The organism is Amycolatopsis plumensis, assembly GCF_042652605.1.
Classification (GTDB): Bacteria; Actinomycetota; Actinomycetes; order Mycobacteriales; family Pseudonocardiaceae; genus Amycolatopsis; species Amycolatopsis plumensis.
The window spans coordinates 7,193,400-7,249,355 of record NZ_JBHSJY010000001.1; the positions used below are offsets into that span (position 1 = coordinate 7,193,400).

53 protein-coding genes, 1 tRNA gene and 3 pseudogenes (2 of these 57 running past the window's edge) are annotated in these 55,956 nt (G+C 69.7%); 22 read left to right on the plus strand and 35 right to left on the minus strand.

The features are described from left to right. From ACFPLC_RS34925 to ACFPLC_RS34945, 5 genes are all read left to right on the plus strand, one after another. Positions 1-801, plus strand: the 3' portion of a protein-coding gene (locus ACFPLC_RS34925) for a radical SAM protein (protein WP_378190981.1). 633 nt of this gene lie to the left of the window's left edge; only the last 801 of its 1,434 coding nucleotides appear in the window; its start codon lies beyond the left edge, outside the window; its stop codon occupies positions 799-801. Between the two features lie 93 nt (positions 802-894). Further along, the gene (locus tag ACFPLC_RS34930; protein WP_378190979.1) at positions 895-1,683 is read left to right on the plus strand and encodes a GH25 family lysozyme; all 789 of its coding nucleotides are present in this window, start codon (positions 895-897) and stop codon (positions 1,681-1,683) included. Positions 1,684-1,829: 146 nt separating this feature from the next. Then, complete coding sequence (locus tag ACFPLC_RS34935) at positions 1,830-3,047, plus strand: GDSL-type esterase/lipase family protein (protein ID WP_378190977.1); 1,218 nt, start codon at positions 1,830-1,832, stop codon at positions 3,045-3,047. Positions 3,048-3,103: 56 nt separating this feature from the next. Next, positions 3,104-3,490, plus strand: a complete 387-nt coding sequence (locus ACFPLC_RS34940; RefSeq protein WP_191311365.1) for a hypothetical protein — start codon at positions 3,104-3,106, stop codon at positions 3,488-3,490. Between the two features lie 30 nt (positions 3,491-3,520). Next, complete coding sequence (locus tag ACFPLC_RS34945; RefSeq protein ID WP_378190974.1) at positions 3,521-3,856, plus strand: ClpX C4-type zinc finger protein; 336 nt, start codon at positions 3,521-3,523, stop codon at positions 3,854-3,856. On the opposite strand, the gene ACFPLC_RS34950 is transcribed toward ACFPLC_RS34945, so the two are convergent. Beyond that, positions 3,853-4,656: an SAM-dependent methyltransferase gene (locus ACFPLC_RS34950; RefSeq protein WP_378190972.1), complete on the minus strand. Its 804-nt coding sequence runs from the start codon at positions 4,654-4,656 to the stop codon at positions 3,853-3,855. The two genes, ACFPLC_RS34945 and ACFPLC_RS34950, sit on opposite strands and share 4 nt — an antisense overlap. 254 nt (positions 4,657-4,910) lie before the next feature. On the opposite strand from ACFPLC_RS34950, the gene ACFPLC_RS34955 reads away from it, so the two are divergent. Beyond that, complete coding sequence (locus tag ACFPLC_RS34955) at positions 4,911-5,213, plus strand: hypothetical protein (RefSeq protein WP_378190970.1); 303 nt, start codon at positions 4,911-4,913, stop codon at positions 5,211-5,213. Between the two features lie 72 nt (positions 5,214-5,285). On the opposite strand, the gene ACFPLC_RS34960 is transcribed toward ACFPLC_RS34955, so the two are convergent. Further along, positions 5,286-5,735 carry a hypothetical protein gene (locus ACFPLC_RS34960; RefSeq protein ID WP_378190968.1) on the minus strand — a complete coding sequence of 150 codons (450 nt, stop codon included), beginning with the start codon at positions 5,733-5,735 and terminating at the stop codon, positions 5,286-5,288. A gap of 191 nt (positions 5,736-5,926) precedes the next feature. Between ACFPLC_RS34960 and ACFPLC_RS34965 the strand changes: the two genes are divergently transcribed. After that, on the plus strand, positions 5,927-7,516 hold the full coding sequence (locus ACFPLC_RS34965; protein ID WP_378190966.1) for a helix-turn-helix domain-containing protein: 1,590 nt from the start codon (positions 5,927-5,929) through the stop codon (positions 7,514-7,516). A gap of 125 nt (positions 7,517-7,641) precedes the next feature. After that, entirely contained in the window at positions 7,642-9,210 is a 1,569-nt protein-coding gene (locus tag ACFPLC_RS34970) for an alkaline phosphatase D family protein (protein ID WP_378190964.1), read from the plus strand. 270 nt (positions 9,211-9,480) lie between these two features. On the opposite strand, the pseudogene ACFPLC_RS34975 reads toward ACFPLC_RS34970, so the two are convergent. Next, a pseudogene (locus ACFPLC_RS34975) lies at positions 9,481-10,449 on the minus strand (cellulose binding domain-containing protein). Between the two features lie 389 nt (positions 10,450-10,838). Between ACFPLC_RS34975 and ACFPLC_RS34980 the strand changes: the two are divergent. From ACFPLC_RS34980 to ACFPLC_RS34995, 4 genes are all read left to right on the plus strand, one after another. Beyond that, positions 10,839-11,165, plus strand: a complete 327-nt coding sequence (locus tag ACFPLC_RS34980; RefSeq protein ID WP_378191534.1) for a DUF6355 family natural product biosynthesis protein — start codon at positions 10,839-10,841, stop codon at positions 11,163-11,165. A gap of 91 nt (positions 11,166-11,256) precedes the next feature. Beyond that, positions 11,257-11,865, plus strand: a complete 609-nt coding sequence (locus ACFPLC_RS34985) for an RNA polymerase sigma factor (RefSeq protein WP_378236028.1) — start codon at positions 11,257-11,259, stop codon at positions 11,863-11,865. Next, positions 11,862-12,974 carry a CU044_5270 family protein gene (locus ACFPLC_RS34990; protein ID WP_378190960.1) on the plus strand — a complete coding sequence of 371 codons (1,113 nt, stop codon included), beginning with the start codon at positions 11,862-11,864 and terminating at the stop codon, positions 12,972-12,974. The genes ACFPLC_RS34985 and ACFPLC_RS34990 overlap by 4 nt, the downstream gene beginning before the upstream one ends. Next, entirely contained in the window at positions 12,971-16,246 is a 3,276-nt protein-coding gene (locus tag ACFPLC_RS34995; RefSeq protein WP_378190957.1) for a S8 family serine peptidase, read from the plus strand. Before ACFPLC_RS34990 ends, ACFPLC_RS34995 begins: the two co-directional genes overlap by 4 nt. Before the next feature lie 46 nt (positions 16,247-16,292). Here ACFPLC_RS34995 and ACFPLC_RS35000 read toward each other — a convergent pair whose 3' ends face one another. Both ACFPLC_RS35000 and ACFPLC_RS35005 read right to left on the minus strand, forming a co-directional pair. Continuing rightward, positions 16,293-17,249: an anti-sigma factor RsbA family regulatory protein gene (locus ACFPLC_RS35000; protein WP_378190954.1), complete on the minus strand. Its 957-nt coding sequence runs from the start codon at positions 17,247-17,249 to the stop codon at positions 16,293-16,295. After that, a complete protein-coding gene (locus ACFPLC_RS35005; RefSeq protein ID WP_378191532.1) occupies positions 17,246-18,064 on the minus strand; it encodes an MEDS domain-containing protein in 819 nt (272 codons plus the stop codon). The genes ACFPLC_RS35000 and ACFPLC_RS35005 overlap by 4 nt, the downstream gene beginning before the upstream one ends. 297 nt (positions 18,065-18,361) lie before the next feature. Between ACFPLC_RS35005 and ACFPLC_RS35010 the strand changes: the two genes are divergently transcribed. Both ACFPLC_RS35010 and ACFPLC_RS35015 read left to right on the plus strand, forming a co-directional pair. Continuing rightward, positions 18,362-19,189 carry an LLM class flavin-dependent oxidoreductase gene (locus ACFPLC_RS35010; RefSeq protein WP_378190952.1) on the plus strand — a complete coding sequence of 276 codons (828 nt, stop codon included), beginning with the start codon at positions 18,362-18,364 and terminating at the stop codon, positions 19,187-19,189. 73 nt (positions 19,190-19,262) lie between these two features. Beyond that, on the plus strand, positions 19,263-19,535 hold the full coding sequence (locus ACFPLC_RS35015; RefSeq protein WP_378190949.1) for a hypothetical protein: 273 nt from the start codon (positions 19,263-19,265) through the stop codon (positions 19,533-19,535). 330 nt (positions 19,536-19,865) lie between these two features. Here ACFPLC_RS35015 and ACFPLC_RS35020 read toward each other — a convergent pair whose 3' ends face one another. The 3 genes from ACFPLC_RS35020 to ACFPLC_RS35030 form a co-directional block, all read right to left on the minus strand. Then, positions 19,866-20,102, minus strand: coding sequence for a hypothetical protein (locus ACFPLC_RS35020; protein ID WP_378190947.1), 237 nt, complete (start codon positions 20,100-20,102; stop codon positions 19,866-19,868). Between the two features lie 2 nt (positions 20,103-20,104). Next, the gene (locus ACFPLC_RS35025) at positions 20,105-20,227 is read right to left on the minus strand and encodes a hypothetical protein (protein WP_378190945.1); all 123 of its coding nucleotides are present in this window, start codon (positions 20,225-20,227) and stop codon (positions 20,105-20,107) included. Positions 20,228-20,377: 150 nt separating this feature from the next. Next, positions 20,378-20,626 (minus strand): hypothetical protein, encoded by a 249-nt coding sequence (locus ACFPLC_RS35030; protein ID WP_378236029.1) that lies wholly within the window; start codon positions 20,624-20,626, stop codon positions 20,378-20,380. Between the two features lie 8 nt (positions 20,627-20,634). Between ACFPLC_RS35030 and ACFPLC_RS35035 the strand changes: the two genes are divergently transcribed. Together ACFPLC_RS35035 and ACFPLC_RS35040 are read left to right on the plus strand one after the other, a co-directional pair. Further along, positions 20,635-20,793 (plus strand): hypothetical protein, encoded by a 159-nt coding sequence (locus ACFPLC_RS35035; protein ID WP_378236030.1) that lies wholly within the window; start codon positions 20,635-20,637, stop codon positions 20,791-20,793. Between the two features lie 212 nt (positions 20,794-21,005). After that, a complete protein-coding gene (locus tag ACFPLC_RS35040) occupies positions 21,006-24,896 on the plus strand; it encodes a glycoside hydrolase family 2 TIM barrel-domain containing protein (protein ID WP_378190943.1) in 3,891 nt (1,296 codons plus the stop codon). 33 nt (positions 24,897-24,929) lie between these two features. Here the strand turns inward: ACFPLC_RS35040 and ACFPLC_RS35045 are convergent, their stop codons facing one another. From ACFPLC_RS35045 to ACFPLC_RS35070, 6 genes are all read right to left on the minus strand, one after another. Further along, positions 24,930-26,222, minus strand: a complete 1,293-nt coding sequence (locus ACFPLC_RS35045) for an ArsB/NhaD family transporter (RefSeq protein WP_378190941.1) — start codon at positions 26,220-26,222, stop codon at positions 24,930-24,932. A 16-nt stretch (positions 26,223-26,238) separates the two neighbouring features. Continuing rightward, complete coding sequence (locus tag ACFPLC_RS35050) at positions 26,239-26,685, minus strand: CBS domain-containing protein (RefSeq protein WP_378190939.1); 447 nt, start codon at positions 26,683-26,685, stop codon at positions 26,239-26,241. A 212-nt stretch (positions 26,686-26,897) separates the two neighbouring features. Then, positions 26,898-26,971: transfer RNA gene (locus tag ACFPLC_RS35055), tRNA-Pro, on the minus strand. Between the two features lie 168 nt (positions 26,972-27,139). After that, a complete protein-coding gene (locus ACFPLC_RS35060; RefSeq protein WP_378191530.1) occupies positions 27,140-29,353 on the minus strand; it encodes a glycosyl hydrolase family 18 protein in 2,214 nt (737 codons plus the stop codon). Between the two features lie 160 nt (positions 29,354-29,513). Further along, positions 29,514-30,293: an enoyl-CoA hydratase/isomerase family protein gene (locus ACFPLC_RS35065; protein WP_378190937.1), complete on the minus strand. Its 780-nt coding sequence runs from the start codon at positions 30,291-30,293 to the stop codon at positions 29,514-29,516. Between the two features lie 2 nt (positions 30,294-30,295). After that, complete coding sequence (locus tag ACFPLC_RS35070) at positions 30,296-31,207, minus strand: PaaX family transcriptional regulator (protein WP_378191528.1); 912 nt, start codon at positions 31,205-31,207, stop codon at positions 30,296-30,298. A gap of 163 nt (positions 31,208-31,370) precedes the next feature. Between ACFPLC_RS35070 and ACFPLC_RS35075 the strand changes: the two genes are divergently transcribed. Then, a complete protein-coding gene (locus ACFPLC_RS35075) occupies positions 31,371-33,008 on the plus strand; it encodes an ABC-F family ATP-binding cassette domain-containing protein (RefSeq protein ID WP_378236031.1) in 1,638 nt (545 codons plus the stop codon). An 824-nt stretch (positions 33,009-33,832) separates the two neighbouring features. Here the strand turns inward: ACFPLC_RS35075 and ACFPLC_RS35080 are convergent. The 10 genes and pseudogenes from ACFPLC_RS35080 to ACFPLC_RS35125 form a co-directional block, all read right to left on the minus strand. After that, a complete protein-coding gene (locus tag ACFPLC_RS35080) occupies positions 33,833-34,618 on the minus strand; it encodes a carbohydrate ABC transporter permease (protein ID WP_378191525.1) in 786 nt (261 codons plus the stop codon). 35 nt (positions 34,619-34,653) lie between these two features. Beyond that, complete coding sequence (locus ACFPLC_RS35085; protein WP_378190933.1) at positions 34,654-35,616, minus strand: carbohydrate ABC transporter permease; 963 nt, start codon at positions 35,614-35,616, stop codon at positions 34,654-34,656. Continuing rightward, positions 35,598-36,035 (minus strand): annotated as a pseudogene (locus ACFPLC_RS35090) (ABC transporter substrate-binding protein); the annotation flags it as partial. The pseudogene ACFPLC_RS35090 and the gene ACFPLC_RS35085, both read right to left, overlap by 19 nt. Before the next feature lie 134 nt (positions 36,036-36,169). Then, a complete protein-coding gene (locus tag ACFPLC_RS35095; RefSeq protein ID WP_378236032.1) occupies positions 36,170-37,444 on the minus strand; it encodes a tyrosine-type recombinase/integrase in 1,275 nt (424 codons plus the stop codon). Between the two features lie 69 nt (positions 37,445-37,513). Then, positions 37,514-38,809: an IS256 family transposase gene (locus ACFPLC_RS35100; protein ID WP_378235896.1), complete on the minus strand. Its 1,296-nt coding sequence runs from the start codon at positions 38,807-38,809 to the stop codon at positions 37,514-37,516. A 160-nt stretch (positions 38,810-38,969) separates the two neighbouring features. Continuing rightward, entirely contained in the window at positions 38,970-39,185 is a 216-nt protein-coding gene (locus ACFPLC_RS35105; protein ID WP_378208334.1) for an excisionase family DNA-binding protein, read from the minus strand. A 309-nt stretch (positions 39,186-39,494) separates the two neighbouring features. Continuing rightward, a protein-coding gene (locus tag ACFPLC_RS35110; protein ID WP_378208302.1) for an IS3 family transposase occupies positions 39,495-40,654 on the minus strand; the annotation gives its coding sequence in 2 pieces (ribosomal slippage) (positions 39,495-40,373 and positions 40,376-40,654; 1,158 coding nt in all). Positions 40,655-40,833: 179 nt separating this feature from the next. Then, positions 40,834-42,138, minus strand: a complete 1,305-nt coding sequence (locus ACFPLC_RS35115; RefSeq protein ID WP_378204851.1) for a DUF3987 domain-containing protein — start codon at positions 42,136-42,138, stop codon at positions 40,834-40,836. Beyond that, the gene (locus ACFPLC_RS35120; protein WP_378204854.1) at positions 42,138-42,650 is read right to left on the minus strand and encodes a hypothetical protein; all 513 of its coding nucleotides are present in this window, start codon (positions 42,648-42,650) and stop codon (positions 42,138-42,140) included. Before ACFPLC_RS35120 ends, ACFPLC_RS35115 begins: the two co-directional genes overlap by 1 nt. A gap of 224 nt (positions 42,651-42,874) precedes the next feature. Further along, the gene (locus ACFPLC_RS35125) at positions 42,875-44,431 is read right to left on the minus strand and encodes a hypothetical protein (protein WP_378236033.1); all 1,557 of its coding nucleotides are present in this window, start codon (positions 44,429-44,431) and stop codon (positions 42,875-42,877) included. A 204-nt stretch (positions 44,432-44,635) separates the two neighbouring features. Between ACFPLC_RS35125 and ACFPLC_RS35130 the strand changes: the two genes are divergently transcribed. Next, positions 44,636-44,815, plus strand: a complete 180-nt coding sequence (locus tag ACFPLC_RS35130; protein ID WP_378204859.1) for a hypothetical protein — start codon at positions 44,636-44,638, stop codon at positions 44,813-44,815. Between the two features lie 312 nt (positions 44,816-45,127). Here the strand turns inward: ACFPLC_RS35130 and ACFPLC_RS35135 are convergent, their stop codons facing one another. Genes ACFPLC_RS35135 through ACFPLC_RS35160 form a run of 6 tightly spaced genes read right to left on the minus strand, consistent with a single transcriptional unit; the run spans position 45,128 to position 47,819 of the window. Beyond that, positions 45,128-46,222, minus strand: coding sequence for a hypothetical protein (locus ACFPLC_RS35135; RefSeq protein WP_378204862.1), 1,095 nt, complete (start codon positions 46,220-46,222; stop codon positions 45,128-45,130). Next, positions 46,219-46,536: a hypothetical protein gene (locus tag ACFPLC_RS35140; RefSeq protein WP_378204864.1), complete on the minus strand. Its 318-nt coding sequence runs from the start codon at positions 46,534-46,536 to the stop codon at positions 46,219-46,221. Before ACFPLC_RS35140 ends, ACFPLC_RS35135 begins: the two co-directional genes overlap by 4 nt. Then, positions 46,536-46,772 carry a hypothetical protein gene (locus ACFPLC_RS35145; RefSeq protein WP_378204867.1) on the minus strand — a complete coding sequence of 79 codons (237 nt, stop codon included), beginning with the start codon at positions 46,770-46,772 and terminating at the stop codon, positions 46,536-46,538. The genes ACFPLC_RS35140 and ACFPLC_RS35145 overlap by 1 nt, the downstream gene beginning before the upstream one ends. After that, positions 46,772-47,161 carry a hypothetical protein gene (locus ACFPLC_RS35150; protein WP_378204870.1) on the minus strand — a complete coding sequence of 130 codons (390 nt, stop codon included), beginning with the start codon at positions 47,159-47,161 and terminating at the stop codon, positions 46,772-46,774. The genes ACFPLC_RS35145 and ACFPLC_RS35150 overlap by 1 nt, the downstream gene beginning before the upstream one ends. Beyond that, on the minus strand, positions 47,158-47,556 hold the full coding sequence (locus ACFPLC_RS35155; protein WP_378204873.1) for a hypothetical protein: 399 nt from the start codon (positions 47,554-47,556) through the stop codon (positions 47,158-47,160). Before ACFPLC_RS35155 ends, ACFPLC_RS35150 begins: the two co-directional genes overlap by 4 nt. 2 nt (positions 47,557-47,558) lie before the next feature. Beyond that, positions 47,559-47,819, minus strand: a complete 261-nt coding sequence (locus tag ACFPLC_RS35160; RefSeq protein WP_378204875.1) for a helix-turn-helix transcriptional regulator — start codon at positions 47,817-47,819, stop codon at positions 47,559-47,561. A gap of 184 nt (positions 47,820-48,003) precedes the next feature. On the opposite strand from ACFPLC_RS35160, the gene ACFPLC_RS35165 reads away from it, so the two are divergent. After that, entirely contained in the window at positions 48,004-48,360 is a 357-nt protein-coding gene (locus tag ACFPLC_RS35165) for a winged helix-turn-helix domain-containing protein (RefSeq protein ID WP_378204878.1), read from the plus strand. On the opposite strand, the gene ACFPLC_RS35170 is transcribed toward ACFPLC_RS35165, so the two are convergent. Next, complete coding sequence (locus tag ACFPLC_RS35170; protein ID WP_378204881.1) at positions 48,357-48,560, minus strand: hypothetical protein; 204 nt, start codon at positions 48,558-48,560, stop codon at positions 48,357-48,359. The genes ACFPLC_RS35165 and ACFPLC_RS35170 overlap by 4 nt on opposite strands. A 181-nt stretch (positions 48,561-48,741) precedes the next feature. Here ACFPLC_RS35170 and ACFPLC_RS35175 point away from each other — a divergent pair, with 181 nt between their 5' ends. Continuing rightward, positions 48,742-49,971, plus strand: coding sequence for a helix-turn-helix domain-containing protein (locus tag ACFPLC_RS35175; protein WP_378204882.1), 1,230 nt, complete (start codon positions 48,742-48,744; stop codon positions 49,969-49,971). Between the two features lie 4 nt (positions 49,972-49,975). Then, complete coding sequence (locus ACFPLC_RS35180; protein ID WP_378204885.1) at positions 49,976-50,449, plus strand: NUDIX domain-containing protein; 474 nt, start codon at positions 49,976-49,978, stop codon at positions 50,447-50,449. A 628-nt stretch (positions 50,450-51,077) separates the two neighbouring features. Here ACFPLC_RS35180 and ACFPLC_RS35185 read toward each other — a convergent pair. Both ACFPLC_RS35185 and ACFPLC_RS35190 read right to left on the minus strand, forming a co-directional pair. Next, positions 51,078-51,419 carry a hypothetical protein gene (locus ACFPLC_RS35185; protein ID WP_378204888.1) on the minus strand — a complete coding sequence of 114 codons (342 nt, stop codon included), beginning with the start codon at positions 51,417-51,419 and terminating at the stop codon, positions 51,078-51,080. Positions 51,420-52,048: 629 nt separating this feature from the next. Further along, positions 52,049-52,339, minus strand: coding sequence for a hypothetical protein (locus tag ACFPLC_RS35190; protein ID WP_378204891.1), 291 nt, complete (start codon positions 52,337-52,339; stop codon positions 52,049-52,051). A gap of 132 nt (positions 52,340-52,471) precedes the next feature. Here ACFPLC_RS35190 and ACFPLC_RS35195 point away from each other — a divergent pair, with 132 nt between their 5' ends. Further along, positions 52,472-52,756 (plus strand): hypothetical protein, encoded by a 285-nt coding sequence (locus ACFPLC_RS35195; protein WP_378204893.1) that lies wholly within the window; start codon positions 52,472-52,474, stop codon positions 52,754-52,756. 159 nt (positions 52,757-52,915) lie between these two features. On the opposite strand, the pseudogene ACFPLC_RS35200 reads toward ACFPLC_RS35195, so the two are convergent. Further along, a pseudogene (locus ACFPLC_RS35200) lies at positions 52,916-53,761 on the minus strand (ABC transporter substrate-binding protein); the annotation flags it as partial. A gap of 112 nt (positions 53,762-53,873) precedes the next feature. Then, on the minus strand, positions 53,874-55,956 hold the 3' portion of the coding sequence (locus ACFPLC_RS35205) for an alpha-galactosidase (protein WP_378204896.1). It continues 8 nt past the right edge of the window; only the last 2,083 of its 2,091 coding nucleotides appear in the window; its start codon lies beyond the right edge, outside the window; it ends in the stop codon at positions 53,874-53,876.

A 55,956-nucleotide genomic window follows, 5' to 3' on the forward strand; every position in this document is an offset into this window, starting at 1 on the left:
GAGCACACCGCGCAGATGTGCGTCGACTTCGTGCGCAACGCGCGTTCGGCGGGCTTCGAGTGGGTCAGCATCGACCTGATGTACGGCCTGCTCGACCAGACGCTCGACAGCGTCCGCCGCGACCTCGACGTCGTCCTGGAGAACGAAGTCACGGCGATCGTGTGCACGAAGCTGCACCTGGCCTCCTACAGCGACACGCGCACCGGCGTCACCGGCGAGAAGCCGGCCGCGTGGCAGCTGCCGTCCTACCGCGACAAGCTCGTGCGCGACGGCCACCGCTGGCCGACGCTGGGCGAGCAGTACCAGATGCGGGAACTGCTGACCGAGGGCCTGCGGGCGGCCGGGTACACCGAGCACCCGACGATGTACTTCGCGCGTGACGGTCTCGGGCCGGAGAAGTGGAAGTCCATCATGGTCGACCAGGACAAGCAGGAGGCCGAGGTGGCGATCGGGCTGGGCGGCAGTTCGAGCTGCCGCGCGTCCGAGGCGATCACCGACGTGAACTCCCGGCGCTACACCGAAACCGTGAACGCCGGCCGGATCCCGCTGGGGTCGGCGACGCGGTTCACGCCCGAGGCGCAGGAGGCCCGGGCCGTCAAGATGGCGCTGACGACGTTGCAGCCGGTGCGGGATTCCCTGCACCGCCAGCGGTTTCCGGGACGTTCGCTGTTCGCGGAACCGTGGCTGGGCAAGTTCCGTTCGCTGGCTGCGCGCGGCCTGGTCCGGCTGGGACCGGACGTCGTCGAACTGACCCCGGCCGGGGAGGTGCTCGTCGAGGCGATCATCACCACCGAACTCTGAAGATCACTGCATCGGGTGACACAAGCCTCGCGGGAAGCGAATGCGGCAGGCAGCATGGAATCCGGACCTGTTGCCGACGTGATCGGAGCCCGGATGAACCGGACCGTGGCGGGCGCGGCCGCGCTGGCGGTGCTCGCGGCCGTGGTGGTCGCGACGCCGGCCCGAGCCGACTACTCCCTGGCGGACACGAACTACGCGGGCACCCAGATCGCCCGCCACGAGGGCGTCCACGGGACTCCGCGCGCCGACCTGGCCGAGCAGACGCTCGGCCACGACGTCAGCGGGCACCAGGGCCCGGTCGACTGGACCGCCGCGGCCGGGGCCGGCGCGAAGTTCGCCTACGTCAAGGCGACCGAGGGCACCGGGTTCGTCAACCCGCAGTACGGGCAGCAGTACGACGGCGCGCACGCGGCGGGCATCATCCGCGGCGCCTACCACTTCGCCCGCCCGGACGTCTCCGGCGGCGCCGAGCAGGCGGAGTACTTCATCGCCAACGGCGGCGGCTGGCGTCCCGACGGCACGACGCTGCCCGGGGCGCTGGACATCGAGTACAACCCGTACGGCGACGTCTGCTACGGCAAGAACCCGGCCGACCTGACGGCGTGGATCGCCGACTTCACCCGCACGTACCTGGCGAAGGTCAAGCGCAGCGCGCTGATCTACACGAGCACGGCGTGGTGGAAGCGCTGCACCGGCAACACCCCCCGGTTCGGCAACACCGATCCGCTGTGGCTGGCGCGGTACGGCCCGGACGTCGGCGAACTGCCGGCGGGGTGGGACAAGCAGAGCATCTGGCAGTTCGCGCGCAGCGGCGGCCTGCCGGGGGACCAGAACTATTACAACGGCCCCTTCGGCCGGGTGCAGGCGCTGGCGAAGGGTTAGCGCCGCCGGTGGCGTCCATCGCCGGTTTCCCCTGGCCCGGCCGTCGCTGACAAGAACGGACAGAATCCTGTCGCTTCTGTGACCGGCTGCTTACGATCGGCGGAGGAACCGTTCGTCGTTCGTCCTAAGTGGACTCTGGAGGCGCCGTGCGCAGGACCGTCCTTCTCGCGGTGGTTTCCGCGGCCGTCTTCTCCTTCGCGCCGGGCGCCGCCGGGGCGGGGCACGCCTGGTTCACGTCGTGGGCGCAGTCGCAGGACGGGCGGGCCGACACCGCGGTCACCGGCCGGTCGCTGCGGATGATCACCCACCTCAGCCAGGGCGGCGACGCGGTGCGCGTCCGGTTCCAGAACACCTTCGGCAGCGGGCCGCTGACCATCGGACACGCGACCGCCGGGCCGAGCGCGGGCGGCGCCGCGGTGAGCTCCCTGCGTGACCTGACCTTCGCCGGCCGTCCCGCGGTGACGATTCCCGCCGGTGGCGAGGTCTGGAGCGACGAGGCCAGGCTCGTGACGCGCCCGGACTCCGACCTGGCGGTGAGCATGTCGGTCGAGGGCACCGTCGTCCCCGGCCGCCACGGGGCGGCGTTGCGCGACAACTACCTCACCCCGCCGGACTCGGGCGACCACGCCGCCGACGTCTCCGGCGAGGCCTTCACGGCCACGGTCGGCTCGACGTACGTGGTCAGCGCGGTCGACGTGCACAACGTGGCGCTGCGCGGGGTCGTCGTCCCGTTCGGCAGCTCGGTCGTCGACGGCATCGGCAGCACGCCCGGCGCGAACCGGCGGTGGGCCGACGACCTGGCCCGGCGGATCGTGGCCGCGTCCGCACCGCTCGCCGTCGCCAACGCGGGCGTCTCGGGAACGACGAGCGCCCGGTCGTGCCCGGGGATGCCGCCGTCGGTCGCCGGCCTGGACGCGGCGAGCCGGCTGGACCGGGACGTCCTGGCGCTGCACGGCGTCACGGCCGTCATCTACTACTACGGGACCAACGACCTGGCGTACGGCTGCGACGCGGCGACGATCCTCGACAGCTACCGCGCGGTGTTCGCCCGGCTGCGGGCGGCGGGCATCTCGGTGTTCGTCACGCCGAGCACGCCGCGGCCGGGTTACGGCGATCAGGCCAACCTGGCCCGGCACGAGATCGCTCTGTTCGTGAAGCGCTGGAACACCTGCGGCGGCAAGTGCTCGGGTGTCGTGGACTTCGACACGGTGCTGGCGGATCCGCTGCAGCCGAACAGCATCCTCCCGGCGTACGACAACGGCGACGGCATCCACGCGAACGCGGCGGGCCAGCAGGCCCTCGCGGACTTCGTCTCGGTGCCGATGCTCACCCGATCCGGCCAGGTTCGTCACTCGATGGGGTGACTCGGCGAGTCGGAGCGGCGGGACTGTGCGTGCCGGTCAGCAGAGTACGTCCGGTGATGAACGAGTCGATGGACGACGCCGGGTGCTGCCTGTTGTCGGTGGCCTGGAACGTCGCCCCGCTGGCCGAAGGACCACCCGGTTCCCGCCGCGCCGACCTGCGGCGCACGGTGGTGGCGGTGTGCCGGACGGCGGGCCACGGCGCCCGCGACTGGGCCGCGCGGCACGGGGCGGGGACGGAGGCGGAGTACCGGCCGTTCCTGCAGTTGGCGGACGTCGCGTACGAGATCGCGACGCTCTTGTTGCTGGTGGAGGACTTCCTCGTGCCGGACCTGGAGCGCGAGCACCGCCGCTGGGCGGAGATCGAGGAGCTGACCGGACGGCTGACGGAGCTGGCCGAGTGGACGGCGGCGTTCCTCTTGTCAGGCGCACCCTTACGTCTGTAAGGTCACGCCTGACAACGGAGGTGTTCCACGGTGATCGCGCGCTGTTCGTTCTGTGGCAAGCCGAACACGGAGGTCGACACCCTGATCGGCGGCCCGGGTGTCTTCATCTGCGACGGCTGCGTCCAGCTGTGCGTGTCGGCGATCGAAGGCAAGCCGGCGGACGCGCCGATGATCGCCCCGTGGGAGCACGACCTGCCGCTCGAACAGGTGCTGCAGAACCTCGCCCCGGTGTCCGCGGCGAGCACCCAGGTCCAGGAGAACCTCGCGGCGTGGGTGGGGAAGGCCCGTTCCCTCGGTGGCACGTGGTCCCAGATCGGCGAGGCGCTGGGGATGACCCGGCAGTCGGCGTGGGAGCGGTTCGCCTAGGGTTTCCGGCCCACCCCGGCGTAGAGGCCGTCTTCCTCGGGATCGACCACGGCGGAAAGCCGGTCCGGCCGCCAGTTCGCGGAGGTCGTCAGCCCGGGTTCGACGAGCTCGAACCCCTCGAAGAGCGCGAGGACTTCGTCCTTGGTGCGCGGGTAAATGTGGTCCTGGGTCTTGCGCATGGTCTCGGCCACGCGCGGATCGCTCAGGACGGCGAAGTCGTTGGTCAGGTGGCTGAGGGCGAGGTAGCTCCCTTTCCCCAGGGCGTCACGATAGGTGGCAAAGACCCCGCGAACCTCGGGCAGGTAGTGCCCCAGGGTGATGGCGAGCAGCCCGACGGGCTCGTCGAGATCCAGCAGTCGCTGCACCGGTTCGGACTTCAGGACGGCGTCGGTGTTCGTGGCGTTGGCCTCGAGCGCTTCGGCGTGCGGGTTGCCGTCGAGCAGCATCCGGCTGTGCGCGACGGCCACCGGCTCGTAGTCGACGTAGACGACCTTGGCCTGCGGATCCACCGCTTGGGCGACCTCGTGCACGTTGCCGACGGTGGGGATGCCGGACCCGAGGTCGAGGAACTGCCGGACGCCTTGGTCGAGCATGAACCGCACCACCCGCCGGAGGAACGCCCGGTTCCTGCGGGCGACGGCGGCCACCTGCGGCTGGATGGCCTCGAGCTTCTGGGCCACCTCCCGGTCGGGGGCGAGGTTGTGCGCCCCGCCGAGCAGGTAGTCGTAGATCCGGGCGGCACTGGGCCGCGAAAGATCGGCTCCGGCCGGGATCCAGTCGGCACCTTCCTGATCGGTCATGGCGTTCCCCCTTCGAGTCGGCGCGTCCACCTTACTGCGGGTGGCGCCCGGAACCAGGACGGCGGGCGGCTTGCTCCAGTTCGCGCGGCTCGCACGAACGAGTCAACGAGGCCGCGGTCGGCGGGCCGGGGACTGACACGATGGTGTTCCGAGGTGGAGCGCCGGACGGACGGCCCAGTATTTTCTGCTCGCGCGCGGCGAAACACCGTCGCAGTGACCTCGTCAAGCAATTCCCTTTTCAGGAGTTTCCCCGCATGTTGAAGAAGATCTTCGTCGTGACCACGGCCCTGGGGGCCGGTGCCTTCCTGGCCGGTGGCGTCGCCGCCGCCGACACCGCGTACGACTCCACCAGCCAGTTCAGTCTGCTGAACCTGAACAACACCGACGCGCTGCACAACGTCAGCGGAACGGTCGGGTTCTGCGACGTCAACGTGAACGTCCTGGGTGTCCAGGTGCCGGTCCAGGACGCGGCGAACGGCCTCGGCGGCGAAGGCCGCACCCCGGACAACTGCGCCGGCACGGGCCAAGCCGACGGCGGTACCGGTCAGGGCCACTGAGGCAAGCGCCTCACCGTGCACCGCGAGCAGGCGCACGGGCGCCCGTTCGCGGTGCGCCGGACCGGCAGCGAGTCACTGGACCTGCAGCGAGTCGCTGATCGCTTTGTCGACGAAATTGTCGTCCGACACGATCCCCACCGACTGGTAGGCGGCACGTTTCCGGGAATAGGCGCAGTAGTTGCTCGGGGTGCCTTTCACGGAGTGGGCGGGCACGACGAAATCGTAGATGGTGCAGCCAACGTGGAACTGGCCCGACATGTAGTAGTCGATACCGGTGGCGCTCACGGTCCACGCGCTGTCGGTGGCGTTGCCGAAGTGCACGGTGAACCACACTTCGTTGTTGTCGGCCCAGGCGCAGGACTGCCAGTAGAGCTTGGGGTTCGGCATGTATTTGTAGCCGCTGCACACGTGCCCGGTCGCACCGGGCGCAACCACGACATCGGCCGCGGCCACGCCCGATCCCAGGACCAAGCCCGACGCCGCGACCACGATGGCGACCAACGCCGAAACGATCTTTCTCATCACAAGCCTTCCTCGTTCCGAAAAGGGGGGCTTCCCGCCGAGGGCCACCCTGTCCGGAGAACGGCAACCGCGGCAAGGCTGGCCGGGCCGGTCGCCGTCCCGACATGCGCATACCCCCGTTGAGCAGGCGTTTTGCCGTGCCATGGGATGCCGGATGGCATACTGGTCCACGACGCCGACGGGGGAGGTCGATGGGGGTGCCCGGTGCGGACGACGAGCTCGCCGGACGTCTGGCCGAACTCAAGGACCGGAGCGGGCTCAGTTATGCCGAGCTCGGCCGCAGAACCCACAGCAGCAGTTCCACCCTGCATCGGTACTGCACCGGGAAAACCGTTCCGCCCGATTACCAGACCGTGGTCCGCATTGCCGCCGCGTGCGAGGCGACCGACGTCGACCTCGTCGATTTGCTGCGGCATTGGCGCCGGGCCGTCGATCCGGACGCGGTGCCACCGGCTGCGAACCAGATTTCTTTTCCGAAGAAAAGGCGGCGAATGCCCGGCCTGGCCCGGGTCGTCGCCGTGTTGTCGGCGGTGGCGTTACTGGTGACGGCGGCCGGTGTTCCGCGCACAGTGCACACCGGCGCCGCGCAGCGCATCGACGGTCCGTCCTGGCAGAAGGAAAACCCGGTCGACCCGAGGTTGTTCGGCGTGACGGCCTCTTCGCGAAGTGGTTCCATGCCGGCGTTCCGGGTCGGCAGCCTGCGGTTCTGGGACAGCGGGACCCGCTGGGCGAGCCTGCAGCCGGAACCGGGAGTGTACGACTGGACCGTCCTGGACCGCCTGGTCGCCGGAGCCGAGCACGCCGGCCTTCCGGCGACGCTCGTCTTCGGGGGAACTCCGGCCTGGGCGGCGCCCCACGGACCCAAGTCCCCGTACGGCGACGGAGCACGCAGTGCGCCGCCCGACGACCTCACGGCCTGGGACCGCTTCGTCCGTACCCTCGTCACCCGGTATCGCGGCCGGATCGAGGCGTATGAGGTGTGGGTGCACGCCAACGACGTGCGCTACTACTCCGGTTCGACGGAGACGCTGGTCGAGATGACGCGCCGGGCGAGCCGGATCATCAAAGCCGCCGATCCCGAGGCGGTCGTGGTGTGTCCGTCCATCGCCGGGCTGTGGACCGACGAGGGCCGGCGGGTCCTGCGCCGGTTCGCCGAGCTGCGGGGCTACGACCACTGCGACGTCGCCGGCCTGAACCTGCACCAGCGGCACGCGCTCGACCCCCCGGAGACCATGGTCGACCTGCTGGGGCAGGTCGACCACGCCCTGCACGACGCGGGTGTGCACCCCACGCTGTGGAACACCGGCGTCACCTACGAGTACGTGCTCGAAGATGCCCTCGACGATCGACGTGCCGTCGACTACGCGACCCGGTTCTACCTCGTCGCGCTCTACGGCAGCAATTTCAGCCTCGCCCGCACGTACTTCTACAACTGGGGCAGCACGCGGCTGCCGATCGTGCTCCAAGGGGTCGGCGGCCCGCCCACTCGTGCCGCGCTCGCCGTCGAGGAACTGCAGCGCTGGCTGTCGCACACGACGAGCCGCTCCTGCGGCCACGGCGTGGCGATCGGCCTGCCCGCCAACGTGTGGCAGTGCGAGTTCACCACCCCGGACCACCGGTTGCTGGTGATCCGCTGGACACACCACGGCACCGCGAAGACCACCGCCGCCCCCCACGCCGAAGAAGTGCGGCAGCTCGACGGAACCGGCAGTCCTCTGCATCCCGGCGACACGATCGAGGTCTCCGAGACTCCCGTGCTGATCGTGTACCGCACGCCCTGAACAGCAAAAGCCAGATCAATACCTCATCCGGGTGTACACCGCCGGGTCATCGCGATGTCGCACCGTAGTCATCCTCCGAACTTAGCGTGTGCGGGCCATAACGGTCTTTTCGGAAGAGGTGACACATGGCTCGTCCCTTCGACGCCGCCGCGGGGCCGGCGCCGTCCCGCCGGCAGGTCCTGCTGGCCGGTACCGCCGCGCTCGGCGCTGCCGCGCTGTCGGGCATCCCGGCCGCGGCCGCCGAAGGCGCCGGGCGCGCGGCGGTCCGGGCGCCGTTCACGCTGGGGGTCGCGTCGGGCGACCCGCTGCCCGGCGGCGTGGTGCTGTGGACGCGGCTGGCGCCCGAACCCCTGGCCGCCGACGGGGGGATGCCCGCCCGGCCGGTCCCGGTGACCTGGCAGGTCGCCGAGGACGAGCGGTTCCACCGCGTGGTGGCGGCCGGCGCCGAGCTCGCCCGCCCCGAGCAGGCGCACGCGGTGCACGCCGAGGTGGCCGGACTGCGGCCGGGGGCCGAGTACTTCTACCGCTTCCGGGCCGGAGGCGAGCTGAGCCCGGTGGGCCGGACGAAGACCGCGCCGCGGCCGGGTGCACGGACCGGCCGGTTCGCGTTCGCCTTCGCCAGCTGCCAGAACTACCCGGAAGGTTTCTACACGGCCTACCGGCACCTGGCCGACGAGGATCTCGACCTCGTCGCGTTCCTCGGCGACTACATCTACGAAGGGGGCGCGCAGGGCACGATCGGCCGTGCGCACGCGCCGGCGGCCGAGATCTGGACGCTGGCCGACTACCGCACCCGGCTCGCCCAGTACAAGAGCGACCCGGACCTGCAGGCGGCCCACGCGGCCTTCCCGTGGGCGGTCGTGTTCGACGACCACGAGGTGGAGAACAACTGGGCGGGCGACATTTCCCAGCCCGACACCGAACCCGACCAGGACCCGGCGGTGTTCCGGCAGCGCCGCGCGGCCGCGTTCCAGGCGTACTACGAGCACATGCCGCTGCGGCGCGCCCAGCGCCCGTCCGGCCCGGACATCCGCATCCACCGGCGGCTGACGTTCGGCGACCTGGTGGACATGCACCTGCTCGACACCCGCCAGTTCCGCGACGACCAGGAGGTGACGCCGGCCGAGCGACTCGACCCGGCCCGCACGATCCTCGGTTCCGCCCAGCGGGACTGGCTCCTGCGCAACCTGGCCGGCCGCACCGCGCGCTGGAACATCCTGGCCCAGCAGGTGTTCTTCTCCGCCCGCGACTTCACCGCGGGCCCGGAGACGAGCTTCAGCGACGACGCGTGGGACAGCTACCCGGTCGAGCGCGACCTCGTCCGCGACCACCTGGCGAAGGCGAGCAACCCGGTGGTGATCACCGGTGACGTGCACGCAAGCTACGTCGCCGACATCAAGGCCGACTTCACGAACCCGGCATCGGCGACCGTGGGCACGGAACTGGTGGGCACGTCGATCACCTCCGGCGGCGACGGCGTCGACCAGAACGCGGGCGACGCCGTGCAGCTGAAGGAGAACCCGCACATCAAGTTCATCAACCGTAAGCGCGGTTACGTCCGCAACGTCGTGACCCGGACGGAGTGGACGGCGGACTACCGCGTGGTCGACCACGTTTCGCGGCCCGGCGCACCGGTCACGACCCGCGCGAGCTTCGTCATCACCCACGGCGAAGCCGGCGCCATTCCGCGGTAGGCCGGTGTCGGCCCGGGGGCGGGGCACCACCGGTTCAGCGCAGCGACCAGACCTGGTCGGCCTGGGTGCCGCTGCCGTAGCAGTCCCAGATCTGGGTGCGGGTGCCGTTGGCCGTCGAGCCCGTCGGCGACGTCCGGGCACTTGCCGGTGGCGGGGTTGGTGAACGCGCTGCCGGTGCGGGCCCACTTCTGGTTGCCCTGGCCGGTGCAGTCCCACAGCTGGAAGGGAGTGCCGTCGTTCGTTCCGTTGCCCTGGTCTTGGCCGGGGGATTTATCCAGATGTCGTAGGAGGCGTCGAAGGCCGGTGCGACGAGACCGGCGAGGGCGAGTGTCGCCACGGACAGCTCGAGGCCGGACCTTTGCGCCGCCGCAGGTTCCCGAGACGGCGCACGCACGCGCTCGTCTTCGGCACGGTGGCCTTCGCCGGCGTGCTCGTCGTCCCACCCCCGGCGCCCGGCGCCGACATCGTCCTGTTCGGCCACCGGCCCCGCGGGAATCCGGCGTTGTCCGATCGCGACAGGAATCCGGCGATGATCAGTGCCCGCACGGTGTTCCGTTCAGGGCGAACCCCGTGGGAGCGGTTCGTGGCGGCGTACGAGCCGTTGAAGCCGATGTTGGTCGTCGCGGATGCCGCTATGGCCGGGTTGTACGACGCCGGGTGGACCGTCACCCGGTCGCCGGACTGCGTGTACTCACCGTCCTAGCCGTGCGTGACCTGCTGGCCCGCGGTGAACGTCCAGGTGAGCTTCCACGGAGAGACCGCCGAACCGCCGGTGTTGGTGATCCCCACCGAGGCGGTGAACCCGCCGGGCCAGGAATCCGTGATCGTGAACCGGACGGTGCAGGAAGCCGCCCGCACCGGAGCGGGGACGACGGAGGCGGTGGTCGGCGCCGCCGGCCGGGGCCGCTCGGGCGCCGGGGTGGAAACGGGCACGGCCGTGAAAGTCACCGGACTCGTGGCGGAAGCGGACGCCGGTGGCGCGGGCGGGGTGTCGGCGAAGGTCGGGGCCGGCGGCTGCAGGGACAGGGGCGGCGCCGCGACCGGCTCGGGCGAAGGGGGTTCCGGCGTCGCAGCGATCGCGGCGGCGCACACGGCCGCGACCACGGCGGCCGCTCCGACGCTCAGTCGCAGAACGTCCCGCGTGCTCCGCTTTTCCCGGCCTCCGGCGAGCCGGGCCCGGTTTCCGGCATGCAGCCGGTGCCGGACGGCATTGCGCTGTTGCCGTGGGGAAGGAGACACGCGGGTGCTCCTCGGCTCTCGATCGTTCAATCCGCCGAAGCCGGTCGCGGATATGCCGGAAAGGATTCACTTCAACCCATGCGGGTGATATCCGGCGCTGAGCGAATATGTCGAAACCGCGTGAGATGGGGATGTCGAGTGTTTTTCGCTTCTCGCCGGTGCCGACAACCACGTGAACCGGATCGTGGTTGCGAAGGTGTATCGGAATGGCGGGCTTCGGCGATTCGAAAGATTCGAAAGTGCCCCTGTGATCGTGGAGCGGCCGCCGCCGAGGTCGGCGACGGAGAGAAGAGACGGGTCCCCGGTGCAGTGCCCTAACCTTGCGTGGCTGTCGCCACTTCGCTGGCGAAGTTCCGTATTCCACTATTGGGGAGTGTGCTGTGTTCAAAATGATGCGGGTGGGCCTCGCCGTGGCTGCGGTAAGTGGTTTTCTGATGGCCGGGACGACGGTGGCCCAGGCGGAGGTCGCCACGGATACCCGTTCGGCCTCGCCGGACAAGTCGGTCGCGGCATGCGGTTACTGGACCCAGTTCATGGGACTGTGGACCGACGCGTACTACACGAACTGCGAAACGCGGAGCGTGCGGATCACCGTCGACCGGGTCCTGTGGCCGGACTACACGGTTTGTGTCGTGCGGGGCGGGACGAAGCTGGTCGGGGAGGCGGGCATTTCCCCGGGTTCGGTATGGGATGCCTATTCCATCGGGAGCTGCTGAGCAGGGCGCGCCGCCATGGTGCCGGCCGGCCCGGCACCATGGCCCCCCTGAGGCGGGGAACCCGGAAGGGGCGTGGTGGCAAAGAGGGGGTATGACGTCGTTGCGTTCTGTGGGAGACAGCGATCCGCCGCCGGTGGGGTCGGACGCTGAGTTGGTGGCCGGGGACGCCGAGCAGTTCGGTGTGTTGTTCGATCGGTATGCGCCGGCGTTGCACCGGTACTGTGCCGGCCGGGTCGGGGCCGGGGTGGCGGAGGACGTGGTCGCCGACGTGTTCTGCCTGGCGTTCAAGCAACGCGATCGGTACGACGCCGGGCGGGTGAACGCCCTGCCTTGGTTGTACGGGATCGCCACCAACCTGTTGCGGCGGCGGTGGCGGCAGGAGCTGGCGCGGTATCGCGCCATGGCGAAGGTGGTGCCGCCCCTTGCCGGGGGTGACGAGCCGGCGCTGCGGGCCGTCGAGCGGACCGATGCCGCCGAGTACGTGCGGCTGATCACCGCGGCTCTCGAACAGATGCCGCGCCGGCAGCGGGACGTGCTGCTGCTCTTCGCGTTGGCGGACCTGGACTACGTCGAGATCGCCACCGCACTCGGCATTCCGGTCGGGACGGTGCGTTCCGCGCTGCACCGGGCCAGGAAACGGCTGCGTGACGTCCTGCCCGCCCATGCCGACGTATCCGCCTCCCGGGAGATGACCTCATGACCACCCCCCAAGCACCGGACGAGCAGCACGAGCTCACCCTGCTCCGGTCCGTCCTCGACACCCCGGCCCCGGACAACGCCGCCCTCGCGAGGATGCGCGCCAAGGCCCTCCGGTCGATGCAGGCTCCGCCGGCACCCCGCCACCGCGGGCGCGTGGTGCTCGCCGCCGCGTCGGTCACGCTCGTCGCGGGCCTGGGTATCGCCATCGCGGTGCAGCCGACCGGCGGCGACTCGACCGCGCTGCCGACCAGCGCCGATCCCGCCCGCCCCGCCCGCCCCGCACCGCTCGTCGGCGCGGACACCCCGGCCCGCGAGGCACTGATCACGCTCGCCGCGCACACCGGTGCCCTCCGGCCGCTGGCGGTCCGGCCCGATCAGTTCGTGTACTCCCACCTGCGTGGCCAGGTCGTGACCGGGATCCCGGTGGGCGCGGACGGCGAGGCCCGGGTGGTCGCGGAGACGGAGAACAAGACGTGGTTCGCGGCGGACGGGCTGCGGACGGTGCGCATGGAGATGACGAGCAACCTCGACGTCCGGCCGTTGACGGACGCGGACGCGCGCAAGCTCGCCGCCAACGGCAAGTCCCTGCCGAAGCCGTTCACCCAGGTGTACCCGAACCCGAACGGCAATCCGAAGGAACAGCTGCCGATCGTCCAGCCGAAGGAGCCGGGCGTCGACAACCCGACGCTGTCCTGGGTGGCGAGCCTGCCCACCGACCCGGAGCAGCTGCTGGCGGTGTTCCGGGCCGCCGCGGGCCCGAGCACCAAGCACGACAACGACTACCTGGCCTTCAAGACGGCCGCCAGCTTCGCCGCCCGTGCCGACGCGCTGCTGACGCCCGCGGCCCGCACGGCCTTGTACCAGGCCATCGCCCTGCTGCCGGGCATCGAGCGGGTGCCGGGCCAGGTCGACCTGAGCGGCCGCGCCGGCGTGGCCATCGGGCGGAACGCGGAAGGCTTCCGTTACGAGATCATCCTCGACCCGGTGACCTCCCGGGTGCTCGGCACCAGAATGGTGGCGACCACCGGGGCCGACTGGCCGACCGGGACCGTGATCGCCTGGTCCAGCACCGACCAGGTGGTCGTCGACTCCGTGGGAGCGACCTCGTGACGCGGCCCACCGGACGACGCCTCGGCCACGCGGCGCTGGCTTTCGTCGCGGCGCTCGCCGCCGTGGTCGCACCACCGGGCGCCTCCGCGAACGGCATCGCCGCCACCGCACCGGCGCGGCCGGCGGGGAAGACCGTCACCCTCGTGACCGGCGACCGGGTGACGCTCACCGGCCGGGACGACGTCCGCGTGAGACCCGCGCCGGGCCGCGAGCACGTCGGTTTCGAGCAGCGGATCGACGAGAACGGCCACAGCGTGGTGGTCCCTCGCGACGTCGAGGCGCTCGTCGCGGGCGGACAGCTCGACCCGCGGTTGTTCGACGTCTCGGCACTCGTCGAGGCCGGCTACCACGACGAGGCCCGGCCGGACCTGCCGCTGGTCGTGACCCACACCGGCGGCGGCCACCGCAACGGGCTCGCGGGCGGCCGCGAGCTGCCCAGCGTCGGCGCCACCGCCATCCGCCCGGCCAAGGACGCGGTGTCCTCGGTGTGGGCGGCGCTGGACGCCGGGGGCGGTGCGACGCTGTCGCCCGGTGTCCAGCGGGTGGCGCTCGACGGCCCGGTGCACGTCGACCTGGACCACAGCGTGCCGCAGATCGGTGCGCCGCAGGCCTGGCAGGCCGGGCACACCGGAAGCGGCACGACCGTCGCCGTCCTCGACACCGGCATCGACGCCACCCATCCCGACCTCGCCGACGCGGTGGCCGGGGCCAGGGACTTCACCGGAAGTCCCGGCGGCAGCGACGACCGGGTCGGCCACGGCACGCACGTCGCGTCGATCATCACCGGCAGCGGCGCGGCCTCGGCCGGCCGGTTCCGGGGCGTCGCTCCCGACACCCGGCTCCTGGTGGGGAAGGTGCTCGACGACACCGGCAACGGCACCGAGTCCTCGGTCGTCGCGGGCATGGAATGGGCGGCCGCGCAGGGGGCGGACGTCATCGCGATGAGCCTGAGCGGCTCGGTGGCCTCCGGCAAGGACCCGGCCGTGGACGTCCTGTCGGAGGCGGTGAACCGGCTCACCGCGCAGTCGGGCGCGCTGTTCGTGGTCTCCGCCGGGAACAAAGGCCCGCGCGGCGGGTCGGTCGCCAGCCCCGGCGCCGCGGACGCTGCGCTGACGGTCGGGGCGGTGGACGGCGACGACGCGCTCGCCGAGTTCTCCAGCCGTGGCCCGCGCGCCGACGGTGCCGTCAAACCGGACATCACCGCTCCGGGGGTGGGCATCGTCGCCGCTCGCGCGAAGAACGGGCACCTCGGGACACCCGTCGACGACGAGTACACGGCCATGTCCGGCACGTCGATGGCGGCACCGCACGTGGCGGGCGCGGCGGCGATCCTCGCCGGGATGCACCCGGACTGGGATCCGGCGCGGCTGAAGTCCGCGCTGATGGGCAGCGCCGCGCCCCGCGACGGGCTGACGGTGTACGAACAGGGGGCCGGCCGGGTCGACGTCGCGCGGGCGGTCCGCCAGCCCGTGCTGGCCACCCCGGCGAGCGTGTCCCTCGGACAGGCGCGGTGGCCGCACGGGGACGACCAGCCGATCCCGACGGTCCTCACCTACCGGAACACCGGCACCACCCCGGTCACCCTGGACCTGGCCGTGGTCGTGCGTGACCAGGCCGGGAACCCGGCGCCCGCCGGGATGTTCACCGTGGCGCCGCGCACCCTCGAGGTTCCCGCGGGCGGGCAGGCCACCGCGACGCTGATCGCGGACACCGCGGTCGACGGCCCGGACGGCACCTACGGCGGCACGGTCGTCGCCACCGGTGGCGGGAACGTGGTCCGCACCCCGCTCGGCGTCCAGCGGGAGGCCGAGAACCACGACGTCAAGCTCGACTTCCTCGACTGGCAGGGAAACCCCGCACAGCTTGCCGAGTACCGCTTTGTCGGCCTCGACCGGCCCGCGGCGTACCTGGCCACCGTGCGGACCGGGTCGACCGTCGTCCGGCTGCCACCGGGGCGGTACTTCTTCCACGCCACCGTCCTCGGCCGGAACGCCGGAAACGAGCTGATCAGGGCGCTGTTCGCCGAACCGGAGATCACCGTCACCGGGGACACCGGGATGGCCGTCGACGCCCGGGACGCCGAACCGGTCGGCATGAAGATCGACCGGCCGAACGCCGGTGACTCCGAGACGATCCAGTCGTTCCTGCGCACGACGTCCTTCGGCGAGACGGGTTTCCGCGACTTCGGTGCGTTCGACAAGGTGTGGGTGCGTCCCTCGGCCACGAGCGCACCCGAGTTCACGTTCACCGCGGAGGGGCTGCTCGCCCGGCGCGACGGGCAGGGCGGCTTCACCGGCAGCCCGTACCTGTACCACCTCCGGTGGGCGGAGCAGGGCCGCGTGCCGGCCGAGCTCGTGCGGCACTTCGCGGATCGCGACCTCGCCGCCGTCCGGTCCACGCACGCCGCGAGCGGCGCCAGCGGGGAGATCGGCGAACGCGACTACACGGTGCGGGCGCCACTTCCGTTCACGCTCCAGGAGTACTACAGCCCGGACACGCCCTGGGAGCGTTTCTTCGGCAAGCCCGTGGAGAAGCCGCTGTACGAGTGGTCCACGCAGACCGTGCCGAGGACGTTCCGGCGGGGCGAGTCCGTGGCCGAACACTGGAACACCGGGGTGCTCGGGCCGGCTTTCCCGCCGTATCCCGGGTCCCCGGCGGAATGGGCGGGCCGGGCCGGTGACACGGTGTACTTCGACCTGGCGCCGTTCAGCGATCCGTCGTCCGGCCACTATGGACAGTCGGTGACGGACTCCGCCGAAACCGTGCTGGACCGGGGAGACGAGCGGATCGGCGGCCAGCCGTGGGCGGGCTACCATGAGTTCGACGTGCCACCGGGGGAGAGTCCGTACCGGCTGCACAGCGAGTCGGCGCGGAGCAGCTCGGCCGGGCTGTCCACGAGAGTCACCGCGGACTGGACGTTCCGGTCGGGCACCGTGCCGGGAGCGCAGGTGCGGCCGATCCCCCTGATGGCGGTGCGGTTCACCCCGTGGCTGGACGACCACAACCGCGCGCCGGGCGGTGTCCCGTTCGTCGTGCCGGTGCGGGTGGAGCACACCGAAGAGCAGGCCCGCATCACCTCGTTGAAGGTAGGGGTGTCCTATGACGACGGTGGCACCTGGCGGGCCGTGCCGGTGTGGCGCGGCGACGGACAGTGGCTCGCCGGCCTGCGACACCCCGCCGGGGCCGCGTTCGTGTCGCTGCGGGCCACCGCGACCGACGGTGCGGGCAACACCGTCGACCAGACGATCATCCGCGGGTACCGGCTGAGGTAGCGCGCGGCAGCTGTGCGGTGCCCGGGTTGCCGTCGGGGCTCGGCGTTCAGGGGGCCGGGTGTCCGGCGGTGAGGCGGACGGTGAAGCCGGTGTCGTCCCGGTGGAGCGTGACCTGGCTGCAGACCTGGTGGGTGATCCAGAGTCCACGGCCGCCGATGTGGCGGTTGGCCGGCAGCAGCCCGGCGAAGGGGTCGGACAGGCCGGTGCCGGTGTCGTGGACGGTGACGACCATGTGGTCGGCGTCGGCCCAGATCCGGAACCGGACCGGTGGGCGGCCGTGACGCAGGGCGTTGTCGACTATTTCGCTCACCGCCAGGACGAGGTCGTCGATGTCGGCGGCGGGCAGGTCGGTCTTGTTGAAGTCGGTGACCGCGCGGCGGGCGGCCGGTGGCTGGGGGTTGGTGAGGTCGACCAGCGGGGCGGTGCGCTCGATCGGGTAGGGCGTCATCGGCCGGGGAGCGGCGAGGAAGGCCGGTGGGTCGACGTAGCCGGGGTTGGTGTGGTGGCCGCCAGGGGTGGCGAGGTAGGGGTGGGTGCGGGCGACGTCGTCGAGCACCGACCGCGGCGTGGTGCGGGTGTCGTAGGCGCACATGCTGCGCAAGGGGAATTCGTCGTAGGCGTGGTTGACGGCGGCTTCGTAGCGGGCCCACCAGTCCCAGGAGGCGTCGATCGCGGCCGGCGGGATTTCGCCGAAGATGCGGATCCCGGTGGCGCCGTCGGCGACGAGCCCGGCCATCAGGTCGCGGTAGGACTTGATGGCGGACGCGGGCCGGACGTACACGTCGTCGATGGTCAGGAACTGCGTGTCCGCGGACGAGGGGAGCGCGTCGCGCACCAGCTCGGCCCGCTCGGGCTCCAGGGACACGACGGTCGGCTCACCCGCGGCGATGCCGGCGGCGAGGAACGGCACGGCGACGGCGAGCAGTTCTTCGTCGCTGGTGTAGTGGACGGCGGCGTGGTCGTAACCGCGCTCGGCGGTCTCCTCCGGGTCTCTGCTGTTCACACGCGCTCCACGCGGACGTTGGTCAGGCCGAACAGCTCGAGCAGGCGGGCCGGTGTGCTCAGCCGGGTGCGCAGGACCACCGTGGTGTCGGTGGCCTCGGCGTAGTCGGCGATGTCGAACAGGCTGCGGTGGTCGATGAAGGTCAGGTCGGTGGCGTCGATCGCGATCGAACCGCCGGCCGGCCGAAGCTGGGCGCGCTGCAGCGCCAGCGGCCACAGCGGGCGGGCCCGCATGTCCAACTCCCCGGCCAGCGCGGCGGCGCTTCCGTCGCGGGTGTGGCCGTGCAGGTGGAACGGTACCGGCACCTGCCGGGCCTCGGGATGCATGCAGGCCAGCTGCGCGACGGTTTCGTCGCCGAGCTCGGCGGTGTCGTAGCCGCAGATCGCCGACATCGGGTGGGCGGCCATGAAGTGGTCCACGAGGTGTTCGTAGCGGGCGAAGGCGTCCAGTTGGGCAGGGGTGCGCACGAGCGGGGTGACGTCGGCCGCGACCCGCAGCCCGGTGTACCCCTCGGCCAGCGCCTGCGCTGTCGCGGTGGCGTAGAGCTCCACCTGGCCGGCCGGGTCGACCACGGCACCGGTGGCGTAGGTCGCGTCGGCCGAGGAGATCTGGACCGCGCCGGTGCGCAGGCCTTCGCCGAACGGGCCGGCCGCGCGCATCTGCGCCGCGATGAGCTCGGGGTCGCCGGGAGCGACGTAGAGGACCCGTTCGTGTGCGGTGAGGCCGTCGGCCAGGAATTCCCACGCCGGTACCGTGAACTCGTCCCGTCGCTGGAAACCCCAGCAAACGTGGTCGTGAACCGGCTCGGTCTGCATGTGCACGGGTCGAGAGTACGCCGTCGACCTTCATGACGTGCCGGGCAGTGCGCGCGAGACGACCCCGCCGGCCCTGGTTTTAGAGCCGGCGGGGTCTAGGTCCGCGCGGAACTCGTACGAGTCAACCAGACCTAGCACCCCCGTTACCCAGCTCGCGCCCGTCGAAACCTGCCACTCGTCGACCGGTGCTGCCGTCGCGCCGGATTTGTTCGGCGGGGTGTGTCGGATGCGCGGTTGCTCGTTCGTGGCAGTGATGAGCTCGGCGCCAGGCCGGGCCGTAGGGAAAGGGGCTTCACCATGGCGGGTACCTCCGCACGCGAAATCAGGCCGTTGCGGTTCGGGGTCGTGGCGCCGGTCACCACGGACCTGCCGGCGTGGCGTGACCAGCTGCGTGTGCTGGCCGACAGCGGCTATTCGACGATCTTGATGCCCGATGTGCCGCAGTGGCAGCCGGCACCGGGCCCGGCGCTCGCGGTGGCGGCGACGATCACCGGCTTGCGGGTGGGCACCTGGGTGTACGCGTCTCCGGTCCGGCCCGCGTGGATCACCGCGTGGGAGGCCCACTCGCTGTCGGTGCTCACCGAGGGGCGTTTCGAGATGGGCATCGGCACCGGCCGGCCCGGGATCGCCGACCAGCTCCGTGAGCTGGGCCTGCCGGCCACCCCGGCGGGCCGGCGGTTGAGCCAGGTGCGTGAGGTGGTCGCGGCCCTGCGTGACCTCGACGGCCCGGATCGGCACACACCGGTGGTCATGGCCGTGGGCGGCCCGAAGGCACAAGCGCTCGCCGCGGAGGTCGCCGACACGGTCACCTTCGTGATGCCCCAGATCGAGACACGGGCCGAGACGCAGCAACGGGTAGAGCAATTCGAGAACCGCCGCGGTGTGGAACTGGCGTTGCACGTGCCGGTGGTCGGCGACTCGGTCGCCGCGTTCATGGCCGGACCCGACACCGACGCCGCCGCCGTCCGGGCCGCGGACTCGCTGGCGTTCCTGCCCAGTGATCCTTCCGCCGCTGCCGAGGAGATTCAACGGCGACGGGAGGAAATCGGGTTCTCCTACTTCGTGGTCGGCGCCGAGGCCGCCGGTGCTCTTGCGCCGGTCGTGGCCGAGCTGGCCGGCCGGTGACCGCGAAGGCGTGTGCTGGGTGCGGCACACTTGACGATCTGATCGTGCTGGTCGCCACCGCGGTTTTCCCGGTGTGCTGCTGGTCCACCAGATCGAGACCGCGCCGACGATGATCCCGATGATCAGCCCGACGATCGCGCCGACACCGGTGACGCCGACGATGATGGCAGCGATCACGCCGATGATCGACAGGATCAGACCGATGATCGCGAGGATGTCGGCGAAGCTGCTGCCGAAGATCTGGTCCCACGCGTCGGCGATCTTGACCAGGGCCTGGCCGACGTCCTGCGCGGGACGTTCCATGTCCAGGAGCGCTTTCTTGGTCTGGTTCACCCGGTGGACGTAGGCGTTGTTGGCGTCGCCGGTCCACGCCGCGGTCTGTTCGGCGGCCTGGGACAAGCCGCCGATGCCGGCGTTGATCGAGGTGCCGACCAGGTCGGCGCCGTCCTCGCCGCCCACGCCCCAGACGTCCTTGCCGACCGAGCGCAGCCGGTCGGTGTCGATGTCGCCGACCAGCCGCAAGGTGTGTTCGAGCGAGGGCAGCGACTGCCCGTGGTCCCGGGCTAACGCGTCGATCTTGCGTGCGTCCGCGAGGACGGAGTCGTCGATCAGCTCTTTCAAGGCCATTTCGAGCTCCCCTCTCGTGGCGAACCGGCGAGAAACGCGGCGGACCGGTCTACTTCGGTTCGTGGTCCTTCATCCACTTCTCGACCTCGTCCTCGGTGGCCTGGTACTTCTCACCGGCCTTGGCGACGCCTTCGGCCGTGCCAATGATGGTGACGTGAGCGCGCGCGAGGAACCGGTCCATCGCGTTCACGACGCCGGGATACTTCGTGTTGCAGAACCCGGTGAGATTGAGGACTTTTTCTTCGCCGGTGTCCTCGACGTTGCCGTACGAGGCGACCTCTTCCACCGTCAGGAACCTTCCAGGGTCGCCTTCTGCCGGAAGTCGGTCATGTCCAGGCTGTCGCTGGCGGCTTCGAGAAGCTTCTTCAGCCGGGGAATTTCGTCCGGATCGAGCCCATATCCGCCGCCCATTGCCGTCCCCTCCCGTGTGCCGGTCGCCCCTACGACGCGATGCCGTGCGGCACGGCTCCCTCGATCGCACCAAGCCACAATCCAGCGCGATGCGAAAGTCGACGTTGTTCGCCATTCGCTGCGGTAAAGGGCGTGGCTGTGAGGCAGTCGTCAGCCCTCCGGAACCTGGGTGCTCCCGGAGGTCAGGCGGTTGCGCCTGGACGCGGAGCGCGTCCGGGAAGTCGTGGGGGCCCACCGCAACCTGGCGTCGAGCTGGAGACCGGCACCGAACCCGACGGCCGGTACCGGGGCAAGGCGCAACGCGTGCTCGCGGAAGTCGCCTCGTGCCACGCGATGGCGTATCAGGAACTCGCCGCGGCCGCCGAAGCCCCTGGCGAAGCACGGCGATATCCGCGTCACACTCCACAATGGACACGTTTGGTGGAGGAGTCGTTCGCGGCGATCCGCCGGGCGGAAGCCCGCCACGAACGCGCTGCGGCCCAGTCGGCGAGCGCGGCCGCCGGCATTCGGCGGCCGCGGAACACGCGGACCGGCGTGCCTCGGCACCGATGCGGCCGAGCGCCTGACCGCAGAATGCGGCGTTCACCGAGTCCGCGCGGTCCCGGGGGACAGCTGCGCCCGGATACCGGTGTGGCGGCTGGTCGTCACTCCGCCATCCAGGTGATCAACCACCGATCAACAGAACTCAACATTGTGTCCGTTGAACTATGCGTAAGGCTGTTGACTTCGCCTGGTGGATAGGTAACGTTCTGCGCGTCGAAGAACGGGGTGGTTCACGATGTCGCAGCAGCCGTCCGAGTACCGGCGCGCCCTCAGCCGTCGCACCTTCCTGGGTGGCGGAGCCGCCTTGCTGAGCACGCTCGCGCTGCCGGCGACGCTCTCGTCGCTGGCCTGCCCGGCCGCGGCCGCCACCCGCGACCGGACCGCGCCGCCCAACGGGTTTCCCGAGTGGAACAACAACATCGGCATCTTCGACATCGGCAGCGAACCGCCGCACGCCACGCTCATGCCGTACGCCGACCTCGGGCAGGCGCTGGCCGGTGACCGGACCCGCTCGCCCTACCGGCAGAGCCTCGACGGCGATTGGAAGTTCCGGCACGCCGAGCGGCCCGACGCGCGGGACCCGGAGTTCTACCGCGAAAACGTCGACGACAGCTCCTGGGCCACCATCCCGGTCCCGTCGAACTGGCAGCTGCACGGCTACGACTTCCCGATCTACGTCAACATCACCTACCCCTGGTGGGGCGCCAACGGCCGGAACGAGAACGCGCAGCCGCCGTTCGCGCCGACGAAGTTCAACCCCGTCGGCCAGTACCGGCGGACCTTCCAGGTCCCGGCCGGATGGGCCGGGCGGCGGACGTTCCTGCACTTCGAGGGCGTGAAGTCGGCGTTCTACGTGTGGGTCAACGGCACGCTGCTGGGCTACCGCGAGGACTCGCGGACGCCGGGGGAGTTCGACATCACCGACCACCTGCGGCCGGGGACCAACCAGCTCGCCGTGGAGGTCTACCGCTTCCCGGACGGCGACTGGCTGGAAGACCAGGACATGATCCGGCTGGCCGGCATCTTCCGGTCCGTCTACCTGTTCTCCACGCCGGCGGTGCACCTGCGCGACTTCCGGCTCGACCCGAAACTCTGCGACGGCTACACGAACGCCGACCTCGCCGTCACCGCGAGCGTCCGCACCTACGGGGTCGCGGACAACCGCACCTACACCGTCGAAACCCAGCTGTACGACTCCGACCGCCGGCCCGTGTGGGCACAGCCGCTGCGGCAGCAGATCGGGCTGGGCTCGGTACCGGCCGGGCAGGACGTCACGGTCCAGGCCGCGCAGGGCGTTCGCGCGCCGAAGCTCTGGTCGGCGGAACAGCCGAACCTCTACACCGCGGTGCTCGTCCTGCGCGATCCCGCCGGGAAGCCCCTCGAGATGCTGTCCGCCCGCGTCGGGTTCCGGGAGTTCGCGCTCACCGGCGGGCTGATGCGGATCAACGGGCAGCCGGTCAGCCTGCGCGGCACGAACCGGCACGAGATCCACCCGGCCCGCGGCGGCGCGCTCACCCGCGCCGACCTCGTCGAGGACATCCGGCTGATCAAGCGGCTCAACATCAACGCCGTCCGCACGTCCCACTACCCCAACGATCCCGTCTGGTACGACCTGGCCGACGAGTACGGGCTCTACCTCGTCGACGAGGCCAACCTCGAGACACACGGCGTCCGGGACCGCTTCCCCGGCTCGAACCCGGACTGGACCGACGCCGTCCTCGCCCGGGCCAAGGCGATGGTGCACCGGGACAAGAACCACCCGAGCGTCGTCATCTGGTCGCTCGGCAACGAGGCGGGCTCGGGCAGCAACTTCACCGCGATGTACGACTGGATCCGCTCCTACGACACGACCCGCGTGATCCAGTACGAGGGCGACGACCGGCCGGGCATCAGCGACATCCGTTCGCAGATGTACCCGACCCCGGCCGCGCTCGAGAAGCGGGCACTCGACACGGCCGACACCCGGCCCTACGTCATGATCGAGTACGCCCACTCGATGGGGAACTCCACCGGGAACTTCAAGGAGTTCTGGGACGTCATCCGCGCGCACCCGGTGCTGCAGGGCGGGTTCATCTGGGACTTCGTCGACCAGGGGCTGTACTGGCCCACACCGAAGCGCAAGCTGCTCACCGAGTCCGGTCCCGCCGCCCTCACCGCGGAACTCGCGCCGGCCGCGACGTTCGACGCCGGGCACGGCCTGGCCGGCGCCGCGGTCTTCCCGCCCGCGCGCAGCGTCGACCTGACCGGGTCGCTGACGCTCGAAGCGTGGGTCACCGCGGGCGCCGTCGGCGGCCACCAGCCGATCATCGCCAAGGGCGACCACCAGTACTCGCTCAAGCAGAGCGAAGGCAACCTCGAGTTCTTCGTGTACTCCGGCGGCTGGATTTCGGCCACCGCGCCGCTGCCCGCGGACTGGGTGGGCCGGGAACGCCACGTCGCCGGGGTCCTCGACCACGACGCGAAGACGTTGACGCTCCACATCGACGGCACGGCCGTGGCCCGGACGACCACCGACCGCGTGCCGGACAGCACCACCGCCCAGCTCGCGCTCGGCACCGACTACGAGAACCCCGAACGGGTGTTCGGCGGCCACATCCGGGCCGCCCGGGTCTACGCGCGAGCCCTCACCACGGACGAGCTCGCCGCCGACCGGACCCCGCAGGACCCGGCCGTCCGGTTCTGGTTCGACGCCGCCACCGCGGCCTACGCCGAAAAGCAGCCCGCCGAGCGGACTTACCTCTCCTACGGCGGCGACTGGGGCGACAACCCCAACGACGGCAACTTCTGCGCCAACGGCATCGTCACCGCCGACCGCCGGATCAGCGGCAAGGCCGTCGAGGTCAAGCACGTCTACCAGGCGATCAACGTCTCCGCCGGCGCCGGCCTGCCGACCGGGCAGGTGACGATCACCAACGAAAACCTCTTCACCAACGTCAACGCCCACGACGGCACCTGGGCGCTGGTGAACGACGGCAAGGTCGTCCAGCGCGGCCGGCTCACCGGCGCCCAGCTCGACGTCCCGCCGCGCTCGAGCCGGACGATCACCGTGCCGCTGCGCCGTCCGGCTCGCCCGGTCGGCGAGTACTTCCTCCAGTTCTCCTTCACCACCAAGAAACCCACGATCTGGGCCGAGCCCGGGTTCGAGGTGGCGAAGCAGCAGTTGCCGGTGGACTTCGGCAGTCCCGCCGTGCCGCAGGTGCCGCTCGCCCGGATACCGGCCGCCACCGTGCGCCAGACCGACCGGAGCGTCGAAATCACCGGCGCCGGGTTCAGCGTCTCGATCGCCAAGGACACCGGGCTCATCACGGCCTACGAAGCCCACGGCGTCCGGCTCGTCACCTCCGGGCCCATCCCGAACTTCTGGCGGGCGCCGACCGACAACGACATCGGCAACGGCCACCCGAACCGCGTCGCCACCTGGCGCTACGCCGGCGCCGACCGGCAGGTCACGGACGTCACGGTGACGCCCGGCCGGGCGGTGGTCGTGACGGTCCACGGCACCCTGCCGACGTCGGTGCCCTCGGCGTACACCACCACGTACACGGTGTTCGGCCACGGCGAGATCAAGGTGGACCAGTCGGTGCACCCCGGCGCGTCCGGCCTGCCGTACCTGCCCGAAGTCGGCACGATCCTGTTCGTGCCGGGCGAATTCGACACGCTGGATTACTACGGCCGCGGGCCGGAGGAGAACCACTGGGACCGCAACACCGGGTCCGACGTGGGCGTGTACTCCTCGACGGTGGCGCGGCAGTGGACGGGCTACATCCGGCCGCAGGAGAACGGCAACAAGACCGACGTGCGGTGGATCGCGCTGACCAACAAGCGCGGGGTCGGACTCCTCGCGAGCGGGGAGCCGCTGCTGGAGGTCAACGCGTCGCACTTCACCCCGGAGGACCTCTCGAGCGGCGCACTGCACGACTACCAGCTGACCCCGCGCCCGGACGTCGTGCTCAGGCTGAACCACCGCCAGATGGGCGTCGGCGGCGACGACAGCTGGGGCGCGCAGACGCACGACGAGTACAAGCTGTTCGCGAACCGGGACTACCACTACACCTACCGGCTGCGCCCGCTCCTGCGGCGCGACCAGGCCATGGGGCTGTCTCGAACGCCGACCGCGTCGTCGTGAGAAGCCCGGTCGGGGTGCTTCGAACAGCGAGCCTCAGCCGAAGACGAAGTAGCGCAGCCACAGGTAAGGCGCAGCGATCAGCACCGTCAGCAGCGTGACCTGCGCGCCCTTGCGGGTGAACTCCCAGAACGAGATCGGGCTGCCCGCCCGGGCCGCGATCCCCAGCATCACCACGTTGGCGCTGGCGCCGATCGCCGTCAGGTTGCCGCCGAAGTCCGCGCCCAGGGCCAGTGACCACCACAGGGCCTCCGAGTGCGCCGGATCCGGGATGTCGTGGGTAAGCGCCAGCACCAGCGGGCTCATCGTGGCCACGTACGGGATGTTGTCGATAACCCCGGACAGCAGCGCCGACACCCCCAGGATCAGCATCACCGCGACCAGCGCGTTCCCGCCCGTCGCCTGCGCGGCCAGCTCGGCCAATCTGCCGATGACACCGGTCTTGACCAGTGCGCCGATCATGACGAACAGCCCGGCGAAGAACAGCAGCGTCTCCCATTCGACGCCGGCCAGGTAGTCCCGCGGTTCCACCCGGGAGAGCAGCACCAGCACCCCGGCGCCCAGCAGCGCGACAACCGACGGCTCGACGTGGATCAGCGAGTGGCCGACAAAGGCGGCGAACACCGCGAGCAGCACGACACCGCACTTGAGCAGCAGGCGGGGGTCGCGGATCGCTTCGCGTTCGTTGAGCCGCATGACCGACGCGGCGCGTGCCGGGTCGACGGCGAACGAGCCGCGGAACACCCAGCGCAGCGCGAGGGTGAACGCGACCAGCTCGATCGCGACGATCGGGGTCAGGTTGAGCAGGAAGTCGTTGAACGACAGGCCCGCGCGGCTGCCGATGATGATGTTCGGCGGGTCACCGATCAGGGTGGCGGCGCCGCCGATGTTCGAGGCCAGCACTTCGGCGATGAGGAACGGCGTGGGCCGGATGTCGAGCCGGTCGCACACCAGCAGGGTGACCGGCGCGATCAGCAGCACGGTCGTGACGTTGTCCAGGAACGCCGACGCGACCGCCGTGATGACGACCAGCAGAACCATGATCCGCAGCGGCGAGCCCTTGGCGCGCTTGGCCGCCCAGATGGCGACGTACTCGAACACGCCGGTGCGGCGCAGCACGCTGACGATGACCATCATCCCGAACAGCAGGAAGATGACGTCCCAGTCGATGCCGGTGTCGTGGGAGTAGAACGCGTCCGCCGAGTCGGTCACCCCGAACGCCAGCACGATCCCGGCGCCGGCGAGGGCGACGGCGGTCTTCGGCAGCTTTTCGGTGGCGATGAAGACATAGGCGATGACGAACAACGCGATGGCGAGGACGGTGCTCATCGCACCGCCGTCGCGGTCAGCGGGGGGTGAGGGCCAGTTCCAGCAGCCGGGACGCGGAGATCACGCCGAGCAGCCGCTTGTCCTCCATGACGGCGACCAGCGGGCAGCGCAGGCGGGCCATGATGGCCGCGACCTCGACGATCGTGTCGTCGGCCTGCACCCGCGGCAGCTCCGAGGGCTTCTCGGGCAGCAGCGTGCGGACGGTCTTGCCGCTCAGCTTGTCCGCGACGCGGTCGGCCATGGACTCGTCCAGCACCCCGGCCAGGGACGGGTCGTCGCGCACGTAGCTGGGCACGAGGAACCGCACCACCTGCGACGCGGGCAGGATCGACTGCGGGCACCCCGCGGCGTCGGTCACGACGATGCCCGGCAGCCGGCGCTCGGCCAGCATCCGCGCCGCGTCCAGGGCATCGGAGTCCAGGTCGACGACCGGATATTCCTCGGCCATCTCCACAGCATGCATCCGCCCAGCGTACGACCCTGCGGCGTGGTTCGTGGCGCACCAGCCGGTCCTCCTGTCGGTTTCTTGACGGCCGGTGGACAGGAGTTCGGCGGTTCGAACCTCAAAACCTTGGCTACCGCAACGTCGGCCTCCCGGCACTTCACCGACGACTCCCATGACGACAGCAAAAAGCGGGCCTCCGCAGCTGTGAGCCGCGGAAACCCGCTGTCCGGTCGGGCTGACAGGATTTGAACCTGCGACCCCTTGACCCCCAGTCAAGTGCGCTACCAAACTGCGCCACAGCCCGGACCCGCACTCCCTGAGTGCGTGAAAGTACTTTAGCGTGCCCGCCGAACGGCCCTGTAACCAGGGTCCCCTGTCCCTCTGAACTGCGAAAACAGCACAGGCAAGATCAAGGTCGGCTCACTGTGTCCAGCCCGCTGAACGGGAACGTTCAGCGGGCTGAACAACAGCCTCAGCCGAGCCCGGCACTCACCGCGTTCATCAGCGCGCCGGTGTCGCCCGACATCTCCCAGGCCATCACGCCGAGCAGCCCGCGCGACTTGAGCCACGTGGTCTTCAGCCCGATCGACCAGGCGTCGTCGAACGTCCACCACTGGCCGCCGTTGCCCGTGTAACACGATGTCGCCACCGCGGCCGTGTCGTGGTGGACCGTGCAGCCCGGGACGCTCGCCACCAGGTTCGCGTAGCCGCGGGTGCCCGCCTCCTCGGCGAACTGGCCCGGCGCCGCGCCGGTCGCCGACTGCCACTCGCCGCTCTTGCCGCCGTCGGCCACGCCCTGCCAGCCGCGGCCGTAGAAGGCCAGGCCGAGCGTCAGCCGCCGGGGGTCGACGCCGGCGTTCGTGTACGCGTTGATCGCGCTTTCCGCGCTGAAGTGGAAGTTGTACGGGTCGTCCGCGTCGGCGTACAGGTTGCCCTGGTGGCCGGTGCGGTTCGGCTCCCACGAGTTGTCGCTGCCCGACCCGTGGAAGTCGTACCCCTGCACGTTCGCCACGTCCAGGTAGTTGAACACCTTCGACAGATCCCACCCGGACGCGACCTTCGCCGGGTCCGCCGGCGTGAACGCGTGCAGCTGGTACCGCTTGCCGGTCGTCGCGCCGTAGGCGTCCAGCTGCGCCCGGAATTCCGCCATCAGCGCCGTCAGGTTGTCCTTGTCGTTCGGGCTCCAGTGGTTGCCCGGGTGCCCGTCACCGCTCGCCGGCCACTCCCAGTCGAGGTCGATGCCGTCGAAGATGCCCGCCGCGGTGCCCGGCCCGCCCGCGCCGCCGTAGGGCGCGATGTTGCCCTTGAGCCACGTGTCCACACAGGACGAGACGAACTTCTTGCGCGACGCGTCGGTGGCCGCGACGTCCGAGAAGTACTTCGAATACGTCCAGCCGCCGAGCGAAACCAGCACCTTCAGGTTCGGATGCTTCGCCTTGAGCTTCTTGAGCTGGTTGAAGTTGCCGCGCAGCGACTCCCAGCCGGTGTCGGCCACGCCGTCGACCGACTGCGCCGCCGAGAACGGCCGCGAGTAGTCCGCCTCGGCGTCACCGGCGCCGTCGCCCTGGTTCGGGTCCTGCGGGTTGGCCGTGGTGCCCTTCGTGACCCCGGACAGGCAGGTCAGGTTCACCGGGTCGATGTTCTCGAACGCGTACAGCAGGTGCGTCAGCTTCGCCGCCGCGCCGGAAGTCTCCAGGTTCTTGACGAAGTACTGGCGCCCGTAGATGCCCCACTGCACGAAGTACCCGACCTTCGCGTAGCCCGAGACGATGTCGCCGGTCCGGGCGGTCACCGCCGCGCTCGGCGCCGAAACGTTGTCGTAGCCGTCGCGGGCGCGAACCGTGAACGTGTACGAAGTGGACGGTGCCAGTCCGGTCACCACGGCCGACGTCGTGGTCACCGTCGTGGCCAGCACCGAACCGCGGTACACGTCGTAGCTGACCACGCCCGTGTTGTCCGTCGACGCCGTCCAGGCCAGCGAAACGCTGCCGGAATCGGCGCCGGTCGAGCGCACCCCGGTGGGCGCGGACGGCGCCTGAGTGTCGTCCGCCGGGTTGTTCGTCGTCACGGCCAGCGCAGCACTCGCCGGAGAGGTGTTTCCCTTGGCGTCCTTGGCCTTCACCGTGAACGAATAGGCCGTGCCCGGCGCGAGCCCGGAGACCGTGGCGCTCGTCCCGGTCACCGAAGCAGCCAGGGAAGTCCCCTGGTAGACGTCGTACCCGGTCACCGGGAGGGAGCCGGCCGCCGAGGCGTTCCACGCCAGCGCGACCGACTTCGTCGTCTTCGCGACCAATCGCAGGTTCGCCGGCGCGCCCGGCGGGGTGTCCGGTGAACCGTCGCAGTTGGCGTTGTCCACACGGCACTGCGTCGGCGTCGCCGCGGCGCTGAGCCGGAACGTCGGGTTGTACGGGTAGGTGTTCCGGCCCGGCGCCAGCGTCGCGATGTAGTACGCGGGTGTCAGCGTGACCTGGGTGCCGTTTTGGGTCACCGTGCCGTTTTCGCCGGTCGAGGCGGTGATCCCGGCGGGCAGCCTGAAGGTGATCGCCCAGTTGCTCACCGAGGCGGCGCCGGTGTTGGCGACGGTGTACGTGCCGGTGGTGCCGCTCATCGCCAGGGTGGCGGTCAGCGAACCGGCGGCGGCGGCGGGTGGCGCGAGCGCCGCGGTGCCGCCGAGTGCGATGAGCAAGGCGGCGAGTGCGGAGCGTAGTCGTGCGGGAGTGCGTCTCATGGCGGTTCTCCAAGCGGCACGAGGCGGGGACGATGTGGTCTAGACCACATCGAATGTAACCCGGTGCGGGGAGAACCGCGTCCGCCCGAACGGCGGCAACCGGTGTCCGAACGGACGGTTAACGCCCCGAGAAGGTCGCCTTCCCCGGTCCGTCGGCGAGGAACGACTTCACGGCGCCGCGGAGGTCTTCGGTCTCGAACAGCTCGGCGGCGATCGTCGTGATGTGGGCGTTCGCCTCGGGGACGCCGCCGGCGGCGAAGTGGTCGAGGACGCGCTTGGTCGCGGCGTGGGCGCGGGTCGGTCCCTCGGCCAGCTTCGCCGCGAACGCACGCGCCGCGTCATCGAAGCCCTCGTCCGGCAGGACCCGGTTGACGACGTTCCAGCGCTCGAGGGTGGCGGCGTCGTAGGTGTCGCCGGTCATCACGAACTCCTTGGCGCGCCCGACCCCCGCCCGCGCCGCGAGCCGCTGGGTGCCGCCCATGGTCGGCGTCAGGCCGACCACCTTTTCGACCAGGCCGAACTTCGCGCGCGAGGCGGCGAGAATGATGTCGCAGGCCACGGCGACCTCGAACGCCCAGGTCAGGCACAGGCCGTGTGCGGCGAACACGGTCGGGAACGGCAGCGCCGCGATCCGGTCCGGCACCGCCAGCATCTCGTCGAAGAGCACCTTCGCCTCGGCGGGCGAGCCCTGGGCGTCGAACAGGGAGACGTCGACGCCGCCGCTGACGATCTTGCCCTCGGCGCGGATCAGCAGCGCCCGCGCGGGTTCGGTCTCCAGTTCGCCGATCGCCGAGGACAGCGAGGACTGCAGCGAAGCCGTGTAGAGGTTCAACGGCGGAGCGTCGACGGTCAGGACGGCGAGCCCGCCGTCACGATCGAGGCGGACCTGCTGAGTCATGTTCACCCTGCTTCTTCGGCTTCGACGATGTCGTCCCAATACTGCTGGGCCTCGGGGCGCCAGTCGACGTGTTTGTGATGGAACAGTTCCGCCGCTTTCGTCCCGCTCCACTTCGCCGGCAGCAGCTCGGCCGGCAGCTGCGGGTCGAGGAAGGGGAACCGCCGCCATTCGTGGACCAGCTCGGTCTGCGCGCGCAGCACCGCCCGGCCGCCGGTCGGGTGCAGGCCGGTGAAGCGGTCGATGAAGTCTTCGTAGCGGTCCTTGAGGTCGGTCAGGTCCCAGGACCGGGCGACCATGGACTCCTGCTCACCGACTTCGCCGTACGCGGCGGTGAACGACATCGCCTGCGCGTCGAGGCCGAGTTCGCTGACGATCTGCTGGGCCTCGCGCTGCCGGGACAGGTCCGGGCTGACCCACACGCCGGCGACCGGTGAGCCGAAGCCCGCCCAGGTCAGCCGCGTGCGCAGGCGGTGACGCAGGTCGCGCTTGGCCTCGGGGACGGAGACGATCAGCATCAGCCACTGCCCGTTCCAGCGGCGTTCCTCGCGGCCGAACGCGTAGATCCGGTCGGCGCCCTCGGTCAGCAGACGGCGCCCCGGCGGGGTCAGCGACCAGCGCACGCGACGCCCGACGCGCTCGGACACCACCCAGCCCTCGGCGGCGGAGCGGGCCAGCGCCTGCCGCGCGGACTTCTCCTCGATGTCGAGGATGCCGAGCACCTCGACGAGCATCGACGTCCAGACCGGCTTGTCCCGCGGCAGCGCGTACTCGCCGAGGACGGTCATGAGCAGCGACCGCGCGCTGGCGTGACTGACCTCGCGACGCCGGCTCACCGTGGGCCGCGGCGCGGACGGCCGGCCTTCCCTCGGCTTCGGCCTGCGGCCGAGGGTGACCGGGGGAGCGGGCTCGCCCATGCTGTTCACCGACCTCACTGTGGTTGTGGCACTACTGTGTCGCGGCACTGACAACCGAACAGGGTACCCACAGTGAGTGATCAAAGCGCCACGGGACACACACTGTCGGTGCTTTTGACCTTGATCTGACAGTTCACCACGACGTCGTAGACTCGGCTACCTCATGAGCGCAACTCTCGTCGTGAAGGACCTGGCCGCGGGCCACGGTGACCGCATCCTCTTCTCCGGCCTCGATCTCGTCGTCGCACCCGGGGACGTCGTCGGCCTGGTCGGGGTCAACGGCGCCGGCAAGTCCACGCTCCTGCGCACCCTCGCGGGACTCGCGAAGCCGGACAGCGGCGAGGTCCGGCTGAACCCGCCGGCCGCGACGGTCGGGCACCTGCCCCAGGAGCCGGAACGGCGCGAAGGCGAGTCGGTGCGGGCGTTCCTGGCGCGGCGCACCGGCGTCTCGGCGGCCCAGGCCGACCTCGACGCGGCGACCTCGGCGTTGACCGACGGCGCACCGGGCGCGGACGACCTCTACGCCGCCGCGCTGGACCGGTGGCTCGCCCTCGGCGGCGCCGACCTCGACGACCGGGCCGCCGAAGTGGCCGCCGACCTCGGTCTGGCCGTGGACCTGGACCAGCCGATGACGTCGCTGTCGGGCGGCCAGGCGGCGCGCGCGGGGCTCGCCTCGCTGCTGCTGAGCCGCTACGACGTCTTCCTGCTCGACGAGCCGACGAACGACCTCGACCTGGACGGCCTGGCCCGGCTGGAACGGTTCGTGTCCGGCCTCCGCGCGGCGACGGTGCTGGTGAGCCACGACCGTGAGTTCCTGGCGCGCACCGTCGACCGCGTCGTCGAGCTGGACCTGGCCCAGCAGCAGGTGAACGTCTACGGCGGTGGGTACGAGTCCTACCTCGAAGAGCGCGAGGTCGCCCGGCGGCACGCGCGCGAGGAGTACGAGGAGTACGCCGACACGAAGGCGTCGCTGGAGGCGCGCGGGCGGATGCAGCGGGCGTGGATGGAGAAGGGCGTCAAGAACGCCCGCCGGAAGCAGCCCGACAACGACAAGGCGGCGCGCAAGTTCCGCACGGAGGCGACGGAGAAGCAGGCGTCGAAGGCGCGGCAGACCGACCGGATGATCGAGCGGCTGGAGGTCGTCGAGGAGCCGCGCAAGGAGTGGGAGCTGCGGATGGAGATCGCCGCGGCCCCGCGGGCGGGCGCGGTGGTCGCGACCCTGCGCGGCGCGGTGGTCCGGCGGGGCGAGTTCACCCTCGGACCGGTGGACCTGCAGATCGACTGGGCGGACAAGGTCGCCATCACCGGGGCGAACGGCTCGGGCAAGTCGACGCTCCTGGCGGCGCTGCTGGGCCGGATCGCGTTGTCGGAGGGGGCCGCGGCGCTCGGGCCCGGGGTCGTGGTCGGCGAGGTCGACCAGGCACGGCGGCTGTTCCTCGGTGACGTCCCGCTGGTTTCGGCGTTCGCGCGCGAGGTGCCGGAGTTCGCGGACGCGGAGGTCCGGACGTTGCTGGCCAAGTACGGCTTGAAGGCCGCCCACGTCCTGCGCCCGGCGGCGACGCTCTCGCCGGGGGAGCGGACGCGGGCGGCGCTGGCGTTGCTGCAGGCGCGCGGGGTGAACCTGCTGGTGCTGGACGAGCCGACCAACCACCTGGATCTGCCGGCGATCGAGCAGCTCGAGGCGGCGCTGGACAAGTATCCGGGGACGCTGCTGCTGGTCACGCACGACCGCCGGATGCTCGACGCGGTCCACGTGACGCGCCGCTTGGTCGTCGACGGCGGCAAGGTCAGCGAGCTTTGATCCTCCGCGAGGCGACGCCGTCGGACGGGGACTTCCTCGCCGACATGCTCGTGGCCGCGGTCAACTGGTCGTCCGAGTGGAAGAGGAAGTCGCGCCGTCGTGTGCTGGCGGCTCCGGATACCGGGCATTACGTCGCCGGCTGGCCGCGAGGTGGGGATCTCGGTGTGGTGGCTGATGTGGACGGGGAAGCGGTTGGCGCGGCTTGGCTGCGGTTCTTTTCTGCCGAGGACCCGGGGTACGGGTTCGTGGCTGCCGATGTTCCCGAGCTGACGATCGGCGTGGCTGCTGCCTGGCGGGGCCGGGGTGTCGGGCGCGCGTTGTTCGGGCTCTCGAAGGTCGTGCTCGTGAGGCGGCTGTGCGGCGGATCAGTCTCAGTGTCGAACGGGAGAATTTCGCGCAGCGGCTTTATCTGGCGGAGGGGTACGAGATCGTGGGGGCTGGGTCGGCGCAGTCGGACACCATGGTCAAGGTGCTCTGACACCCTCGCCGGTCGATGGTCGGGCGCTGTCGGACGAGAGCGGCGCTCTCGCTTTAGAGCGTTGCACCGGCGATTTGCGAGAGCGGTGCTCTCGATTCGGGCCAGTGTCCACTGCTGCGAGCACCGGTCGGTGAACAGCGCTCTCAAGCGGTGGGCTCGGTCGGCCATGGCGCGTGAGCGGTGCTCACTAAGTTGATCGGCGCTCTCTACGGCGCGCGGAGGCACGTGCTTTGGGGGAGCGGTGCTCTCAGTAGCGAGCAGTGGTCGCTGCGCGTGAGCGGTGCTCTCGAATTGAAGCACGCCGTGCATCTCCTGAGTGAGCACTGCTCTCGCGGGAGAGCGGTGCTCAACCCTTTGTCGCCCCGCCCGTCAGGCCCTTCACGAACTGCTTCTGCAACGCCAGGTAAAAGATCAACACCGGCAGCGTCGCCAAGAACATCAGCGCGAACACACTGCCCAGATCCGCCTGGTACTGCCCGATCGACCGGTAGATGCCCGTCGTGATCGTGGTTCCCTGGCTGGGACCGAGAATGATCAACGGGTCGATGAAGTCGTTCCAGATCCAGACACCCAGAAAAATCAACACCGATGCCGTCGCCGGGCGGAGGAGGGGGAACACCACTCGCCAGAACACCTGCATGCGGCTCGCTCCGTCGAGCAGCGCCGCCTCCTCCAGTTCCACCGGCACACCGCGGATGAAGCCCGTGAACACGAACACCCCGAACGGCACGTAATACCCGACGTTGAACAGGATCAGCCCCTGCAGCGTCGCCATCAGATGCGTCACGCGGAGCACGTCGGTGATCGGGATCAGGATGACCTGCGGCGGAATCATCAAGCCGGCCAGCAGGACCAGAGTCAGCAGCTTCGTCCACCGCTTGCCCGAACGGGCCAAATAGTGACCCAGCATTGCCGAGAGCACCGTCAGCACCAGGATCGACAGCACCGTCACCACGATGCTGTTGGTCAGGCTGACCCAGAACAACCCGTCCGGCCGGGTCAGCACCGCGTGGATGTTCGCCAACGTCGGCGGCAGCGGCAGCGACGCCGGCTCCTTGGCGATCAGTTCGCCCCGCTTGAACACGTTGGCCAGCACCAAATACAACGGCACGAAGAACACCGCGCCGATCAGCAACGCCACCGCGGGGACCGGCGAACGGGGGTGGGTCACAGGTCCACCTCCCGGCGGCGCACGAAACCGAGCACGACCGTCGTCACCAGCGCGACGATCACCAGCATCAGCACGGCCATCGCGGACGCGTAACCGACGTGGTTGGAGTCGAAGCCCGCCTGGAGGACGTCGAACGCGATCGTGGCCGTTGCGCCGGAACCCGGGCCGCCGTTGGTGATCACCTTGACGTAGTCGTAGGTCTTGAACGCCGAGATCAGCAGCACCACCGTGTTGATCGTCAGCGACGGGGCCAGCAGCGGCCAGGTCACCGCGCGGAACCGGCGCAGCGGCCCCGCGCCGTCGATCTCCGCGGCCTCCAGCAGCTCCGCCGGCACCCCCTGCAACCCGGCCAGGTAGACCACGACGCAGAACCCGAGCATCTGCCAGCACACGATCGACGCCACCGAATACAGCGCGACGTCCGGATCGGACAGCCAGCCCGGCGGGTGCGAGACACCCACGGTGCGCAGCAAGGAATTCAGCGGCCCGCGGTCGTCGAGCAAGCGGGACCAGACGATCGAGACCACGACCGAACTGAGGATCACCGGGGTGAAGAAGACGCTCCGCAACGCGTTGTACAGCCAGCCCTTCCGGTCCAGCAGCAGCGCCACGCCGAGACCGAGGACATTGGGGACGATCACCACGATCACCGTCAGGATCGTGGTCACCCGCAACGCGGTGAGGAACTGCGAGTCGGTGAACAGCAGCCGGTAGTTGTCGAGGCCGACGAACTTCACCGGCGGGTTGAACGGGTTGTAGTTCGTCAGGCTGTACCCGAAGCTGATCAGGATCGGTGCCATCACGAAGCACAGGTACACCAGCACACCCGGCGCGCCGAACGACGCGAAGTGGGCCAGCCGCGGCAAAACCGGCCGTCGGCGGCGGCGGGTGACGGGCCGGGGCGGGGACGTCGGAGGAGCGACGACGGCGGTCAACGACGTCAGCCCGCCTTCGCCCACTCGGTGTCCAGGAACGCGCACGCGTCGGCCACGGACTTGCGGCCGGTGATGACATCCTGGGCAGCCTGGTCGACCTTGTCCTTCATGCCCGGCAACAACCCGTCGTCGGCGGTCTCCCACCGGAACGCGTGCACCACGGCGTTCTGCCGCACGGCCTGGGCGTACAGGTCGTAGCCCGCCTTGAACGTCGCCCCGACGTCGGACGGCGGCGTGTAACCCTTGATCGCCGGGAACAGTCCGTCGGCTTTCACCGACGCGTCCAGCTGGTCCTTGTCGAGCTGGAAACCGAGGGCGAACTTCCTTGCTGCTTCGAGGTTCGCGGCCTTGGCGTTCACGATCATGCCGCCGCCGGTGTAGGCCGGGACGACGAGCCTGCCGTCCTCGGTGGGGAAGTTGAACACGCCGACCTCGAAATCGTGTGACGGCTAATCCCCGTCCGTGGGTTCAAATCCCACCGCCACCGCTCTTGAGCAGGCAAAACGCCGGACCTCCCATCGCGGGAGGTCCGGCGTTTTCGCTGAGGGTCTCAATTCGGGTCTCAGATGCCCCCGGATCAGGCGGGCACGAGCGCGCCTTCCGGGCCGTCGTCCTCCTCGTCCTCCTCGTCTTCGTCGTCCGGAGCAGCCCACATGTGGGCGCCCACCTGCTCCGCCACCGAGATCACCAACTCGGTATTGACGTGCATGTACCGCTTGGCCACGGCCGCGTTGGACCAGCCCATCAGCTCCATCACCGCGGGCAACGGCACCTTGAGCTCAAGCAGCACCGTTGCGGCCGTGTGCCGCGCGTCGTGGAGCCGCGCGTTGCGCACGCCCGCCAGGCGCAGCAACGCCTTCCACGCCCGGTTGTCCGGCGTTGGGTGCGTCGGCCGGCCGATCGGCGTGGCGAACACCCAGTCCCCTTCCTCCCACAGGTTCGCCGCCGCCTCGCGCTCCTCCTCCTGCTGGACGCGGTGCGCCTCCAGGGCCTCGATCACGGGCCGGGGAAGGCCGATGACGCGGCGCCCGGCCCGCGACTTCACCTCACCGACGACCAGGCCGCCGCCGAACCGCTCCGGGCAGTAGGCGCCGTGCTCGTGCCCGCACGGCTTGTCGGGCGTGCATCCGTGCTGCCAGTTCAGTTGCTGGATCGAGCGGCGGACGGTGATCGTGCCGGAACCGCGCCGCGCCGGGCACTCGACGGCGGTGAGCTTGCGGCGGCAGGCTTCGCCACGCGCACAACCGTGCTTCCACGTGATCGTGACGTCGGACCACTTCAGCCCGAGCGCTTCGCCCCGCCGGAGCCCGAGCGACAGCGCGATAATGAACCGCGCGCCGTTCCGGATCTCCCCGGCCGCGGTGATCAGGCGTCGCGCTTCCTCGCGCGAGAACGGCACGATCTCCTCTTCCACTACGCGCGGCGCTTTCGCGATGCGCGCGGGATTCTCCGTGATGTGCCGCCGCCGCACGGCTTCGTTGAGCGCGGCCCGGACGGTCCGGTGCGCGAGGTGCGCTGTGGACGGCTTGAGTCCTTTTCGGAGAATCTTCTGGTACGCCAACTCCAGGTGCTCAGGCTGCAACTTGTCGAGTCGGTGCGCACCGATGCTCGGAACGAGGTGCTTGTACACGGAGGCGCGGTATCCGACCATCGTCGTCAGGCGAACCGTGGGTGCTGCGATGTTTTCGACCCAGTGCGTAAGCCACTGCTCGACGGTCAGCCCTCGGCCGGCCTTGCGGACGCGACCGGAATCCCGTTGGCGCTCAAGCTCTCGGACGGCTTCGATCACCTCTGCTTCCGTCTTCCGCTTTACGTGTCGTCGGTCCGGCTTGCCGTCGTCACGGATTCCCATGGTGACGCGGCCGTGCCATTTCCCGTCCTTGCGGGTCTATCCCGTGATCGGTGTTTCCGGCGTTGTTGATCAGTAGGTTTCGGCTCCCGGCCAGCGGTCACCGAACGTGATGGCGAACGCGTTGATCACTGGCTTCCAACGCATCGTCCACCGGGCGCGGCCTGTCCCGGTCGGGTCCAGGCTGCGGGTCACAAGGTACAGGCACTTCATCGCGGCCTGCTCGGTCGGGAAGTGCCCTCGTGCACGGACTGCCCGCCGGTAACGGGCGTTCAATGATTCGATCGCGTTCGTGGAGCAGATCATCGTCCGGATCTCGACGTCATAGTCAAGGAACGGCGTGAACTCATTCCAAGCGTTGCGCCACAAACGAATCACCGCTCCATGCTTCGCCCCCCATTTCTCCTCAAATTCGTCGAGAGCGACCGCGGCGGCGTCCGGGCTGGGTGCGGTGTAGATGGGTTTGATGTCGCGTTTCACCGCCTCCCAGTCCCGGCGGGACACGAGCCGGAACGTGTTGCGAATGAGGTGGACGATGCAGGTCTGCACAATAGTTTGCGGCCACACGTTCGTCACCACCTCGGGCAGGCCTTTGAGGCCGTCGCAGACGAGGAAGAACACGTCCCGGATGCCGCGGTTCTTCAGGTCGATCAGCACGCTCATCCAGAACTTCGCGCCCTCGCCGCCGGTGCCCATCCACAGGCCCAGGACGTCCTTGTGACCGTCGATGGTGACGCCGATGGCGGCATAGACGGGCCGGTTGGCGACCTGGCCGTCGCGGACCTTGACATAGATAGCGTCGATGAACACCGCCACGTACACCGCGTCGAGGGGACGGTTGGACCATTCCTGCATCTCGGCGACGACCTTGTCGGTGATCCGTGAGATCGTTTCCTTGCTGACCGAGGATCCGTAGATCTCGGCGAAATGCGCCGAGATATCCCCGCTCGTCATTCCCTTCGCATACAGCGACAGCACGATCTCATCCACTTCGGTGAGCCGCCGCTGCCGTTTCTTCACGATCTGCGGTTCGAACGTGCTCTCCCGGTCCCGTGGTACGTTGATGCCGACCTCACCCGCAGCGTCCGAGATCACCGTTTTCGGGCGTGTGCCGTTGCGCACGTTCGTCGACTCCCGGTCCGGGTCGGCCTGGTTCTTCTCGTGCCCGAGGTGCTCGGTCATCTCCTCGTTGAGGGCGGTTTCCAGCACGTTCTTGGTGAACAGCTTCAGCAACCCGTCCGGCCCGGTCAGCGCCAGCCCGCGGGCCTTCGCCTCGGCCACCATCGCCGCCGCGGCGGCCTGCTCCGGCGACAGCTCCCGCGCCGGCTTGGACTCACTCTTGCGTGGACTCACAAGGTCCGATGTCATCACTCACAGTGCCCATCCCGCCGGACCTCAGCCCGGCGTGTCGGGCCGGAAACACCGATCCTGAGACAGTCCCGTCCTTGCCGAGGTAGATTGAGCTGGCACCGTTCGGTGCGCGTGTGCCCTCGGGGCGTTGCTTGCGTGGCATCGGTTTTCCTTCCGGTCAGGCGGCGTGCTGGGCCGCGGTGAGCTTGGCGATGTAGTCGGTGATGGCGGTGTCGGGAACGCGCCGAAGACGGCCGACTTGGACGGTTTCGATGTGGCCGGCCTTGATGAGGTTGAACATGGTGGTGCGGCCGACGCTGAGGCGTTTGGCTGCGGCTTCGACTTTGAGCAGTTCCCGCGGTTTTGCGGTGGTGGTGTCGGGTGGGGTCGTCATGGCGGTTTCTCCTTCTGCTCCGGCCGTGGGCCGGGGCGTTGGTGGTGTGGTGGCGGGGCTGGTGGGCCAGCTGGTGACGTGCGCTGCGGCGGACAGCCGACCCGGCTGGGGCTCTGCACTCCTGCCAGCCGGTTGGCGGGGTGGCTGGGTCAGGGCTGGCAGGTGGCGTGGTAACGGTGGGTAGTCCTGGCGGCTCGCGTCGGCGGCCTGGTGGTGGCGGGGCGCGCTCAAGGCGGAGAACTAAACGAACTAACGAACTAATGCGCTGGGGGCTGCCCAGACTTCGGTTGACACCGGAGCTGACTATTTTCAGGCCGCTGCTGCGGCTGTGTAGATGGTCTCAAACTCGACTGGGGTGAGCTTGCCCAGGGCGCGTTGCCGGCGTTTGCGGTGGTATTTCGTCTCGATCCAGGACACGATCGCCAACCGGAGCTCCTCCCGGGTGCGCCACCGCCGGGTATCGAGAACGTTCTTTTGCAGCAATGAAAAGAACGATTCCATCGCGGCATTGTCACCGCACGCACCGACCCGCCCCATCGACCCGGTCAGCCCATGAGCGTGCAGCAGGCGCCGGTAGGCCGCTGATCGGAATTGGGCTCCGCGGTCGGAGTGGACCACGACGCCGTGTGGCTCGCGCAGTGCGATGGCGTTGCGCAGCGCGCCAACGGCGAGTGAGGCTCGCATGTGGTCGGCGATGGAGTACCCGACGATCTTGTTGGAGTAGCAGTCCTTGACCGCGCAGAGATACAGCTTGCCCTCGCCGGTGGGATGCTCGGTGATGTCGGTCAGCCACTTGGTGTTCGGTGCGGCGGCGGTGAAGTCGCGGCGGACGAGGTCGTCGTGCACCGGCGGCCCCGCCTGACGTGTACGGCCTTTCTTCTTGGCGTGCAGCGAGAAGATCTGCTGCATCGAGCAGATCCGCCACACCCGGTTCTCCGACGCGGCGAAGCCCTGTCGGGCGAGCTCGTCGGCGATGAACCGGTACCCGTCCGCCGGGTCATCGGCATGGATCTTCAGGGCGGCGTTGATCAGATGCGCGTCGTCGAAGTCGCGCTGCGAGACCGGGGACGAACACCACTGGTAGTAGGCCTGCCGGGAGAACCCCAGCACCCTGCACGTCACCGCGACCGGCACCCGCACGGGGGCGCCGGCCGCGGCCAGTTCACGGACGAGCGGGAACGCTATTTTCCCGGCAGGTTGCCCTGCGCGAGATAGGCTGCGGCCTTGCGCAGGACCTCGTTCTCCTGCTCCAGCAGCCGGTTCCGCTTCCGCAGTTCCCGCAGCTCGGCGGACTCGTCCCGGGTTACGCCGGGCCGCGCGCCGTCCTCGACGTCGGCCGAGCGCAGCCAGTTGGCCAGGCACGATTCGGAGATCCCGAAGTCTTTGGCGACCTGCTTCAACGGGGCCTCGCCGCGACGGGCCACGGCGATGACGTCGTCACGGAACTCGCGGGGGTAGGGCTTGGGCACGGTGACATCCTTCCAGGTGAGGCTGAAGCCTCACAGGTGAGGTGTCAACCAGACCCTGGGCAGACCCCTGACCTGCGGTTTTGTGGTGGGGTTCGGGTTCATTAGTTCGTTCGGTACGAACTAATGAACCCGAACGTGCGGGTGTTTGTGCTGGTCAGTGAGTTAGTTCGTTAGTTCGTTTAGTTCTGGGGCTGTCCTCGGGCGGTGTAGATCTCGATGCTGCGGCCCTTGCCGCTGTCCGGGCGTCGGCTACTGCGGGTGATGGTTCCGGCGTCGATGAGCTGGGTCAGGACGGCTTCGATGTCGTCGCGGTGGGTGTTGCCGCCGAAGAACCCGGTGGTGATGTCTTTGCGGGTTCGGCCGGCCTCGCCCGCTTCGGCAATCCAGGCGGCGAGCTTGGCGGGGTTGATGGTGGAGGTGAACAGGGTGCAGGCGGTGTCGATGGCGTAGCGGATGAGCGCGGCGGCCGCGGTGAGGTGATCGGTGCCGATCACGGGGGTGCCGTCGAGTGCGGCGTGGATTCCGGCGACGCGTTTGGTGTAGGGCAGGGCGCGGGAGACGAACTGGGCGACCTTGGCGTGGTGGTCGCCGGTGTTGAACTCCAGGTAGAGGTCTCGCCACAGGCCGCGGGCGTCCTCGGCCAGTTCGAGCGCGCCCAGGCTGGCGCCGGTGGCGAGCCTGTCGGCCAGGTCGGCGGCCAGGGAGCAGACCAGGCCGGGGTCTGCGCCGGTGGTGTCGGGCAGGGCGTTGGACCAGGCCACGGCCAGGGGCAGGAAGCGGTTGTAGGTGCCGCCCGCCATGTCGGCATCCGACAGCCTGTCCTTGAACTCCTTGGGCGTGATGTGGGCCAGGATCGCCACGTGGGACTGCGGGGCGATGCGGGCGTTGACGGTCAGGGTCGAAAGGTCCCCGCCCTCCCACGCCTGGCGCAGGATGGCCGAGAGGCTGTTGCCCTCACGGCGCATCTTGGCCATCACCCCGCCCCACTCCGGCTCCAGCGCCAGCAACCGCAAGTCCTCCGGCGGCTCGCCGTCCTTGTCCAGGGCGAAGCGCTGGGCCAGCCCTTCCCCGGAGGTCAGGCCACCCTTGATGTTGGCGGCGGCGAAGTCGGCATCGGCGTCGGCGATGACGCGCTTGGCCGCCGACCACGAGGTGCCCTTCTTGCCGGTGGCGGTGTCGCCGATGATCAGCGGCCACACCAGCAGCGGGTGCGGGTCGTCGCCCGCGCGCACGTGCGGGCTCTGTCCGAGGTGGACTCCGGCGAAGGCCAGCAGGGACGCGTAGATGGCAATGGGGTCCGCTTCGCTGGTCGGCGCCAGCTGTCCCACGAGGTCCCCGAGGTAGCAGCCGAACACCGCGTCGTCGACGGCGGGCAGCCAGGCGCGGGCGCGGGCCACCGCGGCGGCGGCCTTCGCCTCGAACGCGCCGGTGGTGACCGGGACGTCCACATCGGACACACCGGTCGGCGGGTGGGTACGGGTCATCAGGCGGCCTTCCGCAACGGAGCAGGTTCGGTGGTGCAGGCGGCTTGGTAGCGGGTCCACAGCTCGTCGGCGGTGGTGTCGTCGGTCAGCTCGTGCAGGACGTCGGTGGCGCAGTCCTGAGCGGCGTGGGCCAGGCGGCGGGCGTGGACCAGGACGGCCTGTCGCCAGGCGGCCTCCAGCACGAGGCCCTTGAGGTGGGGGCCGAGCGCGGCTGGCGGGGCGTCGCGGTAGGTGTCGATCAGCCAGCCGGTGAGCCAGTGCCGCCGGTGCTCCCCGGGGGCCTGCCCGGTGGCCACGGCGTGGGCGTAGAGGGCGACGGGTGCGGGGGCGTGTCCGGCGGCGACGGTTTCGATGGCCAACTGGGCGACGTGGGCGGCCATGCCGTCGCCGAAGTCGTCGGCGCGCATCCCGGCGAGCGCGGCCCGCGCGGCGGTGGCGGGCAGCTGCATGAGTGCGCCGAGGAACTGCCGTTGCGGGTCGGTCAGGGCGTCGGTCGCGGTGGCGGTCGTCATGGGAGCCTCCCGAAGTTCTGATTACGTTGCGTGGTCGCGGGTGGGTGCGACACTTCGGCGGGCACCCCCTGGGGGTGGCCGCTGAGGCGGGTCTGGGCCGTCACCTGCGGAAACGTCCGCAAGTGTCACAAACGTCGTCGGTGCTGGTCAGGTCACTGCGCGTGGTGTCACGCGGGTTGTGACAGTTCGCGCGCCGGACGCGGCTGCCGTCACAACCCCGGCGGTTACTGTGCGTTGCTTTCGGCGGTCTTCACCGCGGCGAGGATGTCGGCGAAGCGGTAGCCGCGGGCCTGCTTGTCCTCCCCGTCCTCGCCCGGGATGCGGACCTGTCCGGGGGTGAGGTGGAAGTCGGCGAAGTCGGCGGCCAGCTTCTTGCCCGAGCCGCGTCCCAGCGCCTCGGCCAGCTCGGTCGAGGACACCGCGTCGCGGGCACCCTCGGCCCCGGCCTGCCAGGCGGCCAGGTCGTCGGCCAGGTAGTCGACGACCTCACCGAGGATGCCCAGGCGGGTGTGACGCTGTTCGTCCTCGAACGCGGCCCGCTGCGCCACCGCGGCGTCCTCCGGGCTGGTGGAGCCGCACAGCTGCGCGGCGGCGACTCCGGCGGCCTGAAGGGTCGCGGTGTCCCACTCCGGGCGGCCGGCCTCGGCCGCGCGCCGCGCCCGCTGTTCGGCGACCTTGTTGTCGAACCACGTTGCGCGGGTGGGGATCGGTTCGTCGCCTTCGGTGCAGCCTTCGAGGAAGAACGTGCCGGTGTCGTTGAGCTTCGCGCCGCGCTTGGGCCGGTAGTTGCCCGGGGTGTAGCCCTCGCTGATGGCGTTGTCGCCGAACAGCAAGCGGGTCTGGTAGTCGGCCAGGCCCGGCCCGGCCGCCTTGAACGCCACCTCCGCCGCGACGCTGTCGCCCAGGGCGTCCTTCTTCGCCGACTGGGAGGCGAAGATGAGCACCACACCGGCCTTGCGGGCCACCCGCAGCAGGTGCACGGCCAGCGCTTTCCCCTCCTTCGTCAGGCGCGGGAACTCGTCCAGCACCGTCACCAGCGCCGGGTACTCCGGGCTGGGCTGCCACTCGTCCCCCATGCCCAGCCGGTCCTTGATCCGGGTCCGCGCCGTCGCGATGCCCAGCGCGATGCCGAGGGCCTTCTCGCAGTCCTCAGGGGACAGCGCCCGCAGGTCCATCGCGGCGGCCTGGGGGGCCTGTCCGACGCCGGAGGGGTCCAGGTCCCACAGGATCGCGTCGGTGGTGTGGGCCAGACCGTCCACAATGGCCCGGATGAGGCCGGACTTCCCGCCACCGGAGGCAGCCAGGATGATCGCGTGGGTGGACAGGAACGAGGCGGACATGGTCCGTCCGTCCAGCCGCAACCCGAGTTCGATCGGGTCGGCCAGCCGCCGGGAACCGTTGGCGTAGAAGGGAAGTGGCGGCATCTTGGCCCACGGGTCGGACTCGATGATGCGGGTGGTGAAGCGGGCGCGGCGTTCGGTGTGGGGCTGGACCAGGACGCCGTTCTGCCGCACGTCCAGGTCGGTTTCGATCTGCTCCAGCTTCTTGATGACGTCGGCCGGCCGCTTGCCGGAGCCGCCGACGATCTGGTGTTCCAGCTCCCAGCCCCACGCGGTGCGGCGTCCGGCGATCGGGTTGGTTTCCACGCCCTGGGCCAGCAGCGAGCGGCGCAGCAGCTCGAGTGCGGCCGGTCGTGGCGGGCGTCGGCGATCGGCAGGACGGGCAGCTGGCTGCCGTCGTCGGCGACGGTGCCGACGCGCTTGCGGTTGCGGCGCTTCCACACTTTGCGCAGGTAGGCCCAGCCGATCACGGTCAGCGCCGCGACGACGGCGCCGCCGATGGTCAGGTCGATGGTGGCCACGGCCTGGGAGTACTCCCACACCGGCCACCCGTTGATGCTCCAGTCCACCACTGCGGGGGCCTCGGCCAGCGCGCCCAGGGTGTAGAAGACGAACGCGGGCCGGGAGACCAGCGCGCGGCCGATCTTGCCCAACTGGTCCTCCCGGCGGGCCTGGACCTGGGCCTGGGTGGTGATCCGCTCCGGGATCGGGTCGTTGCGGTGGCTGCCGCCCTCGCGGTGCTCGGCGGCGGTGCGCCAGTTGTGGAACTGCTCCCAGGACGCCCACACCCCGACGACCGGCCCGGCCAGCACGCCGGTGGTGTAGACGCAGACCGTCGCGGTCGTGCGAGTGCGAGGGTGGGTGACCACCGCGACGGTGGTACGCGCCAGCGCTTCCGCACCCGAGCGGGTGCGCTGGGCGACGGTGGCGGCGCTGTGCTGGTAGCCGCGGTAGCGCTCGACGGCCTTGGCCCGCTGGATGCGGGTGTACTCCTCGACGGTCAGCACCTCGCCTTCGATGGCCGCGTCCTTGGCCACGTCGGCGTGTGCCTCGGGGCGGACGGGCAGGTGGTGCACTGGCGCCAGCTGGGCGTGCTCGTCGTTGTGCTCGTGGTGGGTGTTCATCAGGTCCTCCGGCTCACTTGCGGTTGGTGTGCTCGTCGCGCAGCTGGCGCGCGAACTTCGGCGCGCACCGGAGCGTCTTGCGGATCGACTCCGCCGACGTCGGGTTGATGGCCACGTCCGGGTTGTCCAGCGCGGCGGCGAACGCGGCGCGCAGGTCCTCGATCGAACGCGTCTTCGGTGCCCGCGGGGGTCGAGGTTTGCGGGTCGATTTCGGCTGGTCCGCCGGGCGATCGAGGGTCAGGATCGGGGCATCGACGATCGGGCCGTCGTCGGCCCGCGGGGCCTGGTCCTGCCCAGCAAGGAACGCGGCGATCTCCTCGTCGAGCACGTCGGCGACGTGCCGGTCCGGGTCGACCACGGCGGCCAAGCGGCGGCCGTCGAGGGTGTAGCGGCCCGGGGTGAACACCAGCCGCGCCGTGCCGTCCGCGGACAGCTCCGCCACCGCGTGCCGGACCGCGGCGGACCGGACCTTGGCGACCTTGCGCAGCGTCTTGCGCTCGATCCGGGCCGCGGCCCGCTCGGCGGGCGACCGCGGGGGCGACGCCACGGCGAGTTGGTGCGCGATGACCCCGGCGACGGACACGATGCCCATGACCACCGCGGCGTCCCACCCGCGGTGCCAGCCGTGCAACACGTTCAGCGTGAACCCGACGCCGGCGAATACCCACACCCCGAGCTGCAGCGCCCACACCGGGCGCTCCGGGTGGCGGTGGCGGGTGACCTCCACGGCGAACGCGAACGCCCACATGCCCAGCTCCGACAGCGCCGGCAGCGGCGCACCGGTGGCGTTGCCGTAGACGCCCACGCCATAGCCGGCCATCGCCGGGACCGCCATGCCCGCCGACACCAGCGCTAGCAGGTAGATCGGCAGACGCACCCGGTTCGCCGACAGCCACCCGGTCACCGCGTCCCACGCGGCCTTCCGGTCGGCCTGGCGGGTCTTGCGGCGCTGGTCGGCCACCTTCGCCGCGGCCATCGCGTCGGTGCGCCGCTGCGTGGCCGCCGCGTCCTGCTCACGCAGTTTGCGGTTCAGCGCGGCGTCTGCGTCCTGGCGCTTGATCTCCGCCTCAGCCGCGCGGGTCGCGCGGCGCTCGTCTGCCCAGCTCATCGCGTGCCCTCCCAGGTCTCGTTGGTGGTGGTGCGGTTGCTGCGGTGGCTGCGGTACTCCTGTCCGGCCCACAACAGGGCCAGCAGCGCGGCCACCGCGGCGAACCACACGCTGACCGCGATGGCCAGCGAGCAGGTGACCGCGATGGCGGCCAGCTCACCGAGGTGGCAGCCCGCCCACACCGCGGCCCGCACGGTGGCGGTCGGCCCGGCCGGGCCGGGGCTGGTTACGTCGGTGCTCGCCCGGCGGGTTAGCGGCGCGCGGGTGTCCGGCGTGGTCCCGGCCGGCGGGGTGTTGTGTTCAGGCGTGGGCATCAGGCGCCTCCTGCCTGCCCGGTGTGGGCATAGAAGTCGTTGACCGGTCGTCGGGGCGGTGCGCTGGCCTGGCGCGTCGCGGCGTCGTTGAGCAGCCCGAGCGCGACTTGCAGGACCAGGGCCAGCAGCACCAGCGGAATCCGGACCAGGTGCAGGGCCAGGAACGCCAGCAGCAACCCGGCGAACAGCACCAGCCGCCACGTCCCGAAGCGGCGCACCACGTCGAAAAGCGACATCACGCCACCTCCCGCCGCGCCCGCCCGGCGGCCTTGGCCACCCGGACGGCGCACTTGAGTGCCTGCCGCTCGGTCGCGCCCGGCCACACGTCGCCGTCGCCGTCGCGGTGGCGGGCGGCCAGCTCGCGCAGCTGCGCGCGGCCCAGCGTCGCCAGGCCGGCCAGGGTCTGGCGGGCGGCCTCGTCGACCAGCAGCCCGTACCGGCCCGGGACGGGGCCGCCGTGGGCGATGGCCAAGCCGATCTCGTGCTCGGACAGGACGACCGGGCCGTGCCTGGTGTCGGCCGCCCACAGCCCCACTCGCTTCAGCGGCGTGCCGTCGGGGCCGGGCTCCGGAGGGGCCGGAGCCAGCGCTACACCCGAGACGGTGGTGAATCCCGCCCCGGTCATCGCGCCACCTCCAGCGACACCCGCGGCGCGGGCACCGTGGCCGGGGTGAACACGCGAACCGAGCAGGTCCACACCAGGTCCAGCCGCTCGGACTCCCAGGTCCCGGACTCGATGCCCGCCAGGCGCCGCCGCTGCTGCTCGATGCCGAACCCGCCCAGGCCCCACGCGGACTCCAGCACCAGCCGCCGCACCTCACCCGGGTCTGACAGCCAGTCGATCAGCTCGTCATGGCCACAGCCCTCGGTCAGGTACATCAGCACCGCGGTGATGTCCTCCAGCGACAGCGGCACGCCCAGCGCCACCGTGGTCACCACCCGGGACGGGTTGTCCTCGCGGTGCACCGGGGTGAACTCGACCTGGTGGCCGCCGACCTGGCCCAACGTCTTCGCAGTCATGATCAGGCCACCTCCGCCGACTCGTCGTCCGCGGCTTCCGGCGACAGGCCGTTCTCCACGAAGTCCGCGTAGCCGCGCTCCGCACAGGTGTCCAGCCAAACGTTCACGGAGTTGCCCGGCACGCGCACCGCGCCCTTGCCGGTGCCGATCTTCAGCGCGTCCAGCTCGCCCGAAGCGATGGCCCGGTAGACCGTGGACCGCGAGACGTCCAGCAGTTCCGCCAGGGCCTTCACGCGGAAGATGGCGTTATCCTCAACCCGCATCGTGACTCTCCCAATGGTTTCGGTGCAGGCCCCGGCCGGTGTTCCAGCACCGCCGGGGCCGCTTGCGTTGTGTGCGCTCTCTGCAACACCAGAGACGCTACGGAGAACAGCATGCCTAGGCAAGGCAGACATAGCTGTTATCACCTGAACGGCCTAGCTTGGCTGTCCGCGTACCCTGAACGACGTGGAGAACTTCGATCCCGACGACCCCCGCGCGTCGTACCAGCTGGTCGCCGACACCATCCGCGGCCGAATCGAGGACGGCACGTATCCGGTAGGGCTCAAGCTGCCGCCTCACCAGGAGATAGCCGATGAGTTCGGTGTCTCGGTCGGCACGGTGAAGCGGGCGTACGCGCTGCTCCAGGACGCCCGGCTGATCTCGACCCGGCAGGGGATGGGCACCTTTATCCGCCAGCAGCACGCCGAGCCGGCCACCCACGCCCCGGACCGGCCCGCGACGCTGGAGGACGCGTTCGCGCAGATCGAGGCCCTGAACGCACGGCTTGCGGCCGTCGAACGGCAAGTAGGGCTGCATGACTAGTTCCCGATCTGCCGGAAGAACGACACCAGGCCGTCGATTACGTCCCCCGCCATACCCGCGAGGTTCTTGGCCCAGGTCGCAGCGTCGGCGGGGTACTTCACGACCAAGGCCAGCAGCGCGATCGCGATGGCAGTTCCGATCAGCTTCGGCAGCACGCCGCTACTCGTCTTCAGGCCGGGAATGCCGTGGTTCTTCGCCATTGGTGTCTCCCTGTTCGCTTATGGGGCGTAGGTCCCCGGGTCTCTGGTTCCGCCGGTGTCGCTGGCGTCGCACAGGAAGTAGCTTCAGGCTGATGGGGGACGGGAGCCCGGAAAATCCTTCCGGGGCTGACCCGGAAGAACTTTCCGGGTTGTTCAGGGCTAGGCAGGGGAGGGTGGGGACATGCGAGGAATCAGCGAGAACCTGACCATCGGAGAACGCGTCGCGTGGTATCGGCGCCGTCGTGGCATGTCGCAGGAAGCGCTTGCCGGACTGGTCGGTCGCACGAGCGACTGGCTGGGCAAGGCGGAGAACAACCGGATCGAGCTGGACCGTCTGTCCGTCATCCGCAGCCTCGCGGACGCGCTTGACGTCGCGCTCGGGGACCTCATCGGTGAGCCGACGTTGCTGGACTGGACGCCGGACAGTGGCACGGCGACGGTGCCTGCGCTCCGGGCCGCGCTCATGGACTATCGCCAGCTCACGCCGATCCTGAGCGCTCCGGCGGCGGACGCAGAACCGCCGGCGCTCGACGAACTCGCCCGTGAGCTGCGCTCGGTGTTCGACGCCTACCAGGGGTCGCGCTTCGGATACGCCGCAGGCAGGGCACCACTTCTGCTCGCTGACGCACTGCTCGCCGCCCGCCAGTACGACGGAGATGACCGCCTTCGCGCTCACGAGTTGCTGGCCTTGAGCTACCAGGCCGCAGCGTCGGTGCTGACGAAGATCGGCGAAGCTGACCTCGCATGGATGGCGGCCGAGCGCGGCTTGGCGGCGGCCCAGCAATCGGAGAACTGCGCAATTACCGGATCGCTATTCCGGTCGGTGGCATTCGCGCTTTTGTCGACCGGTCGCCACGAACCGGCTATGTCACTCACTGATGCTGCCGCCGCCTATTTGCAGCCATACCTGAACGACGGCGACGGCGACGTGATTTCGTCGTACGGGACACTGCTTTTGGCCGGATCAATGGCGGCCGCGCGCGCTGAGGACAGGGCAACGACGCGCGGCTACTTGGCCGAGGCTGACGACGCGGCCAGGCGTCTTGGCGTTGACGGAAATCACCTCTGGACGGCATTTGGGCCGACGAACGTCGCAATTCACCGCGTGAACACGGCAATGGAACTCGGAGACGTCCAGGTCGCGCTCGACATCGGTCCAGAGCTGGACACGGCAGCGTTGCCGGTCGAGCGGCGGGTGCGGCACATGTTGGACGTTGCCCGCGCGTTCCACGTCTCCGGACGTCACGACGCTGCCGTCGCTACGGTGCTGAACGCTGAGCGGATGGCGCCCGACCAGGTCCGCCACCACTACCTGAGCAGGCAGCTGGTCATCACGTGGGTTCGCAACACCCACGGGAAGCCGGGCTTCGAGCTGCACCAGCTCGCCAGGCGGATGCACGTCGTAGGCTGACCATGTGACGGATGACCCAACGGACAAGTTCGCAACGCCCCGGATTGCTGCCGGGGCGTTGTTCGTAGACGGAAACCACGTTCTGCTGGTCCGGAAGACGTACGGGAACCGCTGGGACATCCCCGGCGGCTACGTCGACCAGGGCGAGTCTCCAGCGGCGGCCTGCTCGCGGGAGCTGCGGGAAGAGATCGGCCTAGCTCGATCCGTTCAGCGGCTGCTGGTGCACGACTGGGCGCCCAACGATTCGGAGGGCGACAAGATCCTTTACGTCTTCGGGTGCGGGGACCTCGGCAGTGACGAGGACGCCATCGTGCTGGACGGCGTCGAACTCGACCTGTGGGAGTGGGTCCCGGTTGACCAGCTGGACGAGTACCTGATCCCGCGGCTTGCCCGCCGGCTGAACCACGCCTACCAGGCCCACGTGAATGGCACGACGCTCTACCTTGAGCATGGCGAGCCAGTCCTGGCAGGGGGGTGAGGCCGCTCAGTCGGTGGGAGGATGCAGGCGGCCAGGAGTGTCGCCAGGCGGCGTCACTCGGTGTACGGGGCGCCGTTATCGCGAGGCAGGCCTTGGAATCGGAGGCACCAACTGGTCAGTGCCGTTCACGCCACCGCTAGTTGATGCGGCCCAACCAAGTGCGGTCCCGACAACCAGCAGCACCGCAAGGACTGTGAGCACCCACTTCACGACAGGTGCCTCGTGTCGTACCCAGGCGGCGATAGCCCACCCAACGAGCACGAGATAACCTAACGGCGGCACCACCAGCATCGTTCCCACCGAGCTCGCGATAGCGAGGGCAAGGACCCGCATCGACCGACCGCTACGTGTCGCTTGGCTGCTCATTCTCGTCTCCTAGAGACGTAGACAACAAGAGTTCAAGGGTACCGCAGGACGTCGTTGAAGGGTAGAAAATGCTGTCTGGACATAGGAAAGCCTCGACCTGGCATAGAATGTCAGGTCGAGGCTAGCGCGATCCAGGTGACATGTTGGCGGACTCTATCTGTGTCCGCCGACCGCGGCTTTATGAATTTTATTCAAACAGGATCTTTATCGAACTAAAGCGTGACAGTCAAGTGTCGCACCTAGTGATCTTTACGTTGCATGACTAGGCACGCCACTGGAATTGAGAAGTTCCGTCGCCGTATGTGTCCAGCGCGATCAGGGGAAGTACTTCCTGGACGCAGATGACACGCGGCGGGCAGTACTTGAATAATGCTTGCGTGAGGCTTCGGTACACCCACTTGTCGCCGAAGTAATCCCACTGGGACGACGACTTGACCCCCTCGTAGCTCCAGCCCAGCACCACTGACCAGTCGGGGATATCAGCGGTGATCTGAATGGGACTGATCGTTGTGACGTGCTGGCCGTCCCAGCACCAGTCCACCCGGTTGGTGTACGTCCACAGAGTTCCGCCCCAGGTGGCCTTCGCCTCGACGGAACCGCTCACCCAACTGCATGAGGTAAGCCCACGCGTCCTGGGCGAATCGACCGTTACCGTGCCCACGATGAGAACAGCTTCCCCGCGGTCGTCTGTTACAGTTTTCGACTGTAATGCATACGTGCCAGGCCCATGGATCGCTCCCGGGAGCGGCTCCGCGATGTGGCGCCCCTCTGCGGCTACCGCCTGCGGGGCCACGAAGGCAAGAGATAACATGACTACCAAACAGAATATACCCAAAATTCTTTTCATGGCGATCCCTCCTTATCGCTTCACAAAAAAGAATTCCCTCGTTGATTCTGCTAGCATCGAAACGCCGAGAATAATCGGCGCGAGCAAGGTAAACGTTGGTGATGTGCTAAATATGCCTATACCGCCAACCGAGTGAATGGCAGGTCGGTTATTTTCTGACGGCAAATTCCTTATGACGCGCACGGATGCGGCACGAATCCGGCATTCCGCGCATACGTACGGCGCTGAAGTTTGGCCGGGTGACTCAAAGTGATCATCGCGCCAGCTTCGTGTGTCAGCTGGTGGGACTTGCCCCCAGGGCTCTGGTGTCAGGTAACAGGGGCGGGACTGGTAAGAGGTGGCGGTTCCGGACGGGGCCGACGTGGCTCGCGGAGATGTCGGGCCAGCTATTCGCCGAGCTTGTCACCCTGGCCGTCGCGGGGCGGTTCGAGTCGTTCGAGAACTTGGCCGGCCAGTTGAGTCAGCGAGCGCAGCTGTGCGTCGATCGAGTCGAACCGTCCGGTGTGCTCTTGCAGGATGTCGGTGTGCTCCTGCTGGGTGCGCTGGACCGTCCGTAGGTCGGCACGGATCTCCTTGACGTCGTCGTCGACGCGCAGCGCGAGCCAGCGGGTTTCCGCGTGGTCGACGGCGAGCTTGCGCACCTTGCGGCTGAGGTCGTCGTTCTCGTCGGCTGCCATAGGAGCCACTCTACCGGCGTCCGGCGCCGCGGGAACCTGCTCGGTTGCTGGCCGCCGGCGCGTCCCGAAGTGGTACTGGCGGGGTGGGTTGCACGCCGTGACAGCCTGGCTGCGGCTGGCACAATGACTCCCATGACAAGCAGCAAGCGAGCCGTGTACGTGGTGCACGACCGCACCACGTCCGCCCAGCCCGGCATCCTCACGACCGCGTACGAGTCCGTCGAAAAGGCGATCGCGGACCTGAACGGGTTTCGTGCCCAGCAGCCCAGCAACCCCGGCCCGCTTGTCTGGTCCACCGGCCCCGGCTGGGCCGACGGCTGCGACGCCCAGGGCAACACGGTGTTCTACGTCTTCGGTCTGGCGGTCCAACCCGACAACGAGCCGGCCTACTTTGAGAAGTTCACCCGCAGGTCGTGACCGGCGTAGCCGTCGCGTGCAGAGTGGAGGCTGGTGGCGGGCGGGGTCTCAGATGGGGTCTCAGTTCGTCATGGTTCGGCGTGGCCGCTGGTGTTGCGCAGTTCGCGTTGACCTGCGGGAATGCACCCCTCGGACCCCATTGGACAGGTAGGCTCGGAACTCGAAATCGTGCTTCTTCGAGTCGGCGTTGGCGGCGAACCAGTTGCCCATCGGGTACATCGCGCCCTGGCCGTCGAGGAAGGCCTGCTCGGTCGCCGCGTAGTCGCGGGACACGCTGGTCTTGTCGACGTACCCCTTCGCGGCGAGGTCGGCGAGCTTCGAAAACGCGTGCTGGAACGCGGGATCGGCGAACTTCACCTTGTCCTGGCGGCGCTGGGTGAGCCAGTCCGGCATCGTGTCGTAGACCTCGGTGCTCACCAGTCCGGAGAGGATCATCGACGACGGGAAGCCGTCCTTGCCGCCGCCGATGGTGAACGGCGGAAAGCCCTTCTCCTTCAGCTTGCCGGCGACGGTGACGAGTTCGTCCCACGTCTTCGGCGGTGCCGCGATGCCCGCGTCGGCGAACATCTTCTTGTTGTAGTAGATCGGCGGAATGGTCTGGGTGTTGGCCGGCAGCTGGTAGTACTGGCCGTTGACCGGATTGGCCTGCGGGAACTGGAAGTCCTTCAGTTCCTCGGGCGTCCAGGCGTAGAGGTTGCCCGCTTCGGCGAAGCCGGCCGAGTCGACGGCGATCATCACGTCCGGGAACTGGCCGGACTGCAGAAGCTGCTTGGCGTACGACGTCCGCCCGTCGGCGGTCGGCGCGACGAGCTTCTTGACCTTGATCCCGGGATTCTTGTCGGTGACGCGCTTGATGGCGGCGTCCCAATAGGACGGTGTGAGGTTCGGCGTCTCGAAGGTCAGGAAGGTGATCTCCGCACCGTCGCTGCCGCCGGTGTTCGACCCGACCGAGCACGCGCTCACCGCCAGGAGCGCCGCTGCCCCCAGCGCCAGTGACCTTCTCATGACCGCCGCCTTCCGTCACCCACCATATGTGATGTACGAGGCATTCGATCGGACGTTTACCGCAGTGTCAAGCCTCGAATGCCGTCGAAAGGGCGTCAGGCAGCCTGATAGATCAGATCTTTACCCGCTCAAGCCGGACGACTCTGCTGGCGAAGTCGCCGGTCGGGAGGCCGGGCGGCAGTCCGCGGGCGAGGAGCACGGCGCCGCTGTGCGTGACACCGGAATCGGGATCCAGGTACCGGTGAGCGGGATCGAGACCGGCCAGCCGCAGGGGCCGCTCGGGCGCGTTGAAGTGCGCGGCCTGCCGGTAGGCGAACACGACCACGCGATCGCGGTGGACGTACTGGAGCGCGGTCACGCCGTCGTCGGCCGGCGGCCGGAGCCGGTACAGCGCGCCGTGCTGCACGACCGGCCGGATGTCCTTGTAGAGCGCCACGAGCTCCCGCGCGAGCGCGAGATCGTCGTCGGGCCAGTGCACGATGTCGCCGCCGAGGCCGAGCACGCCGGCCATGGCGACGTGGAACCGGAACTCGAGCGGCACCGAACGGGTCGTCACGAAGTTCGGGTTGTCGGTGACCCACGCCGACATCGCGCGGGCGGGGTAGACCTGCCCGTAGCCGTGCTGGATCCGCAGCCGGTCGAGCGCGTCGGTGTTGTCGGAGGTCCAGACCTGGTCGGTGCGGGCGAGCACGCCGAGGTCGAGCCGCCCGCCGCCGCCCGCGCACGCCTCGATCCGCAGGCCGGGGTGGTCCGCGCGCAGCCGGTCGAGCAGCGCGTACACCGCGCGGGTGTGCTCGACCCACAACCGGTCCTGGTCGCGTTCACCGGGCCAGCCCGCTTCGCTGAACGGCCGGTTCATGTCCCACTTGAGGAAGTCGATGCCCTGCGAGCCGACGAGCCGGTCGAGCCACTCGTGCGCCCACGCCGCGACGTCCGGGCGCGCGAAGTTGAGCACCAGCTGCCGCCGCAGCTCCGAACGGCGCCGGTGCGGGTGGTGCAGCACCCAGTCCGGGTGGGCGCGGTAGAGGTCGCTGTCGGGGTTTACCATCTCGGGCTCGACCCAGATGCCGAATCGCATGCCGAGCCCGTGCACCGCGTCGACCAGCGGCTTCAAGCCGTCGGGGAAGCGCGAACGGTTCACCTCCCAGTCGCCGAGCCCGGCGTGGTCGCCGGTGCGGGCGCCGAACCAGCCGTCGTCCATCACGAACAGCTCGACGCCGAGGGTCGCCGCCCGCTCGGCGAGGGCCCGCTGTCCCGCCTCGGTGACGTCGAACCCGGTGGCCTCCCACGAGTTGTAGAGCACCGGACGCAGCTCGTCCGGGTGCGGCAGGACGTGCGCGAGGACGTAGGCGTGCCACGCGCGGCTCGCCGCGCCGAACCCGCCGTCGGTGTACAGCCCGGCCGCGACCGGGGTGGTCAGCGGACGGCCCGGGCCGACGCGGTGGACGACGCCGTCCTGGCCGAAGCCGCCGCTCACCGTCAGCCGTCCGGTCGAGGACCGGGTGGTGGTCAGGCGCCACGACCCGCTCCAGGCCAGCGCGACCCCGTAGACCTCGCCGTGGCCCTCGGTCGCCGTGCCGTCGTCGACCATCACCCACGGGTTGGCGTGGTGGCTGGTAATCCCGCGGCGGCTGCCGAAGACGGTCTCGCCGTGCGGCACCGGCGATCGGTGCAGCTGTGTCTCCGCCGCCCAGCGACCGGTGACGTGGCTGAGCCGGTAGTCCTCGAACACCGGCAACGCCCAGGTGGCCGAATCGGCCCGGACGACTTCGACGTCGGTGTCCGCGCCGAGCTCGGTCCAGCGTTCGAGGACGGCCCCGCGCAGCCGGTAGTGCAGGGTGATCCGCAGCGGGTAGTGCCGGTCCTCGAAAAACAGGCGCAGGTGCCCGGCGGTGATGTCGTGGCCGGCGTACCGCCATTCGAGGGCCCGCGTCCCGTCGGCGAACCGGACCTGCAGGGCGGGTGTCCAGTACCGGGTGCCGCCGTCGGCGGCGAGTTCCCCGAGCCCTTCGTTCGGGTCGTTGAAGCCGTCCCACCAGGGAAGGGTGCTTTCCGCCAGCTCGACAACGTCGGCCTCGGGCAGGGCGGGGCCCCAGTAGACGTGGGTCGGGACGTCGTCTTCGTCGAGCCGCAGCGCGTACGTGCACGACTCCCCGGTGAGCACCCAGGTGCGGTGTTCTTCGAGGAAATTGATC

Bases quoted from the DNA above. Each gene is read 5' to 3' on its own strand.
- ACFPLC_RS35065 (WP_378190937.1), bottom strand. From the start codon at position 30,293: ATGACTCAGCAGGTCCGCCTCGATCGTGACGGCGGGCTCGCCGTCCTG.
- ACFPLC_RS35190 (WP_378204891.1), bottom strand. From the start codon at position 52,339: ATGGCAGCCGACGAGAACGACGACCTCAGCCGCAAGGTGCGCAAGCTC.
- ACFPLC_RS35120 (WP_378204854.1), bottom strand. From the start codon at position 42,650: ATGACGACCGCCACCGCGACCGACGCCCTGACCGACCCGCAACGGCAG.
- ACFPLC_RS35135 (WP_378204862.1), bottom strand. From the start codon at position 46,222: ATGAGCTGGGCAGACGAGCGCCGCGCGACCCGCGCGGCTGAGGCGGAG.
- ACFPLC_RS34965 (WP_378190966.1), top strand. From the start codon at position 5,927: ATGGGGGTGCCCGGTGCGGACGACGAGCTCGCCGGACGTCTGGCCGAA.
- ACFPLC_RS34985 (WP_378236028.1), top strand. From the start codon at position 11,257: ATGACGTCGTTGCGTTCTGTGGGAGACAGCGATCCGCCGCCGGTGGGG.
- ACFPLC_RS35010 (WP_378190952.1), top strand. From the start codon at position 18,362: ATGGCGGGTACCTCCGCACGCGAAATCAGGCCGTTGCGGTTCGGGGTC.
- ACFPLC_RS34990 (WP_378190960.1), top strand. From the start codon at position 11,862: ATGACCACCCCCCAAGCACCGGACGAGCAGCACGAGCTCACCCTGCTC.
- ACFPLC_RS35095 (WP_378236032.1), bottom strand. From the start codon at position 37,444: ATGGGAATCCGTGACGACGGCAAGCCGGACCGACGACACGTAAAGCGG.
- ACFPLC_RS35035 (WP_378236030.1), top strand. From the start codon at position 20,635: ATGGACACGTTTGGTGGAGGAGTCGTTCGCGGCGATCCGCCGGGCGGA.
- ACFPLC_RS35195 (WP_378204893.1), top strand. From the start codon at position 52,472: ATGACAAGCAGCAAGCGAGCCGTGTACGTGGTGCACGACCGCACCACG.
- ACFPLC_RS35045 (WP_378190941.1), bottom strand. From the start codon at position 26,222: ATGAGCACCGTCCTCGCCATCGCGTTGTTCGTCATCGCCTATGTCTTC.
- ACFPLC_RS34960 (WP_378190968.1), bottom strand. From the start codon at position 5,735: ATGAGAAAGATCGTTTCGGCGTTGGTCGCCATCGTGGTCGCGGCGTCG.
- ACFPLC_RS35170 (WP_378204881.1), bottom strand. From the start codon at position 48,560: ATGGCGAAGAACCACGGCATTCCCGGCCTGAAGACGAGTAGCGGCGTG.
- ACFPLC_RS35160 (WP_378204875.1), bottom strand. From the start codon at position 47,819: ATGCGGGTTGAGGATAACGCCATCTTCCGCGTGAAGGCCCTGGCGGAA.
- ACFPLC_RS35105 (WP_378208334.1), bottom strand. From the start codon at position 39,185: ATGACGACCCCACCCGACACCACCACCGCAAAACCGCGGGAACTGCTC.
- ACFPLC_RS34930 (WP_378190979.1), top strand. From the start codon at position 895: ATGAACCGGACCGTGGCGGGCGCGGCCGCGCTGGCGGTGCTCGCGGCC.
- ACFPLC_RS34955 (WP_378190970.1), top strand. From the start codon at position 4,911: ATGTTGAAGAAGATCTTCGTCGTGACCACGGCCCTGGGGGCCGGTGCC.
- ACFPLC_RS35075 (WP_378236031.1), top strand. From the start codon at position 31,371: ATGAGCGCAACTCTCGTCGTGAAGGACCTGGCCGCGGGCCACGGTGAC.
- ACFPLC_RS35025 (WP_378190945.1), bottom strand. From the start codon at position 20,227: ATGGGCGGCGGATATGGGCTCGATCCGGACGAAATTCCCCGGCTGAAG.
- ACFPLC_RS35050 (WP_378190939.1), bottom strand. From the start codon at position 26,685: ATGCATGCTGTGGAGATGGCCGAGGAATATCCGGTCGTCGACCTGGAC.
- ACFPLC_RS34940 (WP_191311365.1), top strand. From the start codon at position 3,104: ATGAACGAGTCGATGGACGACGCCGGGTGCTGCCTGTTGTCGGTGGCC.
- ACFPLC_RS34950 (WP_378190972.1), bottom strand. From the start codon at position 4,656: ATGACCGATCAGGAAGGTGCCGACTGGATCCCGGCCGGAGCCGATCTT.
- ACFPLC_RS35140 (WP_378204864.1), bottom strand. From the start codon at position 46,536: ATGCCCACGCCTGAACACAACACCCCGCCGGCCGGGACCACGCCGGAC.
- ACFPLC_RS34980 (WP_378191534.1), top strand. From the start codon at position 10,839: ATGATGCGGGTGGGCCTCGCCGTGGCTGCGGTAAGTGGTTTTCTGATG.
- ACFPLC_RS35040 (WP_378190943.1), top strand. From the start codon at position 21,006: ATGTCGCAGCAGCCGTCCGAGTACCGGCGCGCCCTCAGCCGTCGCACC.
- ACFPLC_RS35175 (WP_378204882.1), top strand. From the start codon at position 48,742: ATGCGAGGAATCAGCGAGAACCTGACCATCGGAGAACGCGTCGCGTGG.
- ACFPLC_RS35070 (WP_378191528.1), bottom strand. From the start codon at position 31,207: ATGGGCGAGCCCGCTCCCCCGGTCACCCTCGGCCGCAGGCCGAAGCCG.
- ACFPLC_RS35150 (WP_378204870.1), bottom strand. From the start codon at position 47,161: ATGACCGGGGCGGGATTCACCACCGTCTCGGGTGTAGCGCTGGCTCCG.
- ACFPLC_RS35100 (WP_378235896.1), bottom strand. From the start codon at position 38,809: ATGACATCGGACCTTGTGAGTCCACGCAAGAGTGAGTCCAAGCCGGCG.
- ACFPLC_RS34970 (WP_378190964.1), top strand. From the start codon at position 7,642: ATGGCTCGTCCCTTCGACGCCGCCGCGGGGCCGGCGCCGTCCCGCCGG.
- ACFPLC_RS35005 (WP_378191532.1), bottom strand. From the start codon at position 18,064: ATGCAGACCGAGCCGGTTCACGACCACGTTTGCTGGGGTTTCCAGCGA.
- ACFPLC_RS35155 (WP_378204873.1), bottom strand. From the start codon at position 47,556: ATGACTGCGAAGACGTTGGGCCAGGTCGGCGGCCACCAGGTCGAGTTC.
- ACFPLC_RS35115 (WP_378204851.1), bottom strand. From the start codon at position 42,138: ATGACCCGTACCCACCCGCCGACCGGTGTGTCCGATGTGGACGTCCCG.
- ACFPLC_RS35145 (WP_378204867.1), bottom strand. From the start codon at position 46,772: ATGTCGCTTTTCGACGTGGTGCGCCGCTTCGGGACGTGGCGGCTGGTG.